Genomic DNA, 57,495 nt, shown 5'->3' with positions numbered 1-57,495 from the left:
GAAGCGTAGTTTGACAAATGATTAATTGAAGTTAAGATTAGTTTATATATTTAAGTTAATAATTAGGTTACAAAATATTTGAATTTAAAATAAAACTTTATATATTATGTATAATTATGTAATTCTATATAATATTGTGTTATAATCTGTAAGTATGAAAATTTTAATGTTTTATCACAGTAAAGGATGAAGTATGGGGAGTTTATATTATTTTATAATAGTTATTGTTTCATATGCAATTTTTTCAACAATATTTATGATCTACAATATAATAGAACCTAAAAAGTATTTAGGATATATATCATTAAGTCATATTATAGGAATATTTACTACAGTTGCGACTTTATATAGAGAAGTTTACGGTAATTCAATAGCAAAAGGTTTGTCTGTATTTTTCTTTCTATGCTGTCACTTCATAATATATATAGGACTATTAGAATTTATGGGAAAGAGGATAAGAAAATCATATATTAGCGCAATGTTTATAGTTCTTATTATGGACTTAGTTGCCATTTATGATTTTAATATAGCTTCTGCTTTTATACATAAGGTGCTTTTGATGTCTATTTACATATATATAGGAAAGAAATTTATTGAACATACAAGTACAGTAAGCAGGAGAGCTTTTGGTATAGTTGCTATATCTCTTTCATCATTCCAAATTATTTATTTTATAGTGAGTCAATTTTTAGACCTTCAAAGATTTAAGGTGGATCTTGTGGCTTATTTGGTACAAAGTTTTATTTTATCTTTACTTCTTATAGCAATCACTATAGAAGAGTCAAGAAAACATATGGATACAAAGTTAATGGAACTGAAAAACCAAGTTGAAAATAAGAAGCTTATGCTAGAAGAAGCTTATGAAGTGGATAAGCTTAAAAATGAGTTTATAGTAAATATATCGCACGAGTTAAGGACACCTATAAATGTACTTTACAGTAGCATACAATTGATTGAACATACTGATATTAAGAATAATGAAGATAGTGTAAGAAACTATCTGGCAAGCATGAAGGGAAATGTAAGAAGACTTATAAAACTTGCAAATAACTTCATATATATAAGTGCTATTGATACGGGGTATATGAAGATAAAAATGGGGAATTATGATATAGTGGAGTTTGTTGAGTCTTTAACTTTATCAACAGTTGATACGGCCAATGATAAAAACATAGAATTAGTATTTGATACTGAATTTGAAGAAAAGATGATAGCCTTTGATAGTGAAAAGATAGAAAGAATTATGCTCAATCTTCTTTCAAATGCCTTTAAGTATACAAAAGCTGGGGGGCATATAGAGGTAGTTCTATCCAAAGAAGAGCAATATGTAGTTATAAGCGTAAAAGATGATGGTGAAGGAATACCTGAAGAAATGCAAGCTAAAATATTCGATAGATTTGTAAGAGGAACTAGTTCACTTGTAAGAGAAAACGAGGGAAGTGGCATAGGTTTGTCTTTGGTGAAAGAACTTGTGAACATGCATGGTGGAAAGATCCTACTAGAAAGCAAAGTTAAAGAGGGAAGTACTTTTAAAGTATACTTGCCTGATAAAGAAAAAGATGATTTGGATATTAATTTAGATGACCGTCTAGTAAATAGCGAAAATAAAGAGATAGAATTCTCTGACTTGCTTTAGTTAACTTGAAAATTTTATAATTTCTTATACAGTAAAAAGACCACGAGTGAAATCGTGGTCTTTATTGAAATCAAAATTCTATTTTATAACTATATTAACTAAACGTCCCTTTATAACTATAACCTTAACGATTGTTTTATCAGCTGTAACATTCTTTATTGCTTCATCTTCTAAAGAAGCTGCCTTAATTTGCTCATCGTTAAAATCACTTGGTATAACAATTTTTGATTTTATCTTACCATTTACTTGTATAGCTATCTCTATTTCATCTTTTACAAGAGCCTTAGGATCAAATGTTGGCCAAGAAGCATTAAATACAGAGAAATTATTGCCAAGTGATTCCCAATTTTCTTCTACAAAATGAGGTGCAAATGGTGCTAAAAGCTTCAAATAATCATCTAATACTTCCTTTAGGAAAGTAGTATTTATAGTGCTTTCTTGAGTATACTTAGATAAAGCATTGATAAATTCCATCATTCTTGCTATAGCCGTATTGAATTGCATTTTTTCAGTATCATCAGAAACGGCTCTTATTGAATTATGTCTCCAGAAGTTAAGTTCTTTTTCAGCCTTATCAATTGTATTTTTAGTATTTTTGCCAGAATCAATAAGCTCTTTTGACATCTCTATTATTCTTTCGATTCTTTCAACAAATCTGTGAACTGATTTTATGCCATCATCACTCCATGCTCCGCCTTCTGTATAAGCAAAGCCAAACATTAGGTACATTCTAAATACATCTGCACCATATTTTGAGATATAATCGTCAGGAGATATTGTGTTTCCTTTTGATTTACTCATCTTAAGTCCATCTGGTCCAAGGATTAAGCCTTGATGAGTTAAGGATTTAAATGGCTCGTCAAAGTTAACGTAACCCATATCTCTTAATGCTTTAGTTATAAATCTTGCGTATAGTAAGTGCATGCAAGCATGTTCAGGTCCACCTACATATTTATCAACAGGAAGTATCTTGTTGATTGTTTCAGTATCAAAAGGCTTCTCTGTATTTTTGTTATCTGGGTATCTTAAATAATACCAAGAAGAACAAATGAAGGTATCAAGAGTATCTGCTTCACGTTTTGCAGGTCCTCCACAGCAAGGGCAAGTAGTGTTCATAAATTCCTCACTCTTTGCTAGAGGTGATTTTCCATCTGGAGTGAACTTAACATCATATGGAAGTTCTACTGGAAGATCTTTTTCTGGTACTGGAACTGTCCCGCATTTTTCACAATAAACTATTGGGATAGGAGTTCCCCAGTATCTCTGTCTTGATACTAGCCAGTCTCTAAGTCTAAAGTTTACCTTTTGTTCGCCAAGTTTATTTTCTGCTAGTTTTTCAACAACTTTGATCTTTGCTTCTTCAGTAGTTAAACCGTCAAACTCTCCACTGTTAACAAGTATTCCGTACTCAGTATAAGGAAGTTCGTCGTTTCCACCATTTTTAGCTTTTATAACTCTTTCTATAGGAAGTTCATACTTAGATGCAAAAGAATAATCTCTATCATCATGAGCTGGTACTGCCATTACTGCACCTGTACCATAAGTTGCAAGTACATAGTCACCTACCCAAATTGGAACTTCTCTGTTGTTTATAGGATTTATAGCATAAGAACCAGTGAATACGCCAGTTTTCTCTCTTGTTATTGATTGTCTTTCTATATCTGATTGTTTTTTAGCATCTTCTTTATAGCTTTCTACGGCACCTTTGAATTCAGCTTTAGTGATATCATCAACTAATGGATTTTCAGGTGCTAATACAACATAGGTTACTCCGTTTAAAGTATCTACTCTAGTTGTAAATACATCGAATTTTATATCTGATTCCTTTACTTTGAATGTAACCTCTGCACCAGTTGATTTTCCTATCCAATGTTTTTGCATGGATACTGTTTTTTCTGGCCAATCAAGCGTGTCAAGTTTTTCAAGCAATTCATCTGCGTAATCAGTTATTTTGAAGAACCATTGAGTTAAGTCTTTTTTTGTAACTTCAGTTGAGCATCTTTCACAAGCTCCATCAACTACTTGTTCATTTGCTAGAACTGTATTACAAGAAGGACACCAGTTTACTGGAGCTTTCTTTCTATAAGCTAACCCTTTTTCATATAGCTTTAAGAACAACCACTGAGACCATTTGTAGTAGTCTGGAGAACAGGTTACAACTTCGTTATCCCAGTTAAACATTGCACCCATAGCCTTAAGCTGCTGTTCCATTGTTTCAATGTTATTATAAGTTGAATCCTTAGGGTGGATTCCAGTTTTTATAGCATAGTTTTCTGCTGGAAGACCGAAGGCGTCAAAGCCCATTGGCTGGAACACATTGTAGCCTTGCATCTTTTTAAATCTTGCCCAAGAATCAACTGGTCCGTAGTTAAACCAGTGACCAGCATGAAGTTGACTTCCTGATGGATAGGAGAACATCTCAAGCACATAAAGCTTTTTATCTAAATTCTCTTTATCAAATTTATATAGCTTAGTTTCTTCCCAGTTTTTTTGCCATTTTTTATCTACGGCAGTACTGTATTTTCCCATTACTTTTCCTCCCTTGAGGTTTACTAAAATATTATTAACTAAAATGTTCTAGTAAACTTTTATATAAAATATTATTATTGTATTTATTCTTTAAATTATATTGCGGGTTAAGTCTGTTACGCATATTTATCCACAGATATAATCGAATTATAATTTTCTAAAGAATAAAAAAAAGCCCTTCGTCTCCAAAAGAGACGAAAGGCATAATCCGCGGTACCACTCTTATTAGATCAGTGAATAATAAAATACTCATTGATCTCACTTAATTTTATAACGGAAAATCCGTACCTGATTTTCTTCAGGTATGCTCCATGGCGAGTTCATATTGTTGAATCACTGCGTCGCACCATCCCGCAGCTCTCTAAAGATTCTAAAATACTACTATTCCAATTCACAGCTTTAATTACTATATTTGTTTAAATGATATTATATATTATATGAAAAGATAGAGTCAATAGCAAATAATAAAATTTATAATATAATCATTTAATTCTAATAGCTCGCTCATATAGCTTCTACTGTATAACCAATTAATTTCAAAAAATTTCTTAAACATAACCCTAAAATAAAACATAATTAAAAATCTTTGTATCACATGAAAATCACATATTTACTTGATATTGATTCAACAATTATTTTATATAATTCTAAATGTAAGCAAAATATTAATTACCAGAACTTAGATATAATTTATATATGTTGATATATCTTCCCCCCTTCTTTTAGGTATTATCAGCATATATAATGTTTCTAAGAAAGATGTATAAGTTTATTATTTTAGTATTAATTGTAGTTTTAAAATTTGATAATAACTGATAACATTTGACAAAATTTATAGTATAATTATAAATAAAGGTATAGTAAATTTAAAGCGAAAATTATTGTAGGAACTTTACTTCTATTATACTGATTGTAGAATTTTACTAGGTATGGTTACAAAATTAAAGAACAAAAGATGTGTTTTTATAATTTAAGATTGTTTTCTAGGCCTTTATATTCGCTATGGCAAAAGAGGACAAGCATGTAAGCATAGTGATAAAGCACGTCTCTATACAAAAAAACATTAAAGGGAGTGGGCAAGGGTGAAATTGTTAAACAGGATGAAATTATGGCAAAAAATGAGTGTACTTACGGTTAGTTTTTTAGTCTTTATCGGGCTTATGGGAGGAGCTTCTATGCTTAGATTATCAGATTTGAACTCAAAGATAATTGAGCTTAATGATGAAAGACTTAAACCAATAGTAGAATTAGAAGATATAAAAACAGGTATTGATGCCATAAAATATGATGCTAATACGCTTATGGAGGAAACTGATTCTAGTACAATAGCTAATACAAAAGCAGCTATAGCAACAGAGGTAGCATCAGTAACAAAAGCGTTAGATAAATATAAGTCAGACTCTGAGTTTAAGACACTGCTTGCAGACTTTAACTCATTCTTACAAGCTAAGGATGCATTTATAAATAGTGCTGAACAAAGAGCTAATGAGAAAGCACAAGGTATACAAGGCCAACCAGGACAGCAAGGACAACAAGGAGCACCAGCAGCTGTATCAAACTTTGACTCAATGAAAAATGCTTTAATGAAGGATTTCAATAAGATAATAGATAAGCATGTAGCAGAAGCAAAAACTACATATGACAGCAGTAAGGTTACATATACAACTACAAGATTGGCTTTATTTGGGCTAATAGGTGTTTGTGCTTTAGTTTCAATTGTATTATCAATTATTATAATAAGAGCTGTGACAATACCTGTAAGAAGGGTTACTTCAAAGCTTAAAGAAATTAACGAAAGCAATGGTGATTTAACTCAAAGAATAAATTATAACAGTAATGACGAGGTTGGAGAATTAAGCAATAACTTCGATAAGTTTATGGATAAATTACAAACAATAATTAGAGAAGTTGCGGTATCAGCAGACACTATATCTTCTTCAAGTGATCAACTTAATGTATCAACTGCCACTTCTACTGAAAGTCTTGAAGAAATATCAAGAACGGTTATGGAGATATCAGCTTCAACTTCTGATGGAGCTGCTGCGGCAGAAGAAACAACTGCTAGTCTTATAGAAGCTGCAAGTTTCTCAGAATCTACAGCAGTAGCAAGTAAGAACACAACAAGCAACGGCAGAAAGGCAAAAGAAGCTGCAGAAAATGGTGAATTAAAGGTAAATGAAATAGTAGAATCAATAACTGAAATAGCTGAATCATCTAAAGAAGTTTCATCAATAATTAATGATCTTGATGTTTCCTCAAAGAAGATTGGTGACATTATTAAGATAATAACTTCAATATCAGAACAGACAAATCTTTTGGCTTTAAATGCAGCCATTGAAGCAGCAAGAGCAGGAGAAGCTGGAAAAGGCTTTAATGTAGTATCTGATGAGATAAGAAAGCTTGCTGATGAAAGTAACAATGCTGCTAAGGAAATTGCTGAGTTGGTTAAAGAAAATCAGATTAAATCAGCTACTGCAGTTCAATCAGTAAGTGAAGTTGAAGGTAAGGTGGCCCTTGGAGTTTCTAAGGCTTCTGAAGTAAGAGAAACTATACAAAACATAATAGATAGTATTCAAAATATAGCAACTCAGATTGAGCAAATTGATGATGCTAATGAACAACAGGCAAGAAGCACTAAAGAAATAGAAAAAGCAATCGGAAATATTGCTTCAACTTCAAATGAAATAGCAGGAAGAACTGAAAATATGAGTGCTAGTGTACAAGAACAACTTAGTGCTATGTCTGAAATAGAAAGAACTACAGATGAGTTATTTGAGATGTCTAAAAAGCTTAAAGAAATAACATCTGGATTTAGAGTTTAATGATATGTTTAGGTGCCGTTAAAGAACTGTGTTGAAATTAATTGGTTATTCATCCGATGCTTTAATGAGTCTTCGCAAAGAATTAATATGATTTTAAATAGTAGAAAAAGATTGATGTAATTGCATCAATCTTTTTTTAGGTCATACAGAAAAGATAAGGTTTGTAAGGAAACTGTATAAATGATGTCTGTTGTAAGTGGAGGTTAAGTGTATTAAAGCTATGCTTAAGGGGAAGATAAGCTCAATTGTAGCAAAAAACAATGTCACAGTAATTGTTGTAACTTTTATGAAGTGAAATAATTAATTTGATATGATATAATAAATTGACATTTTACTGTTAAGAGGAGAAGTATAATATGGGTAAACGTTATAAAAAGAAAGAGAAAAAACCAATTAATAAAAAAAAGAGAGTGTTAATAATTAGTACAGTTGTTATCATTATAATCGGACTGGTTATTGGTATACCATATTACATGTTAAATAGTCAACTTTCAAAGATACATAAGACTAACCTTCCTACCAATATAGGCATTGATTCTAATTCTTATTCGGAGAAAAATAAAGAATTACAGGATAACTATATAAATATTTTACTAATAGGTGTTGATGCAAGGGATCCTGATGTGAGTTCACGTTCTGATTCAATGATGATTGCTACTATAGATAAAAAACATGACAAGATAAAGCTTTCATCACTAATGAGAGATATGATTGTAGATACTACAGGGCATGGACCTATGGATGGATTAAATCAAGATAGATTAAATCACACATATGCTTATGGCGGTGCAGCACTTACGTTAAAAACTATTAATGAAAACTTTAAAATGAACATAAAAAATTATGTTGAAGTTGACTTTTTTGGACTTGAGAAGATAATAGATCAAGTTGGTGGAGTAGAGATAAATGTTACTTCAGAAGAACTACCATATTTAAATAGCTATGTAAAAGAAGTTGCTAATATAGAGAAAGTAACTCCTACTTTGGTTACAAAATCTGGTTTACAGGTTTTGAACGGAAAGCAGGCAGTTGGTTATGCAAGAATAAGATATGTAGGAAGAAGCGATTTTGAAAGAACAGAAAGACAAAGAGCAGTTTTAACAAAGTTACTTGAAAAGCTGTCTAAGATGAATGTACTGCAACTAAATAATGCAATTGGTGAGATGATGCCAAATGTTACTACCAGCATGGACAAATCAGAGATAATGGGTTTATCTAAAGATGTACTTTTAAATAAGATAAACAAAGTAGAACAATTAAGAATTCCTATAGATGGACATAATAGCACGGTTTATGTTAGAAATACATATTTTTTAGGCTGGGATAAGAAGGAAAATCTTGAAGCGCTTCATAAGTTTATATATGAAGAAGATTATAATGAGGAATCTATAAAATAGTTTCTGTTTTATTTACAGTATTCAGGATATGGTTTATAATCAAAATTATGTGTAAAATTTTACAAGTTAAGGTTTGGTTAAAAAGTTTAAAAGAGCATACACATTGGTTCATGCTTTTTTTACTGTATATGAAAGTATAAAATTTTTAAGCTAGCTAAACCTAGATATCTCAATGTTTTTGCAAGTTTTTTATGGCAATACAGTAAAAAAATAAAACTTATTCGCCTGCCAAGTTTTCCTCATATGCATTCGGAAAGGCAGATGCGTTAAAAAAGTTCACTGAAGAAGAGCGCTTCAGCGGCTTTTTTACTGTATAAGATAGTTAATCATTGTAAGAAGTACTTATTATGTACTATATTATATATGTACATATTTGAACGTATAATTTTGGAGGAAAATGATATGAACAACAGGGACAGTCTTTCTATTAAGGGGAATAAGCTAAAAGAAATTTTATATAAGTACTACTACGTTTTGTTACTGATAATCTTAGCTATAACTGTTTTTAACTTAGTATTTAGACTAGGAGTAGAGCCTATAAAAGATTGGGATGAGGCTAGACACGGAGTTAATGCTTATGAAATGCTTAAAAATAATAATTATATATTAAATACTTTTAATTATGAAAATGACTACTATAACTTAAAACCACCACTAAGTTACTGGGGAATAATTTTGGGATTTAAGATATTTGGATATAATCTAATAGGATTTAGAGCTATGTCAGTTTTCAGTGCCTTTTTAACTATAATTATTGTAGCAGTTTTCTCATACAAGAGATTCGGAAGAATTGCATCACTAGTATCAGCTGGGGTTATGGCCACTTCAATACATTTTTTACAGTTTCATGGGGCAAGAAGTGGAGATGCGGATTCAATCTATGTTCTGCTATTTACAATTTCAATTATAGCGGCAATAAATTCATATTATAAGAAGAATTACATATATGTAACTGGACTAGCCTTTTCATTAGCATTCTTAGCTAAGAGTTGGCATACTATGGCTATAGTTGCTATTGTTGGATTATATTTAATAATTACAAAACTAATTTTAAAATTTAATTGGAGACAATGGCTTATATTCATTGGATGCAGCTTTGGACCTATTCTTGTATGGGCACTTATAAGAATAAGATATGATGGTTTTAAATTTATTCATGATATGATAAGCTATGATTTACTTTCTAGAACTAACTCACCAATAGAGGGACATACAGGCCCTTGGTATGATTATATTTTAGATTTGGTTGTGTATTATAGATGGTATATTGCTGTTTTTATATTACTTCTGTTTATATTAATAATATCAAGAAATATACGATATGCTATTAAAGACAACCTTAATGAGTATATAGGATTGATAATATGGGTAGTGCTACCACTGATTTTATTTTCAATTGCCAAAACAAAATTAGCGTGGTATATATTCCCTATATATCCACCATTAGCATTGTTGATAGGATGTATGGCTGAGTATAGTATTCAAAGCTTTAGAAAAAGTGTATACCCTATTATATTGTGCTTAATTATTGCATCGACAGCAGGATTATATGAATATAAGTTATTAAATTATATTAGGACTGAACCGATAGATGTGTTTGAAAATTATCTAAGAGATAGCAACATATCTTTGGATAAGTATACTTCTTATGTTTATAGACCGACTCAAGTTGAAGGTACGGATTGGAACCAAAGAAATGTATTTGCTTTAGAACTTTTCAAAGATGGAAAAGCAAAAAGTGGTGGTATAAAGGAATTCTTAAATACAGATAAATACAGCATTCTATTTTTAGATAATAATGATGCATCATTAAAGTTAATTAAAGAAAATAACCTTAAAATAGTAGATTCTAATAGTAGTATAATTTCAGCAGCTAAGCAATAAATAGAATTTAAACTTATCATAACCCATGTAAAGCTTAGGTGTTTTATCTTTAGAGCATCAGATAATTAATAATATTGTAACTATGTTCAAAATAGTAACTTTTAAATTTAAGTTACTATTTTTTTATTCTTTTAAAATTTATAATTCAATGAGATCTGTTAATAAGTATGCGGAATAGACTTAAAACATAATACAAGTTAAAGAATAAAGAAATATTAAAATAGTAATAACTTATAAAAACAAACCAAAAAAATGACACCAAAAACAAAAAACGATTACTTATGTAAACGTTCGAAGCGTTGTAAAATAATACTTGTAAACGTTGCAGTAAGGGGGAAAAAGGATGCAGGAACGAGGAACAGCCGTAGCAATAAATAAATCAAAAAACAACGTACCATTCAAAGAAAAGTTTGACAAGATGAAACTAAAGTTTAAGAATCAAAAGCAGCTGCAAGTCATGGCGTGGCTTGGAGTTATATGGATGATTATATTTTCCTACATACCAATGTATGGGGTAGTAATTGCTTTTAAAAAGTACAATATTACTAAACCTATATCAGAAGCACCATGGGTAGGACTTCAATACTTTAAAGAGTTTTTAGCTGATGAGAATTTCATGAATGTAATGAAAAATACACTAGGTATCAGCATATTTAAACTTATAGTATGTTTTCCATTACCGATAATATTTGCATTGATGCTAAATGAGCTTACATCTATAAAGTTCAAAAAATTTGTACAAACTATATCATACCTTCCACACTTTTTGTCATGGGTAATCTTAGGTGGAATAATGATGAACTGGCTTTCAGATGTAGGGATACTCAATACAATATTAACGAGTTTACACATAATAAAAGAGCCGATTACCTACCTTGGGGAACCAAAGTATTTTTGGCAGATATCAGTAATATCAGAGTTGTGGAAAGAATTGGGTTGGTCAGCTATAATATATCTTGCGGCAATAGCAGGGGTAGATCCCGAGCTGTATGAAGCAGCAACCACTGATGGTGCTGGAAGAATTAGAAAGATGATAAGTATAACTTTACCTTGCATAAAGCCTACTATAGCACTACTATTTATACTTGCAGTATCTGGACTTTTAAACACTAATTTTGATCAAATAATGGTTTTAAAGAACCAATTAAATGCTAGTGCTAGTGACGTTTTAGATGTATATGTTTATAGAATGGGTTTACAACAAGCAAGATTCTCTTATGCAACAGCAGTAGGATTGTTTAAATCAGTAATAGCATTTATGCTTTTATGGTCTGCTAATTTTGTAAGCAAAAAGATGAATGATACATCATTATTCTAGGAGGAGCAAGGTATGAAAATAAATTTTTTAAAACGCCGTACTAAAGGCGAAGCGATATTTGATACTATAAATATCCTTATTATGATAGTAATTTGCTTTATAACTATATATCCAATTTGGTATACATTAGTAAATTCTTTTAATGAAGGGCAAGATGCTATGCTTGGAGGAATCTACTGGTGGCCAAGAAAGTTTACGCTAGATAATTATAAAGCAGTATTTAGTAATGCAGGAATCATAAAAGCGTTAGGTGTAACTGTAGCTAAGACTGTAATAGGAACTGTAGTACATGTTTTCTTTACAGCAATGGTAGCTTATGCGCTTTCAAAAAAGAGTTTAGTTGGAAGAAGTATATATACAACTTTAGGACTAATAACACTATTTTTTAGTGGTGGTTTGATACCTTTATACTTACTTATTAGAAATTTAGGAATGTTAGATAACTTTTTAGTTTATATAATACCAGCAGCATTTAGTTTTTATGACTTGCTTATCTTTAAATCCTTCTTTAGCCAGATTCCACCTTCGTTGGAGGAAGCTGCTAGGATAGATGGAGCTACAGATTTTAAAATATTCATTAGAGTAGTAATACCTATATCACTTCCAGTAATCGCAACTATAGCTTTATTCCATGGAGTTTATCAATGGAATGACTATTTTACAGGAATGATATATATAAACAACAATGATTTGCAGCCTATACAAACTTATTTATATAAGATTGTAGCTCAAACTGGTGCAAGTGCAATGAGCTCGAACATGCCAGGAGCTCTAGGTGTATCCACAGTAACACAGCAGACTATAAAGCTTGCGACAATGGTTGTTACTACATTCCCAATAGTATGTGTTTATCCATTCCTTCAAAAGTACTTTGTAAAAGGAATGCTTTTAGGTTCAGTAAAGGGTTAACAATTTCTGATTAACATTAAGTTAACTTATTTAAATCCTAATAAATTTAATCAGAAGTTAGTATAAATATAATAATCTTAGGGGGGACTAAGTATGGTCAAGAAGAAAATTTTTAAGGTTTTAACCATAGGTCTAGCAACTGTAATAAGTATGGCATTTTTTGCAGGCTGTGGTAATAAGAAAGACGATAAAACTGAGCAAGCTAGCACTACAACTGCAGACCAACCAGGTTGGAAGGAAGATACTTCACCTATAACTCTTGATTGGTACGTAAACTATTCATGGTTTACTAAGAAATGGCAAGATGATGCTATTTCTAAGTACGTAACTAAGAAAACTGGTGTTACTCTTAATCTAATATCACCAGCTGGTAATGAAGCTGAAAAAGTAAATACTATGATAGCTTCAGGTAAACTTCCAGATATTTTAACTTTAGATTGTAATGACGCTGCAATTAAGACTATGATTCAAGGTGGATTAGTATCTCCACTAGATGAATTAGCGCAAAAGTATGATTTATACTTTACTAAAGTTGCAGATCAACAAAAACTTGACTGGTACAAACAAGAAGATGGTCACGTTTATGAATATCCAAATGCATCATCATCTTTAAAAGATTTCGATAAATATAAGGATCTTAAACCATCAAATCAAACTTTCTTAGTAAGAAAAGACATGTATGAAGCTTTAGGAAAGCCAGATATGTCAACTCCAGAAGGATTTCTTAATGCTTTAAAAGCTGCTAAAGAAAAGTTTGGTACTGTAAATGGTCAACCACTAATCCCAATAGGTTTCCATGAATTTGGAGATACAGGAAACTATTCTTTTGAAGCTTATCTTCAAAACTTCTTATCTATCCCAATGGATAAGGATGGAAAATTCTATGATAGACAAACTGACCCAGAATATATAAACTGGCTAAAGACTTTCAGAAAAGCTAACGAAATGGGACTTTTAGCAAAAGACATATTTGTTGATAAGAGATCACAAATGGAAGAAAAGATCGCTCAAGGCAGATACTTCGCTATGCTATATCAGAGATCAGATATGGCTACACAACAATTAGCATTATACAAGAAAGATCCTAACTCAATATATATAGCTGTAGATGGACCTAAAAACTCTAAGAAAGAACAATCAAAGCTTTCAGGAGACAGTTTAGGTGGTTGGACAGTAACTCTTGTATCTAAGGCTTGTAAAGATCCGAAGAGAGCTATAAGATTCATAAGCTATCTAATCAGTGAAGAAGGTAATAAAGATTTATTCCTTGGTGAAAAAGGTGTAACTTACGATACAATAGACGGAAAAGAACAATTTAAACCAGAAGTTCTTGATTTATTAAACTCAGATAGAGCTGCATTCGATAAGAAATACGGTGCATCATTTACTTACTGGATGTTAATGGATACTAATCTACAACTTAAGTGGGCTCCTCCATCATCAGCTCCAATCAAGGCTATGGAAGATTGGACAAAAGGAAAGACTGTAAGCTACGCAGTATTTGATAATACTAAACCAACTGGAGATAATGCAGAAGGAATAGCAAATACAAAGATAGAACAACTTTTTGGTGCTACACTTCCTAAGTTATTAATGGCTAAGTCAGACGCTGAATTCGATAGCATATTTGCTGAATTCAAGAAGAAGAGAGATGAAGCTGGATTCAATAAGGTTATGGATTACAAACAAAAACAATATGAATCTAACAAGAAGAAATTAGGCGTTAAATAGTAAACTATAATAAGGTGTTGTCTTGAATGAAAGTTCAAGGCAGCACCATAATTTAATTTCAAATAAATTCAAATATTGAAAAAAATATGGTATAATAAGATGAAAAAAACATTTACCATCTCCTATAAAAACAGTGAAGATTAAGTGCGTAATAGGTGAGTACTAGGTTTTTGTGCAAAAATGAAAACCTTTAAATGGGGGCAGAGAATGATAAAAAAACTTATTGAAAAGTTTAACAATACTACCCTTATAAAAAAATTTCTTATTTCTTACATAAGTGTAATAGCCATACCTATACTAGCGGTTGTATCAATATCTTATGGAACGATTCAGAAAAGAAATCGTGAAGATATATTAAAGCAAAGTGACTATAAGCTAGATGCTGAATATCAGAATATATATAGAAATATGAGCATAATGGGCAACATCATACAAATTGTAATAAATAATAAAGAGATGTTAGCTTTTATAGGGGGAACTGAAGAGTATAGCGCTGAGGAACTTGTGAAATTTAACAATACAACCTATAAGGATATCGTAAGTCTTCAGTACAACAATGCCATGATTGAAGGAATAAATATTTTTACTGATAATGAAAAGGTAAATGAGATATGGCCTTTGATTTATAGAGAAAACAGAATAAAGGACAATTTGTGGTTTCAAAAGACACTTGAAAATAATACAAAGGTTTATTGGGATATTAATCATTTTGATAGAGATATTAATAAAGCTGTAGTTACTAATGAGGGGGATCCTAAGCAAGTAGTTTCTCTTAATCGAGAGCTAAGATACCCTGAAGATAAACATATTGGTATAGTAAGAATAAATATGGATTCGAAAAATTTCTTCCCAAAGATGTACGAGAATTCAAATGATGATAGCAATGAAATGCTTTTGGTAAATAAAAATGGGAAAATGTATGGCAACAAAGACAATGCTTTTGAGCAAAACTCCAAATTCAATAAGACAAAGTTCTTTGATGCATTTCAAGAGAAAACTCAAGGTAATAATGGTAGATTTTCATATAAAGATGGTTTTACTGAATACACTGTGGCATACAAGGCAGCTCCTATAGAAGATTGTTACCTAGTTAGTATAATAGACATTGGTAAAGTGAATGGGAGCATAAAATATACTAGAAATTTATTCGTAATAGGGACTATTTTTCTTATAGTTATGCTTTCTTTAATAATATACTACATAACAAATATAATACTAAGGAGACTATATATAATTATAAGATCTCTAAAGAAAGTTCGTGGGGGAGACTTAAATGTAGAAATACCTGTTTACAGTAATGATGAGATTGGTCTTTTAGCCCACCATTTTAGACAGTTAGTAAATAAAATAAATGTGCTTATAAAGGATAGTATAGACAAGAAAACTGTAACTAAAGAAGCTGAATTGAAAGCCTTAAAAAATCAGTTAGATGCTCATTTTTTATATAATACACTAGAAAACATAAGAATGATGGCAGAGATAGAAGAGAACTATACTGTATCAGATTCCTTGGCAAGCCTTGGAGATATGATGAGGTATAACATGAAGTGGGATAGGGATTATGTACCTTTGTTTGAGGAGATAAACCATATCAAAAATTATATAGCATTGATGGGTATAAGGTTTGAGCACGACATAAATTTAAGAATAAATATTGATGAAAAATTAATGGACAAGGAGGTGCTTAAGTTATCTCTTCAACCATTAGTTGAGAATGCAGTGAAACATGGATTGAGTAAGAAACTTGTAAAAGAGGATGGCACAATAGTTGTGGATGGTAAGGAGGATGAACAATTCACCTATATAACTATTACAGATAACGGTTGTGGTATAGATGAGGCTAGTCTTATAGAATTAAAAGAGTTTTTAAATAGCAGTGAACAAAATACAAAGCATGGACTTGGAATGAAAAATGTATATGAAAGAATAAAGATTTATTATGGAGAGTATTATGGCATCGATATAGTCAGTAAAAAAGATTATTTTACAAAGATAATACTAAAATTACCAAGGTAAGGTGGAGAGGCTATTTGAAAAAGGTTTTGATAGTTGATGATGAAAAGTTTATACGAAATGGACTTGAATCCATAATTAAAAGAAGATATGAAGATAAATATGAAACTATTTTATGTTCAAATGGGATTGACGCATTGGATAAAGTAAAGAATGACGAAATATTTTTTGTAATTACTGATATAAGAATGCCTGATTGTGATGGAATAGAATTTTTGAAAAGATTAAATAAAGAAGAAATAAGAATTCCAACATTGATTCTTAGCGGTTACGATGATTTTAATTATGCAGTAGAAGCATTGAGATACGGTGCGAAGGATTACTTATTAAAGCCTATAAAAAAGAATGAACTATACGAGTCTATTGAAAAGATAGAAAAAGAGTATGATCTAGCTATTGAAAATAGTAATAAGGAAAGCATTGAGTTAATAAATGAAATTAGCAATAGGTTTAATATAATACTATTAAATGAAAGGCTTAACGATGATACGGTAAAAGAGGAATTAACAAAGCTTTGTCAGGGAATTGACGAAAGTTCTTATTATTTAGCTGTTTTGTTTAAGAAGGACTTAATGATGATTACTGAAACAGAAAGAAATGAAAAATATGATGAGCTTCTAAAAGCAATTATACGGCAAGAAGAAAAGGTTTCTGCCTTTGTTGATAATCAAGGAAACCTTAATATAATATATAGTGACATTAATGCGATAGCTGATATAAGAAATTGGATTAATGAAAATAAAAAATATGGATACTGCTGCGGAGTAAGTAATAACTTAACTGATTTTAATCAATTTAAATTAGGGTATAAGAATGCTATACTTGCTTTAAAGAGCAATTTAATATACAAGGAAAATAGATATCTTACAACTTATGACTATATATTGGATAAAAATAAAAGTATTGTTCAAAATGAAATCGTGGAAAAACTTATTAATTTAATTGGAACTAAAAGGCGAGATAAGATAATTGAATTTCTTCAACTAATATATGCTGAAGAAGTTGTTAGAAAACATGGTATCGTATATCTAGAGAGATGTAATGAAAAGTTGCTGAAAAATATTAAAAGTTATTTAGATCAACAATTGTCTAATAACCTAGAGTTAAAGTATAAGCTTGAGTTTATAAACAATATTTTAAATTTTAGTAACTATAGAGAATTTTATTATGAACTTAAAGAATTAGTGCTTTATGTTGATGAGCTGCTTTTTGAAATGAGAAGAGCTTTATGTGATAAGAGTTTTATAGGAAAAGCTATCGAGTATATAAATGATAATTATTCTAAAAATCTATCACTTACTGTGGTATCAAATGTAGTATCTGTTAATTATAGTTACTTCTCACAGGTATTTAAAGAGCATACAGGAGAGAACTTTATAAATTATTTAAGAAACATAAGAGTTAAAAAAGCTCAGGAGCTTTTAAAAGAGCAAGAACTTAAGGTTTATGAGGTTGCCGAAGCTGTAGGATATTCTGATTCAAAGCAGTTTACAAAGGCTTTTAAGAGTGTAACGGGAATAACTCCACAAGAATTCAAAGAAAAGCAGTTTATTAATTAGTATTTTTAGATGTGCGTTGAAATTTAGGTGTTGCTACCTCCGATATTTCACTGATTTTCGCAAAGAATTAATATGATCTTCTCCAATGAAATAGCTAAAACTTTATAACTCACTTAGTTCAGACAATAAAGTTTTACTCTTTAGTGATTTTTAAAGGCTATTTCATTTCCGTAAATCATTTAATTCTAATTGCTCAATCAGATAATATCTCCTGTAGCAACACCTAAATTTCTGTATTAATATATTAAAATGCCAATAGTTAGCGTTTTAAGATGAACACTAAAATTGGAAGGTTCTATTTCTGATAATTCAACGAACTTTATAAAGACTTTTCCTGAGTCAAGCAACTAAATTAAAGAGCAATATTAAATATAGTATAAGTTTAATTATTTTACTTAAGACCACCATAGATAGATATGCCAAAATTATAATGAAAATAGCAATTCTATTATTACCTAATAATAGAATGTTTATCAATTGATAATAGATATCATGAATATTCAATCGAAAAATATAATATATATAATGGTGAAAGCCTTAAAGGTACCGGGGTGTAGAGCAATATCCTCGGTATTTTTGCTGATTATAATGGGTCAAAGTATTATTTAATGAAAATTTTTCTAAAAAAAGTCTTTACAATTAATAATAACTATTATATAATATGAATTGTGAACGAAACAACCAGTTATCAAATGAAATTAATATATATGATTTAAGAGGAGGATTTAGAAATGAAGAAATTTATATGTACAATATGTGGATACGTTTATGAGGGAGAAGCTGCTCCAGAGAAATGCCCAGTATGTGGAGCACCTGCATCAAAATTCAATGAACAAAGCGGAGAATTAGTATGGGCTGATGAGCACAGAATCGGAGTTGCTCAAGGCGTTGATGAAAGAGTATTAGAAGGTTTAAGAGCTAACTTCACTGGAGAATGTACAGAAGTAGGTATGTATCTTGCTATGAGCAGACAAGCTGATAGAGAAGGTTTCCCAGAAGTTGCTGAAGCATATAAGAGAATAGCTTTCGAAGAAGCTGAACATGCTGCAAAGTTTGCTGAATTATTAGGAGAAGTTGTATGGGCTGATACTAAGAAGAATCTTCAAGCTAGAGTAGAAGCTGAATATGGCGCAACTGCTGGTAAGAAAGAATTAGCTACATTAGCTAAACAATTAAACTACGATGCAATACATGATACAGTTCATGAAATGTGTAAAGATGAAGCTAGACATGGAAAAGCTTTCAAGGGTTTACTAGAAAGATATTTCAATAACTAATTATAACATATCAAAGGACAGGCGTTTGCCTGTCCTTTTTAGTTGTCTAGTGTTAGTAAAAATTTAGATGCCACTACATCCGATACTTGATGAGCTTCGCAGATAATTAATATGATTTCTTCCTATAAAGTTGCTAAAACTGTATAACTCGCTTCGCTCAGACAATACAGTTTCTTAACGCAACTTTATCTCCAGAAATCATTTAATTATAACTGCTTGCTCATATGTATCTCCTGTAGTGGCATCTAAATTTAATATATAACATCTAATGCAACTAAAAGTTATATTAATGGCACGTGAATTAGATTTTAAAACATTACATAACTCACTTAATTCTAGTTGATTGCTCATATAATATCTACTGTATCACTACTTAAGTTTTATATGTAATATTAAACACAACTTGAAATTTAGATACCACTACATCTGTTATTTGATGAGCTTCGCAGATAAATTAATATGATTTCTTAAAGTCCTTTCTGATCCCCTTTAGCAAGGCCTCTTTCTTCAAGGATTTCGTAGATTGTCTTTGAGGTAGTGTCTGCCATTGTATATCCTAGAGCTTCTACAACTTCTTTAAGTTCATCTTCGTGAGCTGTTTCTATCTCTATGTAAGGAAACGGGCAGAAGTTTTTATCGTTGATATCTATTTCAACTAAAGTGTTTTTGTATTTATAGCTTTCTCTAGATTTTTTTATAGTTTCAACTAAAGTAAGTCCTAGAGAATTAAATAATTTTTCAGCGGTATCACCGTCGTCTACTATTATCTCGTTTTCTTCCATTACCTTATATTTTTCTTGAGATAACATCTTTTTGGTAGTCATGAAATAAACTATTTTATTATTAAGTTTGTCGTCAATAGTTCTAACTCTAGCGTAGCCTTTAGCTGATAAAAGTCTTCTATCTGGAAAATCAAAGATTTTATTTACTTGATCTTCATCTTTAACTTTATATCCTCCAAGAGCAGTCATTTTATTTTTGATTTCTTCAACATCAATATCTAAAATTCTTGTTTCTAATTCTTGCATAATATCCTCCAAGTTTCCTTAAGTTATATAAAAAATATATATGGTTTAATATAAAACATATATTATCTCTAAATAATAGTTTATCAAAGTGTTTGTAAAGTTCAACATTTAAATTCACCAGTTTTATTAATATACAGTATTGTACGAAATATATAAGAACTTTAACTTATTTTAGTCAAAGTAACTAAAATGAAAATCCTTACGGAAAGGATTACATTTTATGCTATAATGATATCATTAAGGTATTCTATAATGAAATACAATGGTTGAGGGGGAAGTCATATGGATCAATTTAAGGAACAATTAGTCAGAGCACAAAATGTAGCAAAATATAAGGCAGCAAAGCTACTTATGTACATAACTGGTGTGCTTGCGGTACTTAGTATACTTACCGGAAACTTTATGTTAGGGTTGCTACTTGGTGCAATTGCAGGTATACTTTTTTATGTGAAAAGATTCTTCTATCTTGAGTTTGAATATGTAATTACCAACGGGGAAGTTGATGTTGATGTTATATATGAAACAAAAACTAGAAAGAAGAAAATGTCCTTTAACATGAAGGAAGTTTCACTTTTAGCACCTTATGAAAGTGATGCATATAAGGCGCTAAATAACAAACCTTCGAAAGTAATAACTGCAATACCAGATGGCAACAAAGATAGAGCTTATGTAGCTGTAGTTACAGAAGGAAATGATAGAGCTCAGCTTATCTTTGTACCTAATCAAGACTTTGTGAATATTTGCTTTTTATTCAATCCGAAGGTGGTAAAGAAAAATTAGTACCAGAGGTGAGTAGATGGAATACGTAAACGACATAAGTATCGCAGAAGCTGTAATTCATATATTGGATACAAACGGAGATGAACCTATATTAAACGAGTATAGGTTAGAATTAAACGAAGATACATACAAATTTTTATACAGGCATATTGAAAGAGCGTTTAAGGATGAAGAACTTAAATATGCAGTATTCAATCCAGAAAGAAATATAGTAAAAGAAGTTTCTCAAGATTATCTAAATGGAATTAACTCAGATATTGTGTCTGTTTCAAAGGAACTTGCAAGGCAGATGTTTGCTGTAATGAAAGGCAATGTGAACATCCCATCCTGTGATCTTATAGTTGTAGCAATTTCAACAGATCAGGGACCAATGCTTGCAATTATGAAGATGGATTATGTAAGAAATTTTACTCATAAGATAGACTTTATCGAAGATAAGATTGGAATTGATATAATAGAACAGGCTTCAGGGCTTCCTGCAAGCAGCTCTAGGCTTCAAAAGTGTGCATTTATAAAACCGTTAAGAGAAGAGCATACAATTAATCTAATGGTTATAGATAAGCAAAAGAAGTCAAAAGAAGAGGAAGAATACGGAGCAAATTACTTTATAAATAATTATTTAGGATGCTCAATTGTAACTAATGAGAGAGATATGACTAAAACCTTTGTTAAGGCTGCAGAAGCATGGACGAGAAATAATGTGAATGAAGATGCAGATAAAGCTGAGAAGATAAGAAGTACTATTAAAAGTAAATTAAAAGAAGACACAATAAATGTGCAAGAACTATCACATGAGCTATTCAAAGAAGAGCCTCAAGCTAAGGAAAGCTTCAACCAATTTGTATCTGCTCAAGGTTTAGATGAAGAAATAGCAGTAGATAAACAATGGGTAGAGAAAAAGCTTAAAAGAGTAAGGCTTAAAATCGATAAGGATATTGACTTATATCTGACTGAAGAAGCTTATAATGATCCTCAAAGATTTGAGATACAACGTAATGGTGACGGAAGCATAAACCTTGTAGTGAAGCATGTTATAAACTATATAGAAAAGTAAACTTATGCCTGGAATTTAATATAAGTTAATTAGGAAAGACTGTGGGAGACTGCAGTCTTTTTTGTTATTCATATGAAAGAGATTTCATAGGATACAAGACATAATGAAGAAGAATATATAACAATACCAAACACGTATTAATATGAATTATATAAATGTTAATTATAAGTATTTAAGTGTAAATACATACTTAAGTGTGTAAATATGTGTTTACTTCAAATTAATGGGGATATATAATTTATGTATTGTCAATAGAAATACTTTAAGATACATAAAATGATGTCTATTTATAAGGGGGAAAATTATGAAAGGAAAGCTTAAGGCAATATCCAATATTCTAGTGATAACGTTTTTAGCGTTGTCGTTACCAACTAGAATAACAACAAAAGCCGCTGAATCAAGTGTACCAATTGAAAGTAGTACACAGCAGAATGGTTCACAACAAAAGTTGGAAGATCAGCAAGTGGTTGCTTTAGAAGCAGATAATGCTCAAAAAGAAAGTAAGATTGTAGGGGAAGTTAATGGAAAAAGGGATGAGAATACAAAGTACTTCATGAAGGAAGACCATAGCTATGAAGCTGCTGTATATCCTATTCCGATACATTATTTTGAAGATGGTCAGTGGAAGGAAATTGATAATACCTTAGAGGAGAGCAGTGATGATACATTCAAAGCTAATACTGTAAGCTCTGAAGTGAGCACTGAAAATGTTGAAAAAAGTAATGTACAAGCTGTTTCGGATAAAAGTAAAAATACTGATAAAAACACCTTGAAAACTAAACAAAACTCTTTCCAGGTCACTTTTGCAAAGGATGCAAATAATAAGAAGCTTATAAAGGTTCAAAAAGACAAGTATGAGCTGTCTTGGGGGCTTGATACTTTAAAAAAGTCTAGTTCAGAGTTAGTAAAAGTAGATGAGGCAAAGCTTAAAGATGATATAAAAAAAGAATCAGAAGAAAAAGTGGAAAAAGATAAGAAATATGAAAAATTAAGCGAAGCTGAAAAAAGTAAAGTCAAAGAAGTTATAAATGAAAATGAAAATAAAAAAGTTAACACTAAGGCAAGTTCCTCAGTAGAGTATAAGCAGGTTTTAGATAATATTGATTTAAGATATGATCTTTTAGGAAATAGCTTGAAAGAAAATATCATCATAGAAAAACCTGTGGAAAATCTTAAAATGGATTTTAAATTGAGTTTTAAAAACTTAATTCCAGAAGTGCAAAAGGACAAGAGCATTGTCTTTTATGATGATAAGGATAAGACAAAAGCAATTTTCTCAATTCAAGTACCGTATATGTATGATGCTAGTGGTGCTGAAAGTAAGGACATAGATGTAAAGCTAAATCAGTCAAAAAATCAGTACATATTAACTATACAACCTAATGGTGAATGGTTAAATAGTAAGGATAGAAAATATCCAGTTACCATAGATCCTCCTATTTCATCATCTATTGCTAAAGAAGATATAAAAGAAACCTTTGTATGTTCCAACGATACTTCAGATAAAAGTAATAATCAATATTTAAGGATGGGTAACACTCCAGGAGTTGGATATACAAGATCATATATAAAGTTTGTAAATTTACCTAAGCTAACTACTGGCGATATGATCACTAATGCAAATATGTATCTACTTAAAGAAACATCTGCAAGCGGAGCCTTTTCTCAGATCAATGTACATAAGGTTACTTCAGCCTGGGAAGCTCCTAATATCAGATGGAATAGTCAACCTTCATATGATTCAAAGATAGTAGATTATGGAGTACTGAATAAAGATCAATGGTATATGTGGGATATAACCTCTATAGCAAAAGAATGGTATACCACTGGAACTAATAATGGTCTTATGCTTAAATATAACGATGAAAACGCAGGTTATACAGCTTTTTGGTCTTCAGATGTAAGTGAAGCTTATGTAACTTATAGGCCAAGTGTAGTTTTTAATTATATAAATAACTCAGGGCTTGAAGATTACTGGACATATCATTCTCAGGATGCTGGAAGAGCTGGTACGGGCTATGTAAATGATTATAATGGAAACTTAGTTCATATCCACAGTGATGTAGCGACTACAGGAAATAAGATGCCTATCTCTATAAATCATATATTTAATAGTAATAATAAAGATGAGAATATTGGATATGGACTTGGTTGGAGACTTAACTATGGTCAAAAAGTAAGTTATTATCAAAAAATAGATAACGTAGATTATTACAGATATGAAGATGAAGATGGTACAGTTCATTACTTTAAATATGATTCAGCATCTGCAACCTTCAAAGATGAATCAGGTATAAATTTAACCTTGACTAAAAATGGTGATGGAACCTTTACTATTAAAGATAAGAAGGACAATCTTTTAAATTTTAATACTAGTGGTTTATTAGTGAATGTTAAGGATTCAAACGGAAATATGCTTAGCATAGCATATGATGGCACTAAAATTAAATCAATAACAGATGGGGCAGGCAGGGTAGTGACGCTACAATATAATAGTAGTGGAAATCTATCACAGATAGTTGATCAAGCATCTAGAACAACAACTTATGCTTATACTGGAAGCTCGCTTACAAGCATAACTTATCCAGATGCTAAAACATCAAGCTTTGCATATGATTCATTGCAAAGAATGACTGATACTACTAATATTGATGGTTATAAAATAAAATATGGATACTATGATATGGCTCCTTATAGAGTTAAGAGTATTTTAGAAACTCATAATGATGGAACCTTAGGAGAGCAACAAACTATTGAGTATAGTAGAAATATAACTTATTTTACAGATAGTAAGGGAAGAAAAACGAAATATCAATTTAATAATTATGGGAATACAACTGGTGCTACTGCTAGTGATGGAAGTGCAAAGTATTATGATTATATAGAAGATATTAATAATAGTAATAAGAACAAGACGTCTGCGGAATCTAAGCTACAAAAAACTACTACTAATCTGTTATTGAATCATAATTTTGAGGATGGTAACAGTTGGAATCCAGGAGCATGGGGAGGGAATGTTTCCTCTAAAGGCTATATAAATGAAGATAAATACTTAGGGAACCAATCGCTCAAGATAAATAGCACGAGTGAAGCTGGTGGTACAGATTATGAACAAGCACTGACAGTTGAAAAGGGAAAAAAGTATACACTTTCAGCCTATGTAAAAACAGTTGGTATTCCTGTAAAGAATGATGCAGGTGCAAGCTTCTTTGTAGGGTACACTGATGCAAATGGTATCTGTCAATTTATAAGAAAATATATAAATGGTACTAATGATTGGCAAAGATATAGCTTTGATTTTACAATACCTGTTGATGCTAAAGATGGAATTTGGGTTTCTCTATCGATGCTCAATAGTACAGGAACAGTATATTTTGACTGTGTACAGCTGGAAGAAGGTTCAGTTGCGAATAGATACAATTTAGTAGAAAATTCTAATTTGATTTACGGCGGTGATATACCAAGCTATTGGAGCTCTAATGGGCAGCTGGATATTAACGATAAAGCGGTCACGACGGAAGCAGCACCATACCCAGCTGGAATTGGGAATAGAAGTTTTAAGATTGTAGGTAATTCTGATAAACAAAAGGCTTTATATCAGTCTATAAACCAATCAGGAAAAAAGGGGGACTCTCTTGTTTTAGGAGGATGGCTAAAGGGGGCATCAGTGCCTACAGGCTCAGGTAGGAGTTTTGCTTTGAGTGTAGGCTTTCAGCATACAACAGATAGTAATTATGATTGGTATGGAATAGATATGCCAGGAGAGGTATTAGATTGGCAGTATATTGCCAAAAAGATAGTACCTGAAAATGATTATAATAAAATAGCTTTTTATGTTATCTATTATAAGAATTCAAACAATGCTTATTTTGATGGGCTTCAATTATATAAAGAACAATTTAGTACAAGCTTTAGATATGATAGTAAGGGTAATGTAGTTTCAACAGAGGCTTTTGCTAATCAGAATTCAAAATTTGATTATGATGGAAGTAATAACTTAATAACTTCTACAGATCCAAAAAGCTCACAGTTTAAATACGAGTATGATACTAAGCACAATATAACTAAAGCTACTACAGCAGAAAATGTAGTTTATAATTTTACGTATGATAGTAATGGCAATCCCAGAACTGCAAGAGTAGGAGACAGCACTATATTTACTCAATCAGAAGCTGGGTATACTGCAAGTGGTAACTATATAAATAGTTTAAAAGATGCCACAGGTAATACCGTGACTTATAATTATAATGAGACAAAAGGAACTTTAGATAGCTTAACTGATGCAAAACAAACTACTACTTCGTATAGTTATGACAACAATATAGATAGACTTCAAAGTGTATCAAAGAATGTTGATGGAACACTAGTCAAAAATAGTTATGATTATGATAATGATAAAATAAAATCTATAACTCATAATGGTTTTAGTTATAACTTTGGATATGATTCTTTAGGGAATAACACAACAGTGGCCGTGGGAAGTCAAAATCTTATAACTAACACATATGAGGCAAGAACTAGCAAACTTGTAGGATCAACTTATGGTAATGGAAATAAAGTCTCTCAAAACTATGATAGCTTAGATAGAGTAATTGCTAAGGTTGTAGATGGTGATGCAAAATACAAATATGAGTATGATGCAAATGGTAATGTTGGGTATAGTGAAGATATAGTTAACAATGTGAACTATAAATATACCTATGACTTATCAGATAGATTGACTGAGATAAAAGATAGTAGAAATAATTTAATAAAATATGAATATGATTTAAACAATAATATTAGCAAGGTTTTATCACAGTACTATGGTTCATCATATTTGACTTCGTATGAATATGACAAAGATAATAGAAATACGAAAACTACTACCTTTACAGGAAGTAGTGTTGCTAATACCTATGATATAATTGGAAGGTTGACTAATAAGAAAATTAATTCAGGTTTATATAATATTTGGTATGATTATAAAATTGCAAACAACCAAATGGCTACTTCTAAGCTTCAAGATATAAATAATAATGGTAATAGAATATACTATACTTATGATGCCAATGGAAATATTAGTACAATAAATGATGGTGGGAATATAATTAAGTATTATTATAATGAACTTAATGAAGTAGTAAGAGAGGATAATAAAGGGTTAAATAAGACTATAAATTACACTTATGATACTGGTGGAAATATATTGACAAAAACTGAATATCCATATACTGATGGCACTACTATAATTCCATATACTGATAAAAATTTAGGAAAAGATTTATTCATAGATGGAAGTTTTGAATCAGGAAAAGTTACACTTGGTCCAAGGGCAGGATCTGGATTAAGTCAAATTGTAGGTATGGGATTTGACAATGGCAGCAGCAATCCTCAAACTGGAACTAGATGTTTTTTTATGGATGGTCAAGCTGGAGATAATTATATCTATTTTAATCAAGATGTACCTGTAACTCCAGGAAAAACCTATAATATAAGCTTTTATCATAAGGAATCAACGACTGCTAGTCAGTTTACTAATTCTAGCTATATAAGATTGAATGATGGAAATCATATTAGCTTTGATACACAATTAATACCAGATAAAGTATGGAGAAAATCAGAAAAATCATGGACATGTCCTCAAGGAATAACATCAATACAAGTAAGAGTTGGATTTGTAAATAATGCATATAGTTGGATGGCAGTAGATGATATTGAGGTAAACGAACTTCCAACTAATAACTTGGTCGGTGATGGAAGTTTTGAATTTGGTGCTAGTAAAATACAGTATCAAGGTAATGGAGGTAGCGGGCTTGTAGGACCTATATTTGATGGTACTAGCACCCCTAATACTGGCGATAAGTGTTTATTAATCTCTGGTATGTCAGGAGATAATTACGGATACATTAATAATAGTATTTCAGTAATACCAGGTAGAATCTATAATATAAGCTATTATCATAAGGAAGCTTCTAGTGTAACTCAAGCTAAAGATTCAAGTTATATAAAACTCAATGATGGAAGTCAAGTTTCCTTAGGTGGTACTTTAGTAAGTGATAAAACATGGAGAAAGGTAGAAAAACAGTGGATATGCCCAGAAGGTATAAATTCAATTCAATTAAGAATAGGATTTACATGTACTGACTATTCATGGATGGCTGTAGATGATGTTCAGGTAGTTGAACTAAATAATCTATATAATGATGGAGGTTTTGAGTCTGGTAATGTAGATTTAGGTCCAAGAAATGCTTCAGGTTATAATCAAATTGTAGGGCCGATATTTGATGCTAATAGTAAACCCCACACAGGTAATAAATGCTTCTTTATTGATGGACAAGCTGCTGATAATTATCTTTATTTTAATCAGGATGTTCCAGTAATTCCAGGAAAAACTTATAATATAAGTTTTTATCATAAGGAAGCAACAAGTGGAAGCCAATTCACTAATTCAAGTTATATAAGATTGAATGACGGAAATCATGTTAGCTTTGATACGCAACTGATATCAGATAAAGTATGGAGAAGATCAGAAAAAGTGTGGACATGTCCTCAGGGAGTAACCTCTATACAAGTAAGAGTTGGATTTGTGAGTAGTGCTTATAGTTGGATGGCTGTAGATGATATTCAGGTAGTTGATACCGAAATTGTAAATTCTACAAAGACAATTAATTATGGTTATGATGATAATAATTGGAAAGATAAACTAACATCATATAATGGAAAAGCAATAACTTATGATCAAATAGGTAATCCATTGACTTATGATGGAAATACATTCAGGTGGCAGGCAGGAAGACAGTTAGCAGGAATTACATTAAATAGTGGAAGGGATATAAGTTTTAAATACAATGATCAAGGAATAAGAACAGAAAAATACTCATATGGTGTAGCTACAACATATTATCTAATAGGAGATAAAGTTGTTGATGAGGAAAATGAAGAAGGAACAAGCATAAGGTATAATTATGATGCCAGTGGCAACCTTGTGAGCATGGTATCATATGGAGAAGAATATTTCTATATAAGAAATGCTCAAAGTGATATAATAGGGTTAATAGATAAGTCTGGAACACAGGTAGTTAGTTATACCTATGACACTTGGGGTAAGCTGATATCTATAACAGGAAGCCTAAAAGATACCGTAGGAGTTAAAAATCCTTACAGATATAGAGGGTATAGGTATGATACCGAGACTGGACTGTACTACCTACAATCAAGATATTATAATCCTGAGTGGGGAAGGTTTATTAATGCTGATGGCATAGCTGGACAAACTGGTGAACTATTATCACATAATATGTTTGCATATTGCAAGAGTAATCCTGTAAATATGAAGGATGATAGTGGATTTGTTCCTCATTTTTGTACTGTGAATGAAGGTGGAGAGATAGGGGTGCTTGGAGATAATATTTATGTGCAAAATACAACTGTAGCAAAGAAAGTCTTCGATAATTATAGCAATGTAGAGAACACAAAAAATGCACTTGGTAGCGAGGGAAATGTCACTAAAGTAAATAAAACTGCTAGTGTTCATGCTGACCAATATAGGACATGGGGACGAGGTTTAAAAGATTCTTACTCAAGCTTAAAAGGTATAGGCTTCAGTGCGCTTAAAGATGTTAAAGGTAGTGTGATTGGTTTGGCTACGAGTGGGCTGTCAAATCTTATTGATACAAACGGACAATTTAATAAACGATGGGTTATTGGAACTCTACTAGATACAATTTCAGGTGTTGCAATAGGTGCGGCAGCAGCAGTAGCTGTTCCATTTGTTATTGGAGTTGCAGGAATTACTGCACCTGTATGGGCTGTAGGACTAGGAGTAGTAGGAGTAGGAATGGCAGGGACAGCTTTATATAATTTTGAAATGGATAGATTTAGAGTAAAAGAGAGATTATCAACTTGATAAGGGGAGAAAATAAATGAATAAAAATGAAAAAGGTTCAATAAGTGAAAGTCATGATTTGAAGAGGAGTGTAATACTGTTAACTATAATTCATTTAGCAGTAATATCATTATTAAACTTTCTTATAATAATTAATGATAAATCATATTATTATTTAGCGGTGGCTCTTCTTTTTTCTTCTTTTATAATTGCAATAATAAATGTATCGATTGGACTAAAGAAAAAGTTTATTAAAACTGCTAAATACGTTTGGATAACAATACTCAGTAATATTTTATCCTTTTCGTTTTATCTAAACTTAATTGAAATTTTAAATGCAAGTCTAACTTATGTAAAAATTATTCTTATATTAAACTATGTGGTATTGGAAATAATTCTGGTTTACATGAGAATCATAAGAAAGGATAAGACTTATATTAGAAGTGTATCGTCAGGAAAACACTCAAAATACGTTAAGAAAGATGTGTTTTTGGTGGTAGCTATTTCAGCAGTAGTAATTTTAATGGCTAAACTTCTAGATAATGGTCATATCTATGTTGGTAGGATAGGAATTATGGTTACGGAAATATTGGGAACACCATTAATGACTATTGCAATAGTTCTACATGTTCATACATTTGCAAATTATCTTTATAATATTAAAACAAACTCTGAAAATTAGTATTAATGAATTTTAATTTAATTATTTTAGGAGGTTGTTTGGATGATATTAATTAATATGTTTTTAGAAACATATAAATTAACGATTTTAGCAGATGTATTAGCGTCAGCTATTACGTTTTTTATGATATATCTAGTAGCATTTAATGAAAAATTTAAAAAAATGAAGACAATTAAAAAAATACTTATATGTGTAATATTGGTTGTTTGCATATTTATTATGCATGGTATATCTAATTTAAGGAGAATATAAATTACACAGGTCTTAACAGTTTTAACTAATTTAGAACGATGTCGTTGCAAAATATAGACTTAATATTGAAAGCTTCGTATAATAGAGCATTCAAGTAAAAGTAAAAGTCGACAAGTTATAATACTTGTAGACTTTTATTTTCATACAAGACAATGATAAGATTAAGTGAAGATTGATAATGTTATTTAACCACTTTGAAAATTTATATAAAATACATTAAACCTACATCGCGCATTCAGGGGATAGGAAGTATTTATATAAATCTTAAAGGAGAAATATAAAATGGATAAGCAACAAATCATATTTGAAAGATTAAAAGGAATAAAAGATTATTGGGTAAATACATTAGAAGAAAGTTTAGCAGATAATGCTGACTTGATTTGGTCAGATTACCCAGACGAGTATAAGATACTAAGCACCAAATTGGAGGAAAAAGAGGCCAAAGATGCTCTAAGAAAAGTTTCAGATGAAGTAATAAGAGGAGTCATACACTCTATACTAGTTATGATTGACGGTGGAGATGAGGTGGCAGATAAATTTAAAGTTGATTTAATCGATGAGGATAATGGACAATCGTTAAAATATGATTGTGCACTACATGAAGATTTCTTTGGATATCTGTTAGAAAACGAATAGTATCTAAATGCATAATACTAGGTAAACTAACTCTATAAAATTGAATATATTGGGAGCTTCAATGTATCATATAAATATCAATCATAAAAACAATAAATAAACACTGCATAATTAAAATTCTGCAGTGAGAGTTAGATTAAAAAATTAAAAGAAGTATCAAATATATATTCTAATTATAGTAATATCAGGAGCTAACGTTTAGGGCGTTAGCTCTTTTGTTATGGCTAAAAATAAATGAAAGGGGAATAGGCATGGCAACAGATTTTGTGGAGAAATTCAAAATATACCTTAAAGAGGACGGGAAGAGTGCCAAAACTATTGAAAGCTATGTAGGAGACATTGGTGGTTTTGTAGTTTACCTTCAAGGCGTGGAAGTGAAATTTCAAGGAGAACTGAAAAGATTCTATATTACAAGTTTTCGTAGTCACCTCATTGAAAGTCAATATGAGGTAGCAACAATTAATAAGAAAATTAATAGTCTTCAATCATTCAATAACTTTTTAATGAAAAATAATTATTGTAATGAATTTGTAGTAGACCTTAGAAAAGACAGGATGAGGGTTGCTTTTGGTTCAGAAAAGCAAGTTGAAGTATTCTCTGAAAAACAAGTGGAGAGGATGTTGTTTTACATCCAAAATCAAGAGAATGTAAGCAGAAGGGATAATATGATAATTCTACTAATATCAATGAGTTTCAGGCTTGAGAAAATTGGATAGATGACAAGACTTTGAAGTTTGGGGATAGATATGATACCAAGAAAATATACATTATCTACAAATATATCTATTATAAATTAATAATATCTGATTATAGAATAAAACTATCAAATTTGGTAAAATATTATTAACAAAGGAAGTGATAGAATGGGTTTTAATTATGATGATAAAATGATTCTAGATCCTAAGAACGATGTGGTATTTCAAAAAATATTTGGAAGTCCAGAAAATGAAGATATACTAATAAGTTTTTTAAATGCTTTACTAGAGAGAACTGAAAAAGAGAAGATAAAGCATGTTGAATATGTTGATACTAAGTTATCTGACATTGAAGCTGTAGACGATAAGATAGGAATTTTAGATGTAAGAGTAGTGACAGAAAAAGGTATTCATATTAATGTGGAGATACAACTTATAAATAGATATAATATGATAAACAGAACACTTTTTTACTGGTCTAGATTATATTCAAATCAGATAAAAAAGGGAGAAAACTATAAGAACCTAAATAAGACTATAACAATAAATATATTGAATTTTGATTATATTGATAGTAAAAAGTACCATACAACATATCATTTATGGGAAGATGAAGAAAAGACAAAACTTACAGATATATTAGAGATACATTTTATAGAGTTACCAAAGTTTTTAGACGAAAATCCAGAACTTAATAATAGCTTAAATATGTGGCTTGCATTTTTAACTAAACCAGAAAAGGGGGTAAGTGAAATGGGAGAACCAGCAATAAGAAAAGCGATAACTGTACTAGATATGCTAAGCAGAGACCCTGAAACAGTAAGACTTGCTGAACTTAGAATGAAGCAAATACTAGATGAAAAAAGTATGGTAGAAGGAGCAAGAGAAGAAGGGAAAATTGAAGGCATAGCTGAAGGAAAAGTTGAAGGAAAAGAGGAAGCTGCACTAAACTTTTTAAGGTTAGGAATTAGTGAAGAAACTGTTGCACAAGGAACAGGCTTAAGTATTGATAAAATAAGAGAAATTAAATCAATGTTATAAAAATCATATAGAAAATTAGTAGCCTATAAAATTTAGTGGTAGCAGTCTTTTTATTGCTACCACTAAAATTTTAATTTTGAAATTAAAAATGAGAGGCTAAAAAACATATAATCTTGTTTTATGCGGGTATAGGTATGATACCGAGACTTGACTGTATTATCTGCAATCAAGATACTATACTGAGTGGGGAAGGGTATTAATGTGGATTCAATAGGTATGATCACAGCATTAGCTGTTGCATTTGCTTTTGGAGTTGAAAGAATTACTGCATCAAAATGGGATGTAGGGCTATGGGAGTAGAAATGGAAGAGGCAGCTTTATATAATTTTAAAGTGCATAAATTTAGATTAAAAGAGAGGTTATCAACTTTATAAGGAGAAAAGATGAATAGATAAAAAAGAAAAAGGGTCAATATTAGAAAACCATTGATGACAATTGCAATAGTTTTGCATGTTCATACATTTGCCAATTATCTTTATAATATTAAAACAAGCTCTGAATTTTAGTGTTTTTAAAGTCAATTTACCGCATAATTCATACTTTGCAGTAAGAGACAAAACAATAAGCCAATAGGTATTATACCTGTTGGCTTTTAATTTTCCTCAAATAAAATTTTATAAATAAGGAATGCAAAGCAAGGAATCTTCAACAGGAGAAGCTATTAGCTTACAATTTATATCGAAGACCGTATTGATTAACGATTCAGTAACTATTTCATTTTTATCTCCTTGTGAATAGATATTTCCATTTAATAAAGCTATAATATTATCTCCATATTTAAGTGCATGATTTATATCGTGCAATACTAACACAATTGTTCTTTCTGAAGTTCTATTTAAGAATTTTAATAGTTCTAAAATTTCTAATTGGTACTTTATATCTAAATGATTAGTCGGTTCATCTAGTAAAATAATTTCAGTATCTTGAACTAAAGATAATGCTATCCACGCTCTTTGCTTTTGGCCACCTGATAAATTATCAAGCTTTTCATCTTTTATCTCTAAGAGGCCCATTTTTTCTAAAGAACTTTCCACTATTTTTTTATCTGATTCAGTCCAAGTACTCATAAGACTATGATAAGGATATCTTCCTTGTTTAGCTAAATCATATATGCTCAAATCACCTGGAGCAGAAGCACTTTGAGGCAAAAAGGATAAGCTTTTTGCTAATTCTTTTGCGTGCATAGAATGAATGTCTTTTGAATTTAAATAAACATGGCCTTTTTGGGGAGAAAGTAATCTAGACATAGATTTTAGCAAAGTAGATTTTCCAGACCCATTGGCCCCAATTAGAACTGTTATTTTCCCCTTAGGGATTTCAACATTTATGTCTTTAAGAATAATTTTTTCGTCATATGATAATGTTAAATCTTTTATTGAAAGCATCAGATTTTCCCCCTAACGTTATGTCTGCTACTAATTAATAAATATATAAAATATGGAGCACCTACTGATGCTGTAAATACACCAATAGGCAAGTCTAGTGGATAGAAAGCCCACTTTGAAAGCATATCTGCTAAAAGTGTAATGATTCCTCCAGTTAAAACTGATACAGGAATTAAGTTCTCAAATTTAGAACCAATAAGTTTTCTAGAAATATGTGGGGCAATGAGCCCAACAAAGGAAATACCTCCCCCTATAGCAACAGCACCAGAAGTTAATGCGGCAGCTATAGCTAGCAGCACGAATCTAGATTTAGAAGTATTACTTCCTAAAGATGCTACGATTAAATCATCAAGAGTATGAAGATTAAGTTCTTTAATAAAAATCATTGATAGTATGAAAAATATTGAAAACCAACAAGCCAGTAATATGGTTTGCGTCCAGTTAACTCCATAAATTGTTCCAGTAATCCAGGTAGAGGCTTCCTTTATAAAAACAACAGGACCATTTATTATTAATATACTTCGAATACCTTTAAAAATTGAAGAGATTCCTATCCCAACTAATACTAATTTCATAGGGGTCGAGGCTCCCTTTTTAGTTAAGAGATACAATAACCCTAATGATAAAAAACAAAAGACAAAGGCAAAAACAGGAGAATAAAATATTGATGTCTTAAGTGAATTATTCTTTGGATCGGTAAATAGGGTTAAAAATATAAGTGTCCCTACGGAACCAGCATCAACTATTCCGATTATATCAGGAGAAGCTAAGGGGTTTTTTATTATTCCTTGCAATATTGCGCCTGATAAAGAAAGGGAAGCGCCAACTAGAAAGGCAACGATAACTCTAGGTAAGCGTATTTGATTTATGAGTATAGAGTTGAAACCTTCATCAAATCCCAGTATTGATTTTAATGTAATAAAAGGAGATATAATAACTTTACCTAAAGAAAGAGAAATAAAAACAAATATGACTGTTAGTAGTAATAATGCTATAGAAAGTTTAATAGCTTTTTTTGATGTATTAATCATTATGATTTCCCTTTCTAGATAAATAGATAAAAAATGGACCTCCGATAAGAGCTGTTACAGCACCAACAGGAAGTTCTTTCGGATATATAATAAATCTAGAAAGCAAATCTGAAAGAACTAAAATAATCGAACCCAGTAAAGCTGAAAACGGCAATAGCCATCGAAAATCGCTTCCTATGAATTTCTTTACTATATGAGGGGTAATCAACCCTATAAAGGATATGGGACCAGCAAGAGTAACAGATAATCCACATAAAATAGCAGTAATAAAAAGTACTAAAATCTTGAATCCAAAGGTATTCATACCCAGAGAAGAAGCCATTTCTTCACCAAGAGAAAATAAATTAAAACTTTTTCCTAAGAACAAAATGAGTATTAATAAAATTAAAATAAATGGAGCTAGAGTGACTATAAAATTTAACGATTTTCCTTCAACAGATCCAGTCATCCAAAATAAGACTTCTTCTAAAGCTGTTTGATGCTTATATAGGATACCTTGAGTCAATGAAAAAAATAAAGCTCCAATAGCAGAACCACTCAATGTTAGATCTAAGGGAATAACTTGTCCTCTTAATCCTCCTGCCATTAGAAAAACCACAATACATGTGAAAAGTGCACCTAAAAATGCAATAATCGATAGCATACTCCAACTTAAGCTTGGAAAAGAAGTCAGAAAAAGTACTAAAAATAAAGCAGCTCCAGAATTTACACCAAGCACACTAGGTGATGATAGAGGATTTTTAGTTAATGATTGAAGTGTGAGTCCACTAACACTTAAGGCAGATCCTACTAAAATAGCATTAATGGTTCTTGGTATTCTTGAGGTTAATAAAATTATATGTTCTTGTGAATTATTAAAATTAGTTAAAGCTTCAATAAGAGTGGAGAAAGAAGTTTTTAAAAATCCTAATATAATACTGAAATAAGATATTATAAGTAATGTAATAAAGGCAAAAATAAGAAGAAGAATTTTATTTCTTCTAGTTGTAAAAATATTATCCAAAATAGAGCCCCTTTCAAAAAAATAAAAAACGCTATTGAAAATCAATATCAACTATGATATCATAAGACTCGGCTTTTGTAAATGATAATCAATTTTAATGAAAACAAGGGGGATTACCAATGAAAAAGAAAATTTTTTCATTTTTACTATGTTCAGTTGTAACAATTGGAGTTTTTGCAGGATGTAGTAAAAAACAAGAAGTAACCAATACAAAAGGTACAAGAAGTATTACTCATACAATGGGAAGCACAGATGTGCCTATTAACCCTAAAAGGGTTGTTATATTAACAAATGAAGGAACAGAGGATTTATTAGAGCTTGGTATTAAACCTGTAGGTGCAGTAAGTTCTTGGACAGGTACAGGAACTTGGTACAGTCATATTGCCAATGAAATGAAAGACGTCAAAGATGTTGGACAAGAAAGCAATGTTAATTTAGAAGCTGTTGCAGCTTTAAAGCCTGATCTAATTATCGGTAACAAGATGAGACATGAAAAGATTTATTCACAATTAAGTGCTATCGCGCCAACAGTATATTCTGACACTTTAAGAGGTGCATGGAAAGACAATTTTAAGTTCTATGCAAAAGTGTTTGGTAAAGAAGCAGAAGGCGAGAATATAGTAAAAAAGTTTGATGACAGAGTGCAAAAGATTAAAGAAGATAATAAAGATAAGCTTAATAATAAAATATCACTAGTTAGATTTATGTCAGGAAAAACTAGACTTTATCTAGGCGATACATTTGCAGGAACAATATTAAAGGAAATTGGGTTTGCAAGACCAGATTCTCAACAAGGAACAGACTTTGTTAAAGAGATAGGAAAAGAAAGAATAAAAGAAGCTGATGGCGATATAATGTTCTACTATACTTACGAAACTGGTGACGGAAAAGGTGAAGCTAGGGAACAAGAATGGGTTCAGGATCCGCTATTTAAATCATTAAGTGTAGTTAAGAATGGAAAAGCATATAAGGTAAATGATGCAATATGGAATACTTCAGGAGGAGTTAAAGCAGCTAATTTAATGCTTGATGATCTTGAAAAATTTGCAAAAGAGGGAAAGTTATAAACATTAATACAAACTAATAAAGAGAGAATTTTAAGTATCCTAAGCAAAGGTGGTTAAAATTCTCTTTTTGCTATCTATTCTAGAATTCAATCTTAAGGTAATCTTAAGATAGTATTAATAACCACTTAAACAAAAGTGGTTAGAATTAATAATGTAGATAAACGTTGAAATAATGATTGCTACTAAAAGTAATAATGGTTTTGGGAGGATAAAGATGATTGAGATAAAAGAGTTATCAAAGGTTTATAGGATGGGAAAGGAAAAAGTAATAGCTTTAAATAAAGTGTCTTTTAATATTCAAGATGGGGAGTTTGTGGCTATAGTTGGACCATCCGGATCAGGTAAATCAACTTTGATGCATCTTGTAGGGGGGCTAGATACTCCAACAAAGGGAAGTATAGAGGTTGATGGTAAGGATATTGCGAAGCTTAAGGATAAAGATATGGCTAAATACAGAAATGAAAAGATCGGATTTGTATTTCAGGCCTTTAACTTAGAGAACACTCAAACTGCATTAGAAAATGTTATGATGCCACTTATATTTTCTGGAGTAGGGAAAAAGGAAAGAAAAGAGAGGGCTCTTAAAGCTTTAGAACTTGTTGGCTTAAAGGACAAGGTTAAGCATAAACCTACTGAGATGTCTGGTGGACAGAGACAGAGAGTTTCTATTGCTAGGGCCATAGTAAATAATCCTCAGATTATCTTTGCTGATGAGCCTACTGGTAACTTAGATTCTAAAACTGGTGAAAATATAATGAACTTGTTCCAAGAATTAAATGATAAGGGCTACACAATAATAATGGTTACTCACAATCAGGTTGAAGCTAAAAAGGCAAAGAGAATGATAAAGATCATGGATGGTGTTATAACTGATGATTTGGTTACTGAAAGGGGAATAGAAAATGCGATTTAGGGACAATATAGGCATGGCCCTTCAGGACCTAAAAAGAAGGAAAGGAAGAACCTTTTTAACTTCACTAGGTATAGCTATCGGCACAATGTTAGTACTTATAATGGTAGGACTTGGTTTTACTTTAAAGAATTTTATAGTTGATGCTATGAATGGAGAGTTAAGTTCTAAGGTTATTACTGTATCTTCTATAAAGAAAGATGCTGAAGAGTTAGATAATGTTGCAGATTATGAAGAATGGAATGAAAAGAATTTTAAAAAGATTGACAGCAGTATGTTAGACAAGTTCGGTGCTATAAGTGGTGCTAAGGAATTAAAGGCGTCTATGTCTACTATGGTGGAAAAGCTTAAGATAAATGACAGTACGAAGGAAGGTTCCTTTAGCATACAAGGTTTTGATTTAAACCACTCAATATTCTTTCAAGATGAGATAGAGAATAAGAAAAAAGCAGAAAAAGATGAGAATTTAAAGACCATAGTAAGTGGAAGTATGTTAAATAAAGATTCTAAAGCTGAAGCAATTATAAGTGAAGATATGCTTTCTACTTTAGGTTATAGTAAAGCAGAAGATGCTGTAGGTAAAAATATATCAATAATAGTTGATAAAGCTAAAGGAATTTCTATAAAACCCGTAGAGAAGAATCTAAAGGTTGTTGGAGTTGTAAATAAAAAGTTATTACCTGGAAACAGCATAATAACTTCATCTAAAGATGCAGCTGAAATAATTGGTTTAACAGAATTAGTAGAAAACTACGAAAAAGAAAAAGGTTTTAGTTCTGTTCAAATTTCAGCAGATGACATTAATAATGTTGAAAAAGTAAAAAATGCAGTACTTGCAGAAGGATACCAAGCAGTTTCTAATCAAGATATGATAAAAGAGATAACAAAAGCTTTTGATAACATCAGTTTAGCTTTATCAGTACTTGGAATAATAGTGTTATTTGTTGCTGCTTTAGGTATAGTAAATACAATGGTAATGGCAATATATGAAAGAACTAGAAGTATTGGTGTAATGAAGTCAGTAGGAGCAAACAATTTGAGCATAAGAAATATATTCTTAGTTCAATCAGGCACCATAGGCTTCTTAGGTGGAGTTACTGGTATTGTTCTAAGCCTAGGAATATTTAAGGTAATAGAATTCGGATTAGAAGCTTATTTAAAATCTAAAGATATAAGCATGAGTTTGAATTTTAACATACCGCTATGGCTGATAGGTACTACGTTAGGCTTCTCTATAGTTATTGCAGTGTTAGCAGGATTATACCCAGCTATGAGAGCATCAAGATTAGATCCTATCGATGCGCTTAAGGGTTAGGAGGGGAAGATAAATGAAACTATCAGATGGATTTTCAATGGCAGTAAATGATATAAGAAAAAGAAAGATTAGAACTGTTTTAACAGTAGTAGCTTTATCGGTCGGAAGTTTTTTAATGGTTACTATGATGGGGGTAGGAGATTCTATAAATAAAGGAGCTTCTAATTTATTTTCAAGTTTTGGAGATACGAAGCAGATTAGTGTACAACCAGAGAAGTATGATAAGGTATCTTCTCCGGTTAATGTTACAGTGAATACAGGAACTAGTAGCACATCAACTACTTCTGAAAAGAAAGAAGATAAATTTAAGAAAATTGACAAAGATACTTTAACAAAGATGTCAAAGTTGGATGGAGTGGATAAGCTATATGCTTACCTTAACTCACAGATAACTGGTGTAGATATTGAAGGAAATAGTAGTATAAAGAAGAAGAGTACTAATATAGTTGGAATGTCTTTTGATTTTGATTATAAAACAGATAATGAAATAACTTATGGCAGCGAACTTTCAGGGAAAAATGATGAGGTTGTTGTAGGTGAAAAGTACTTAAGCAAGGTAGGAATAACAGATTATAAATCTGTTATAGGTAAAAAGATAACACTAAAAGTTGAGTTCCCTAAGATTAATGGAGTTGAGATTAAGAAGCCTTATTCTATTGATGGAAAGATTGTTGGAGTAGTTAAAGGTAAAAGTGATTTCGGAAATGAGATCTTAGCTTCGGAAGACTTAGTAAATAAAATTCAAGGCTATTATGAAGATAAAGATAATTACTTAAGTGAAAAAGGATATTCAGGGGTAGCATTGATGGCTAAGAATGAAGATAGTGTAAAGCCTATCACTGATAAGATAAGAAAAGATTTAGGGTATTCTGCTTCTAACATGGTTGAGATGCTTGATATGGTAAATTCTATGACTAAGGTTGTAAAGAGCATACTTGCAGTAGCAGGTATTATAGTGCTTCTAGTTGCTAGCTTAGGACTTATAAATACCATGACAATGACTATTCAAGAAAAGAAAAAATCCATTGGAGTAATGAAAGCAGTAGGAGCTTCAAAGAATCAAATACGTTATATATTTATATTTCAATGTTTAGTTTTAGGTCTACTAGGTGGCTTAGTGGGATGTTTATCATCCTCAGCGGCAATATATGGAATAAACTTATATATGAAGTCAATATCTAGTACTTTAACCTTAACTTTAAATATTAATAATGTCTTAATAGCACTTGGAGTATCGGTAGTTGTAGCATTCTTTGCAGGGATAATACCAGCAGGTAGGGCTGCAAAGTTAAATGTAGTAGAGATATTAAGCTATGAGTAGTAAGAAGTTTGAATGTAAATGAGATGACTTGTGGATAATAGCACAAATTTATTTATAATGATTATAATAAATCATAGATAGTTTGCTTCACCTTTAGGTGGAGCAAATTTTTTCTTGTGCCTAAGACCTCAGTAAATTATAATATTTCTATAACTAGAAAAAAATGTATAGTAATAATTGGATTTGATTACTACAAATCTAATTTAGATTACTATAAATCTAATTTGGGGGTATTTATGGCAAAGAACATATTAATTGCTGATGATGAAGTTGAGATAGTTGAACTAGTGGAACTTTATCTTGAGAAGGAAGACTACAACATAATAAAATGTTTCAACGGAATAGATGCATGGAATATCATGTGTGAAAAAAACATTGATTTAGCCATATTCGATATAATGATGCCAGGTATTGATGGGTATCAGCTAATAAAAAAGGCAAGAGAAAAGCTTAATATACCAATAATATTAATATCTGCAAAAAATGATTTCAGTGATAAGATATTAGGATTAGGACTGGGGGCAGATGACTATGTAACTAAGCCTTTTAATCCACTTGAACTAATTGCTAGAGTTCAAGCACAGCTTAGAAGGTATTACCTTTTAAAAGGTGATAACGATAATGGGCAGAAGACAGAAAGAATAGTGTATGGGGATATTGAGCTTGATGAAGAAAGCTGTGAGGCTTTCAAAGGTGGTAAGCTTTTAGAACTTACTTCAACTGAATACAAAATACTTAGTCTTTTTATAAAAAATGTTGATAAGGTATTTACTAAGAAGCAAATATTTGAAACTGTATGGGAAGAAGTATATTACGGTGATGACAATACCATAATGGTTCATATAAGTAATCTTAGAGATAAGATTGAAGATAATCCTAAAAAACCAGAATATCTAAAGACTGTGAGAGGATTAGGGTACAAGTTTACTGGAAAGTCAAAGGTGGACTAGATGAAAACATTTAAGAGGAAAAGAAAACCTAAGAGCATATATCTAAAAATAATGTTGGGGTATTTTATATTTGGTGTCGTAACCATAGTTCTTCTTTTTACTCTTATAATAGCCCTTGCGTTTTTTACTCTATTTTCAGCAAGAAGACATAATGAAAATGATTTTCCAAAGTCTACAGCAAAGGCTATTGTATGCAGTGATTACAAAAAGATTGATTCAACATACATAGAAAAAAGTGGTGGATGGGTAGAGATACTGAAGGATAATAAAGTTGTTTTTGTAAAAGGTGATAAGAAGGATAGTATAAATGAATACACAGAAGAGCAACTTATTAACTATACTTCTACAGATCTAAAATCAAGCTTTGATTTTAACAGAGTAACTTATTCAGCAGCCGCCTTTAAAGGGCAGGATGGCAATAACTATATTTGCCTTGTTAAGTTCCCACCGAAAAGTGGTGATATGACCTTTGGAGGACAGATGAGTGGTTCTCCCCTTGAGAAGGAAATAGAGATGTTTACTACCTCAATCTTTAGCGGTGCAGCGCTTATACTTTTGATTATAATGTTTATACTTAGTAAAATAGTTGCGAAGCAGATAAGCAATCCAATTAAACATATAGTAAAAGGTATACAAACTATAAGTACTGGTGAGTATGATTATAGAATTAAGTGTAAGGCTGATAGTGAGCTTGCTATGATAAGAGATGCGCTTAATGATATGTCTAAGAGAATACAAGAGGCAGAAGCTCAGAAAAAACTCGCCGAGGAAAGTAAGAGAATGATTATAGCTGATATCTCTCATGATTTAAAAACACCAATAACATCTATTCAAGGCTATGCAAGAGCTTTAAATGATGGGCTTGTTGTAGATGAAGAAAAGAAGAAAAAGTACTTAAATTATATATACGAGAAATCTAACAGGATGAATTATTTAATAGATGAGTTATTTACTTTTTCAAAGATGGATGCTCCATCCTATAAGCTTAATCTCATAGAAGGTGATTTAGCTAATTTCTTTAGGGAAAGCATAATAGGATTTATTCCAGACTTTGAAAAGTGCAATTTTAATTATAATGTGGACGTAAGAGAAGAATATATAAAGTATAGCTTTGATAGAGATGAACTGTATCGTGCTATATCAAATATAATAATAAATGCACTTAAGTATAATCCACCAGGTACATCTTTAAACTTCTTTTTGATAAAAGAAGAAAATAAGATAATTATGTCTATAGAAGATGATGGAATTGGAATATCAGAAGAAGTTAGAAAGACTATCTTTAATGAATTTACAAGAGGAGATAGTGCTAGAAGGTCTGATGGAGGTAGTGGTTTAGGAATGGCTATTACTAAAAAGGTTATAGAACTTCATGGAGGAAATATAGGAATAGAAAGTGAGCTTGGGAAAGGAACTAAGTTTATAATCAACCTACCAACTATAGATAATATAAGTTAAACTTGCAAAAGTCTTTAAGTAAATAAAAAAACAGTGATCAACATGATCACTGTTTTTCATATTAAGCTTGGTTAACTGAACCGAAAAGTTCCATCTTTTCTTTAACTGTAGCTTTTATAGCTTCGAATCCTGGTCCTAAAAGTTTACGTGGGTCAAATCCCTTTCCTTCTAGGTCTTTACCTGATTCTATATACTTACGAGTAGCTTCAGCAAATGCTAATTGACATTCAGTGTTAACATTTATTTTTGCAACTCCTAAAGATATAGCTTTTTTGATCATTTCTGCAGGTATACCTGTACCACCGTGTAGAACTAGTGGAACATCACCTGTAACATCATTGATTTGGCTTAATGCATCGAAAGCTAAGCCTTTCCAGTTTGCAGGGTATTTTCCGTGGATGTTTCCGATACCAGCAGCAAGCATTGTTACTCCTAAATCAGAGATTTGCTTACATTCGTTTGGATCAGCGATTTCTCCTGCTCCAACAACTCCGTCTTCTTCTCCACCGATTGAACCAACTTCAGCTTCTAATGAAAGTCCTCTTTCACCAGTTACTTTAACTAATTCAGTTGTCTTTGCTATATTTTCATCTATTGGATAGTGAGATCCATCAAACATGATTGATGAGAATCCAGCTTCCATAGCTTTGTAAGATCCTTCGTAGCTACCGTGGTCTAAGTGTAATGCTACTGGAACAGTTATCTTTAATTCTTCTAATAATCCATTAACCATTCCTACAACAGTCTTATATCCGCCCATGTACTTTCCAGCACCTTCAGATACACCAAGGATTACTGGTGAGTTATTTTCTTGAGCAGTTAAAAGTATAGCTTTAGTCCATTCTAAATTGTTGATGTTGAATTGACCAACAGCGTATTTCCCATCTCTAGCTTTATTTAACATTTCTTTAGCACTTACTAATGACATGTTTATACCACCTTTCTTCTCTATAAAAAATCATATGGCAAGGGACTTTACGAGTCCCAGTGGGACTATTTATCCCTTGATTACATTATATACTATTATTTTTATATTTTCTACCAGAAAATAATAAAAATAATTTTAAAATATATTTTGTATAGTAGGCGTTTGAAGAGCTTTTATTGCTTTGGTAGAGTACTTTATAAGATGGATGCTTGAAAGAGCTTCAGATTTATCTTTATATTTGCTGTATTGAGATAGTTTAAGTGATTCATTTATCAAGAGGTCACTTTCTTGGTGATTAATATAAACTGAAAGAGGCTCAAAGCTTTTCTCTATATATTCTTTAAGTTCAACTGAAAGCTTATAAGAATCTTCCCAATCGTCTTCTTGAAGGCTTTTTTCAAGAACTGTACACTTTTCATTCACTGCATCACATACCTTGATGAGATTACTATGAGAATAAATAATGAAACTTAAGACGCATAGAAAAATAAAAAGTGACGTAAGTGTATTTTTCATAAATCATCATCTCCAAAATCAATGATATCATCCTTTTTTTGAAGAAAAAATTGTGCATTTGAATCCATCATAGCTATATAAACATTTTTTATATCATCTACATTATTCTTCTTTAACATTTTATCAAGCCAAGAGGAGTCCTTATTGGCCCTTTGAAGTGCTTTTTTATCTAGCTTTCCATTAATAACTAGAACCAATGGCAGTTTGTCCTCTTCTTCATCTACTTTTACATCTTCTTTTGTAGCAGGAGATAAAGCTTTTTTGGGGATAACTGAAACTTGACCGTTATTCTCTAAGATTGCATATTGTATATCTTTAATATTAAAGTATCCACTAAGTCTGAGCTCTTCCATAAGATCGTCTATATTTATTCTCTGACTTATAAGTGATTTGAAATTTACTTTACCTTCTTTTATAAGCACACAAGGAGTACCGTCTATAACTTTTCTAGCTATTTTGCTTTTAAGTTGTATTTCCGATAAAAGAGTTTTTAACATTAGTAATGTTATTATTGGTATAACCCCTAAAAGAAGCGGTAGCCTAGTATCCTGCATAGGTAATGCAGCAAGATCTGATATCATCATGGTTATTACAAATTCATAAGGTTGAAGTTCGCCTATTTGTCTTTTTCCCATAAGTCTCATAACTAAAACTACCACAGAGTAAAGTATTATTGTCCTTATAAGTACTATTAGCAATTAAATCACCTCTCCAAGGTTATAGTTTGTTATACTAGCTTAAATTATTCAAATATTAGGATTTTTTTAAATTTAAAGATGTATAATATTATTAGAAAAATATTATTTTGAAAATGAAATTCAAATTTCTATAGTAATACAAAAATATAAATTAAGCTTCTCATAAAATTGAAAGTTCTAGGAGTGGATACATGATGGTATTGAGACTTGAGATTAATAATCAAATTATCGAAGTGGAAAAGGGCACCACATTTAAAGAGCTTGTTAGCACTTATTGCCAAGGGAATAATGTGCCTATAGTGTTAGGCAAGTTGAACAATAAGTACTATGAGCTTAGTTGTTTAGTAGAAGAGTCAGGTAAGGTGGATTTTATAGCGGCTGATGATAGAATTGGCAATAGAGCTTATGCAAGAACCTTACAATTTCTATTTATTAAAGCAGCTTTAGACTTGTTTCCAGGGGCTAAAATAACAATCGAACATTCTTTGAGTAAGGGGATATTTGGAGAAGTTCATATGGAAAAAGCTTTGGATGCAGAAGATATAATCTTGATTAAAGAGAAAATGGATGAACTCATAGAAAAAGATATCACAATTAAGAGTATTAAGGTAAAAAAAGAGGAAGCAATAAAGATTTTTGCTTCATATGGTATGGAGGATAAATTAAAACTTCTTAAAAATCTTAAAAACAGTGAACTTAGATTATACGAGTTAGACGGAAGATATGATTATTTTTATGGTAAATTAGGTTATTCAACAGGAGTTCTAAAATATTATGAGCTTACCTATCATGAACCTGGTTTTTTGCTTAGATTCCCTGAAGAAGGAAAAGGTTTAGAGATTCCTGTTTTTGAACCACAAGAAAAGCTTGAGAAGATATTTCAGGAAACAGAGCAGTGGCTCAATATATTAGATATTGCGGATGTTGGTTCATTAAATGAAAAGGTGCTTAGAAAGGAATTTGATGAAATAATAAGAGTTTCAGAGGCACTACATGAAAAGAAAATAGCATATATTGCAGATATGATTCATGATAGAAATGAAGTAAAGATAGTACTTATTGCCGGTCCATCATCTTCAGGAAAGACCACCTTCTCAAAGAGGTTAGCAATACAATTGAGAGTTAATGGATTAACGCCATTTCCTATTTCCCTTGATGATTATTTTATTGATAGAGATAAAACACCACTTGATGAAGAAGGAAAGCCGGACTTTGAATCAATTTACGCACTAGATCTAGAGCTATTTAATAAGCAATTAAATCTTTTGCTTAAGGGAGAAAATGTTACTATACCATCTTATAATTTTAAAACTGGAACAAGGGATGAAGAAGGTCACGATATGCAGCTTCCTCAAAATGGAGTGTTGATTATTGAAGGCATACATGGATTAAATGATATATTGACTTCAACTATACCTGACCACAATAAATTTAAAATTTATATAAGTGCCTTGACACAACTTAACGTAGACAATCATAATAGAATTGCAACAGCAGATGTAAGAAAAATAAGAAGAATTGTAAGAGATTTTCTATCTAGAGGTTACGGTGGAGATGAAACACTCAAAATGTGGCCTTCTATAAAGCGAGGAGAAGAGAAAAATATATTTGTATATCAAGAACAGGCTGATGTTATGTTCAATTCAACTTTAGTGTATGAATTGTCAGTTCTAAAAAACTGCGCTATAGAGGAATTGTCCAAAATACATCAAGATAGTGAAGTGTACAATGAAGCTGAAAGGCTTATAGATTTTTTAAAACTCTTTGAAGCTATAGATAGTGATATGGTTCCTGAAAATTCTATCCTAAGAGAATTCATAGGCGGCAGTTGCTTTTATAAATATTGATTTTAAGAATCGAAGTAGTTTATCTATAGAAATAAATATGGAGTGTGACAAATGAAAAAATACGGAGCTTTTGATATAATTGGGCCTATTATGGTTGGGCCATCAAGCTCTCATACTGCAGGGGCAGCTAGGCTTGCGAAAGTTGCAGCTGCCATTGCTGGTGAGAGAGTAAAAGAGGTTACATTTCTTCTTCATGGTTCTTTTAGTAAGACTTATAAGGGACATGGGACTGATAGGGCTTTGGTTGCAGGAATACTTGGAATGGAACCTAGTGATTTGAGACTTAGAGAATCTATTGAAATCGCTAAGGAAAACGGAATAAAGATTGAATTCAAAGAAAAGTATCTGGGAGAAGTACATCCAAACACAGTTAAGTTTGTAATAAAGGATGAAAATGATAGAATTTCTGAGATAACAGGTTCTTCTATTGGTGGAGGAAGTATTGTAATAACTGAAGTGAATGGCCAGGAAGTTAACTTTACAGGTCAGTATCCGACAGTAATAATATCTCATCGAGATGTTCCTGGTGCAGTATCTAAGGTATCAGCAATTCTTTATGATAATAATGTAAACATAGCCTTTATGAGTGTATTCAGAACTAAAAAAGGTAAGGCAGCTACAATGATATTTGAAGTTGACAGCATTCTTACAGAGGAAGTTGTAAAAGAGATAAAGCAGGTAGAAGCTGTTGATAATGTTATAAAGATAAACCCAGTTAAAGCTTAGATAGTTATCAGAGCATGATGAACTAGTTGAATTAACAATTAGTCAGTAGTCAAGATTATCTAAATTAAGTGGTTAGTCATCCGATGCTTTAATGAGTTTAAGTTCAGGATGGTTCTTAACGATAACAAAATACAAATTATGTATCCTAATAGGGAGGTATAGAACAAAAGATGGTTAGAAACGGAGAAGAGCTTGTTAGTATATGTAAAAAAAATAATTGGACTATCAGTGAATTTGCAATTCAATCAGAGATGGAGAAAAGTGAGGCTACTAGAGAAGCCATCCTTGAGGAAATGATGAAAAGCCTTAATGTTATGATTGAAGCAACTACTGAAGGTTGTGAAAAAGAAGTACATTCAGTAAGTGGTTTAATTGGTGGAGATGGATACAAGCTTCAAAATTATTTAAAGCAAGGGAAGAGCTTAACTGGAGACGTGATGGTATCTGCTATGGCAAAGGCAATTTCTTGTGCCGAAGTAAATGCATCTATGGGAAGAATTGTTGCTTGTCCTACAGCTGGATCCTGTGGAATACTTCCTGCAGTACTTCTTACTGTGGGAGAAAAATTACAACTACCTAATGAGAAGTTAGTTGAAGGATTATTTGCAGCTGCAGCTATTGGTAGTATAATAGCTCAAAATGCAACAGTTGCTGGTGCAGAAGGCGGATGCCAGGCAGAATGTGGTGCAGCTGCAGCGATGAGTTCGGCTGCAGTTGTAGAACTAATGGGAGGAACCCCTGAAATGAGCTTAGATGCTGCTGCCATAGTTATAAAAAACATACTAGGACTCGTATGTGACCCAATAGCTGGACTTGTTGAAGTTCCTTGTGCAAAAAGAAACTTTGCAGGAGCAGTAAGTGCTTTAACTACTGCTGATTTAGTTATGGCAGGAGTAAATTCAAAGATACCTTTTGATGATACTGTTGATGCTATGTATAGAGTAGGTAAGAGTTTGCCAAGTGAGCTTAGAGAGACTGCTCAAGGGGGATTAGCTGTTACTAAGACTGGCTTGAAACTTAAGAAAAAAGTCTTTGGTGATGAATAGGGAAATTAAGGAGAGTAAGTAAAAATCAATATTTACCCTAGGGTTGGCATTGATGAAAATAGTGACAATCTATAGCTTTTATGTTAAGATAATTTATATTAAAAATAAATAATAATCTGTGCTAGGGGGGCTGGTTATGCCGGCTGAGATAGAGAACGATATTCTCTGACTCTTAACACCTGAACTGGTTAAAACCAGCGTAGGGAAGCAACAATAATTTTGTTAATTAGTGCAGCTTTCTAGCTGCATTTTTTTGCAGTTAGGATAAGAATTTTAAATGATACTTTTAGTATTTAAACCTTCAAGATAGATTATAAATCTCTTAGAAAGTTTTCAGTATGCTGAAACATTATTTTAAATGAGCTTATTCATATGAAAGCTGAATACAGAATTTATATGGCTCCTTCACAGATTAAAAGAAGGAGGCTTTTTTATGAAACAAAGTAGTACTAAGGTAAAAAATAATCAGAGTATGGTCTATAAGTTAACCTTAAGTGGTTTGTTTATAGCTTTTGGTACAGTTACAGGGTCAGTTTTCTATATACCATTTTTAGGTGGAAAGATGTTTCCGGTTCAACATTTTTTAAATGTAGTTGCAGCAGTAGTACTTGGACCTTTCTATGGAGTAGCTAATGCTTTTTGCATCTCACTACTAAGAAATATTTTAGGGACAGGTTCTATACTTGCATTTCCAGGAAGTATGGTTGGAGCTTTTTTAGCAGGAATAGTTTATAAGAAGTTTAAAAATATATACCTTACAGCATTAGGTGAGTTCATAGGAACAGGGATACTAGGAGCTTTGATAGCATACCCAATGGCTACAATAGTATTAGGTAAAAAGGTAGCTGCTTTTGCATATGTGTTCCCATTCTCATTAAGCTGTGCTGGAGGAGCAATCCTTGCAGTAATATTATTATCAGTACCAGTTATAAGAAAAACTATAAAAAGGGAGACGTTATAAATGATAAGAAAAGCACTTACAATAGCAGGTTCAGATACTTGTGGAGGAGCTGGAATTCAAGCAGATATAAAATCATTTTCAGCTAATGGTGTGTACGGAATGAGCGTTATAACTGCAATAACTGTTCAAAACACTCAAGGCGTTTTTGGGATTCAAGATGTTAATCCAGATATAATAGAAAAACAAATAGAAGCTATATTCGATGATATTGAAGTAGATGCTATAAAGATAGGAATGGTATCTAAAATAGAATCAATTAATGCTATAGCATCAGCTCTAAAAAAGATAGATAAATTACCACCAATAATTTTAGATCCAGTGATGGTTTCAAAAAGTGGTTTTAAGCTTCTTTCTGAGGATGCAAAAGAAACTCTTATAAAAGAGTTATTTCCACTAGCAGAAGTTATTACACCTAATATACCTGAGGCAGAAGAAATTTTAGGATATCAAATAACAAACTTTGAAGAAATGTATAAGGCTGCTAAAGACTTAAAAGAGTTAGGACCTAAATATGTTCTTGTGAAAGGTGGACATCTTGAAGGTGATGCCATAGATTCTTTGTTCGATGGAGAAAAGCTCGTAAGCTTCAAACAGGAAAGAATAAATACAAAAAATACACATGGTACTGGATGTACATTATCTTCAGCTATAGCAGCTAATGTAGCAAAGGGCATGAGTATGGTTGAGGCAGTAGAAGAAGCTAAAAAATATATAACAATAGCAATCGAACATAGTATAGAACTTGGTAAAGGGGTAGGACCAACTAACCATTTTTATGAGCTTTACAAAAAATCTGGATTTGATGTTGAATAAAATAGGTATAGTTGAAATTAATTGGCCATTCATCCGATGCTTTAATTCTAATAGCTCGCTCATATAGCATCTACTGCATAACCAATTAATTCTAATAATACTATTAAATATTGAAAACTTAAGAAAAGTATAAGATAAATAATACAAGTCAATAATTAAAGATAAGATGAATCAGTTTATTTACAATTAAGCTGGTTCATTTTATTTTACTATGTATACATACAATTATTTTCTTATAGAAATTGGATTGTATAAAAAGTATAATTAAAGATATAAATGTGACAAGAGAAGAGGTGCCAAATGGATAATTCACTGAAGGTGTTAAATAAAGTATTTGGTTTCTCTAGTTTTAGAGAAGGACAAAGAGAAATAATACAAACCATATTAAGTGGAAGAGATGTATTTGCTGTTATGCCTACCGGTGGTGGAAAGTCTGTTTGTTATCAGATACCAGCAGTTTTAATGGGTGGGATAACCCTAGTAATATCACCTCTTATTTCTTTAATGAAGGATCAAGTAGATAGTATAAATAATGTAGGGATAAATGCTGCATTCATAAATAGCACTATAAATAAAAGTGAAATAGTTGAAATAATAGAAGATGCCCTTATAGGAAGATATAAGCTTATATATATTGCACCAGAAAGATTAGAGTTAGATTATTGTGTTAAGCTCATAAGAAGTTTAAATATATCTCAAGTGGCCGTTGATGAGGCGCATTGTGTATCTCAGTGGGGGCATGATTTTAGGCAAAGTTATAGATTCATACTACCATTTGTAAATTCATTATCGAAAAGGCCTGTAATAACTGCATTTACAGCTACTGCTACCAATGAAGTACGTGTAGATAGTATGAAGCTTTTAGGTCTAAAGGATCCATATGTACACATAAGTAGCTTTAATAGAGATAACTTATCTATGAATATACATAAGGAAGTAGATAAACTGGAATTTGTTAAAGACATAATAAGAGAACATGAGGAGCAATCAGGAATAATATATTGCTCAAGAAGAAAAGATGTTGATGGGCTTTATGACTATTTAAGAGAAAGAGGCTACAGCACTGCCAAATATCACGGAGGTCTAAAGGACGAAGAAAAAGAATTTTTTCAAGATGAATTTCTTTTTGATAGAAAAGATATTATGATAGCAACCAATGCCTTTGGAATGGGCATAGATAAGTCAAATGTAAGATATATTGTTCATTTCTCTTTACCTAAGAATATAGAGAATTACTACCAAGAGATTGGAAGAGGGGGAAGAGATGGCGAGAAGTGCCAGTGTCACTTGCTTTATTCAAGAGATGATATACCTTCTCTAGAGTATATGATAAATACCTCCACAGTATTAAATCGAAGAGAAATTGAGCTTAGAAAGCTTCAAGCAATGGTTGACTTTTGTGAATCACATAATTGCTACAGACATTTTATATTAAAATACTTTGGAGAAAGTGATATAAAAGAATACTGTAACAATTGTTCTAATTGCTTAAATAACGATGAACTTAGAGATATAACTGTGGAAGCTCAAAAAATTCTTTCTTGTGTTTACAGAACTAAAGAACGCTATGGGATATCTGTAATGGTAGATATACTGAGAGGTTATTCGGGACCTAAGATACTGGATAACAAATTAAATGAACTTTCAACTTACGGTATCATGAAAGAATATAGTACAAAGTTTATCAAAGATATAATCCAAACTTTAATAGATGAAGGTTTTGTGGATAAAAAAGAAGGTACCTATTCTATGCTGAAGCTTAATAAAAAGTCTATAAATGTTCTTAAAGGCAAAGAAAAGGTGATGGCAAAGCTTAAAGATACTAATGATGATACTGTTTTAGATGAAGAACTGTTTAAAAAGCTAAGAATACTTAGACGTGATTTGTCTCAAAGCGAAAATGTAAAACCGTATATAATATTCTCCGATTCTACTTTAATACAGATTGCAAACTTAAGACCTCAAACAAAAGAGGAGCTCAAGGAGATACGTGGTGTAGGTGAGAAGAAAATTGAAAGGTACGGGGAAAGAGTACTTAGGGTAGTTCATAATCATATTTTGGTGAAAAGCAAGGTTAATTAGTTAACCTTAATAATATTACTAAATACAAAAATCAAAGACTAAAAATAAAAAATGGGTCTTTGATTTTTTTCATTTTTCTATCATAATAAATATATAACAGTTAAAACCTTAAATAAATTTTAGGTATTTCAAAGTACTTTGGGTTCTGTCTAAATTTAAATAATATTAAAAAAATTTGAATTTTTATCAGCAAGCTAAAAAGTATACTGAAATATGAAGAAATATATCCTAATGTGGTAATGTTTACAATGGAGGAGATTTTTATGAATAAGTATGTAGTTATTGATGTTGGAGGTTCTGCAATAAAGTACTCCCTTATGGATAGCGAAGGGGTTTCCTATGAAAAAGGAAGTATACCTACTCCCAAAAGTGGAATAAATGAGTTCGTTGAAGTATTAGGAAATCTAGTGGAAGATTTTAAGAAGACTTATGAAATTAGTGGACTAGCGTGCAGTATGCCAGGAGCAGTAGAACAAAAAAGCGGAATTATTTATGGTGCTAGTGCTGTAGATTATATACATGGTCCTAATATAAAAGAATTACTTTCACAAAGAACAGGCTTAAAAGTATCTATTGAAAATGATGCTAATTGTGCTGGACTGGCTGAAGGATGGCTTGGAGCAGCGAGGGATTGCGAAAATTTTATGTGTATAGTAATAGGAACAGGTATTGGCGGTTGTATTATAGTAAACAAAAAGATTCTTAGAGGGAAAAATCTCCACGGAGGAGAATTTGGATTTATGCTTGTGGATGACAGTGATGATATAGAAGGGCATACATGGAGTAATAACGCATCCACCTTTGCTTTGGTAAAAAAGGTTGCAGAGGAAAAAGGCTTAGATGTAAAAGAATTAAATGGTAAGAAAGTTTTTGAAATGGCTGAAAATGGAGACCAGGAAGTGAAGAATATCATAGATAAATGGTATAACTATTTAGTAAGAGGAATATTTAACCTAAAATATATAATAGACCCTGAGAAAATATTAATTGGTGGTGCTATAAGTAGTAGATTAGATTTCTATGATATAGTAAATGAAAAACTTAGTAAAATGAAAAGCTATTATGCAAAATTAGATATTTCTGTAGAGAAATGTGCTTTTGAAAATGATTCTAATTTAATAGGTGCTTTATATAATTTCTTGTACTGTGATAACTAAATAGAGTTTTTCTATTTTTAGTAAAGAAGGATAACATAATTGTAGTTTATGTTATCCTTTTTATTTTGAGCAGCGGTTTAATTATCTAAATTCTTTCTTCAATTCATTTAATATATCTTCATTAAACCATTAATAGCTTTTTAAAAAATAATTCTTATTTAACAAATATTCAAATCAGATTAGTCATAGATGGTTTGTCCCTCTGAATATATTTTTATAAAAGGAGGGAGATGTAGATGGATTTTAAGCAGTTTATTGAAAGTGATAGAGAAAAACATAATAAGCATAAGTTTAAGGGGACATTTCTAGATTATTTGGAAATAGTAAAAGAAAACCCAGATGTAGCAAAGTTGGCGCACAAGAGAGTCTATGACATCATAGTTGATAAGGGTGTAAAGATATTAAAACCTGAAGAGAACGCAAGGGTAAGAAAAATATATGGTAATGAAATGATAAAAAGGTATAACTTTTTTGAAAATGACTTCTTCGGAATAGATAAGATATTAATGAAGCTTGTTAATTATTTCTATTCAGCTTCAATGAAGGGAGAAGAAGCAAGGCAAGTACTTTATTTAGTAGGACCAGTTGGAGCTGGAAAATCCTCATTAGTTGAGGCTTTAAAGAAGGCTTTAGAGATGGCTGACCCAATATATGCTATCGAAGGATGCCCTATGCATGAAGAACCACTTCACCTTATTCCAAAGCATCTTAGACCTCAATTTGAAGAATCGCTTGGAGTTCAAATAGAAGGAGACCTTTGTCCTGTATGCAGGTATAGACTAATGAATGAATTTAATGGAAGATATGAGGACTTTCCAGTAGAGACCAAAGGGTTCTCAATCAGATCAAGAAAGGGTATAGGTGTAGTTCCTCCTGTAGATCCGAATAATCAAGATACATCAATTTTAACTGGAGCAGTTGATATATCTAAGATGGATATGTATCCTGAGGATGATCCAAGAATATTCTCACTTAATGGAGCATTTAATGTAGGTAATAGAGGGCTTGTTGAATTTATAGAAGTATTCAAGAATGATGTTGAATATCTTCATACTATAATTACAGCAACTCAAGAAAAATCAGTTCCATCACCTGGTAAAGGATCTATGATTTATTTCGATGGACTTATAATAGCCCACTCAAATGAGGCTGAATGGAATAAATTTAAGTCAGATCATACAAATGAAGCAATACTAGACAGAATAGTAAAGATTGAAGTTCCATATTGCATGGAATTGAATGAAGAAAAGAAGATATATGAGAAGATAATAAAGAAGAGTAACTTTAATGCTCATATAGCTCCTCATACTTTAGAGATTGCTGCAATGTTTGCAATTCTTTCTAGATTATCTCCATCAGCAAAGGTAGATCCAATAACTAAGCTTAAGATATACAACGGTGAAGATATAGTAGAAAAAGGTTCTACAAAGAGATTAGACCTATTAGAACTTAAAGAGGAAGCAGGGCCTAATGAAGGAATGAAGGGAATATCAACTAGATTTATAATTAAGGCTATTGATAATGCTCTTTCAAGTTCTGAATATCCATGTATAAATCCGTTAAGTATCATGGAAAGTATAATAAAGTCAGTTAAGGATTTAGATACATCACAAGAAGATAAGAAGAAGTATCTTGGTTTTATACAGGATACATTAAGAAAGGAATACAACAAGATACTTGAAAAAGAAATAACTAAGGCATTTATACATTCTTTCAGAGAACAAGCTGAGAGTTTATTTAACAACTATATTGATAATGCAGAAGCATATGTTAATAAAACTAAGCTTAAAGATAATTCTACTGGAGAAGAATTAAATCCAGATGAAAGCTTTATGAGAAGTATAGAAGAGCAGATTGGTATTTCAGAAAGTTCAGCTAAGGGCTTTAGATCTGATGTAACTTCATATATGTTCTATGTTGTGAGAAATGGTGGTCATATAGATTATACTGCTTACGAACCTCTGAAGGAAGCTATTGAGAAAAAGCTTACAGCTTCAGTAAAAGATCTTTCCAGAATCATAACTAAATCTAGAGTTAGAGATAAGGAACAAGATGAGAAGTATAATGCTATGGTAGAAGAAATGAAAGAGAATGGATATTGCCCTCATTGCTGCGATGTTATATTAAAATACGCTGCAAACAACTTGTGGAAGGATTGATAATATGGCAATATTCAGAGACCATGCTGAAAATCCAGTTGAACACGATAGAGCGATAGAAGATAGAAGAAGACATAGGCAGTTAGTTGAAAAGTCTATAAAAGAAAATTTAGGAGATATACTTTCAGAGGAAAGTATAATAGGAGAATCAAAAAATAAGAAGTTCAAAATCCCTATAAGAGGGATAAAAGAATATCAATTTGTATACGGAAATAACAATGGTGGAGTAGCCAATGGAACTGGTGAAGAAAAAAGAGGAGATAAGGTAGGAAAAGCTTCAGAGCAAGGGGGCAATGGCCCCGGCTCTGCTGGCAATCAAGAAGGTGAAGATGTATATGAAACTGAGATAACTTTGGAAGAGTTATTAGATTATATAGTAGAAGATCTTGACCTGCCTAACCTAGATAGAAAGAAGTATTCAGAGATAATCGTAGAAAGTGCTGGAAGAAAAAGAGGTTATCAAAGATACGGAATTAATCCAAGACTTGCCAAAAAGAAGACAGTTATGGCAAAGATAGCTAGAAAGCAAGGAAAGAAAAGGGCACTAGCTGAAGTTGGAAAAGGTGAAGAAATTGAAAGATTTCCATTTAGAGAAGAGGATATGCGATATTATAAGGTAAAGAAAAAACCTAAAAAAGAAAGTAATGCGGTTATGATCTTTATAATGGACGTATCTGGATCAATGGATAATTCAAAGAAGTTTCTTGCTAGATCTTTTTTCTTCGTACTATCTAGATTTATACGAAGAAAGTATAACAATATAGCTTTTGAATTTATATCACATACCACATTATCTAAAGTTGTTAATGAATATGAGTTTTTCCACAAAGCTGAGTCAGGTGGAACTTATATATCTTCAGGACTTAACAAAGCCTTAGAGCTTATAAAGGAGAAATATAACCCAGATATGTGGAATATATATCCTTTCTATGCATCTGACGGAGATAACTGGAGTGAAGATAATGAGAGAGCTATAAAAGCGGTAAATGATCTATGTGAAATAAGTAATTTA

At 31.5% G+C, this 57,495-nt stretch carries 41 protein-coding genes, 1 riboswitch and 1 other annotated feature (1 of these 43 cut by a window edge); of the genes, 33 read left to right on the top strand and 8 right to left on the bottom strand.

Going from position 1 to position 57,495, the window contains the following annotated elements; genetic code table 11:
- The first annotated feature begins 193 nt into the window (after positions 1–193).
- On the top strand, positions 194–1,636 hold the full coding sequence (locus tag J3477_RS24700; protein ID WP_206872897.1) for a sensor histidine kinase: 1,443 nt from the start codon (positions 194–196) through the stop codon (positions 1,634–1,636).
- Positions 1,637–1,714: 78 nt separating this feature from the next.
- Here J3477_RS24700 and leuS read toward each other — a convergent pair whose 3' ends face one another.
- Positions 1,715–4,165 carry a leucine--tRNA ligase gene (leuS, locus tag J3477_RS24695; protein ID WP_206872896.1) on the bottom strand — a complete coding sequence of 817 codons (2,451 nt, stop codon included), beginning with the start codon at positions 4,163–4,165 and terminating at the stop codon, positions 1,715–1,717.
- Between the two features lie 187 nt (positions 4,166–4,352).
- Positions 4,353–4,569 (bottom strand) — a binding site (T-box leader).
- 696 nt (positions 4,570–5,265) lie between these two features.
- On the opposite strand from leuS, the gene J3477_RS24690 reads away from it, so the two are divergent.
- The 9 genes from J3477_RS24690 (at position 5,266) to J3477_RS24650 (ending at position 19,075) form a co-directional block, all read left to right on the top strand.
- Positions 5,266–6,987 (top strand): methyl-accepting chemotaxis protein, encoded by a 1,722-nt coding sequence (locus J3477_RS24690; RefSeq protein ID WP_206872902.1) that lies wholly within the window; start codon positions 5,266–5,268, stop codon positions 6,985–6,987.
- A gap of 356 nt (positions 6,988–7,343) precedes the next feature.
- Entirely contained in the window at positions 7,344–8,384 is a 1,041-nt protein-coding gene (locus J3477_RS24685; RefSeq protein WP_206872895.1) for an LCP family protein, read from the top strand.
- 402 nt (positions 8,385–8,786) lie between these two features.
- Positions 8,787–10,268, top strand: a complete 1,482-nt coding sequence (locus J3477_RS24680) for an ArnT family glycosyltransferase (RefSeq protein ID WP_206872894.1) — start codon at positions 8,787–8,789, stop codon at positions 10,266–10,268.
- Positions 10,269–10,611: 343 nt separating this feature from the next.
- On the top strand, positions 10,612–11,586 hold the full coding sequence (locus J3477_RS24675; protein ID WP_228731362.1) for an ABC transporter permease: 975 nt from the start codon (positions 10,612–10,614) through the stop codon (positions 11,584–11,586).
- Between the two features lie 12 nt (positions 11,587–11,598).
- The gene (locus J3477_RS24670; protein WP_206872893.1) at positions 11,599–12,495 is read left to right on the top strand and encodes a carbohydrate ABC transporter permease; all 897 of its coding nucleotides are present in this window, start codon (positions 11,599–11,601) and stop codon (positions 12,493–12,495) included.
- Positions 12,496–12,588: 93 nt separating this feature from the next.
- Complete coding sequence (locus J3477_RS24665; protein ID WP_206872892.1) at positions 12,589–14,226, top strand: type 2 periplasmic-binding domain-containing protein; 1,638 nt, start codon at positions 12,589–12,591, stop codon at positions 14,224–14,226.
- 207 nt (positions 14,227–14,433) lie between these two features.
- Positions 14,434–16,242, top strand: a complete 1,809-nt coding sequence (locus J3477_RS24660) for a sensor histidine kinase (RefSeq protein ID WP_206872891.1) — start codon at positions 14,434–14,436, stop codon at positions 16,240–16,242.
- Positions 16,243–16,256: 14 nt separating this feature from the next.
- Entirely contained in the window at positions 16,257–17,798 is a 1,542-nt protein-coding gene (locus J3477_RS24655) for a response regulator transcription factor (RefSeq protein WP_206872890.1), read from the top strand.
- Between the two features lie 731 nt (positions 17,799–18,529).
- Complete coding sequence (locus J3477_RS24650; RefSeq protein ID WP_206872889.1) at positions 18,530–19,075, top strand: NADH peroxidase; 546 nt, start codon at positions 18,530–18,532, stop codon at positions 19,073–19,075.
- Positions 19,076–19,542: 467 nt separating this feature from the next.
- On the opposite strand, the gene J3477_RS24645 is transcribed toward J3477_RS24650, so the two are convergent.
- Positions 19,543–20,103 (bottom strand): class IV adenylate cyclase, encoded by a 561-nt coding sequence (locus J3477_RS24645; RefSeq protein ID WP_206872888.1) that lies wholly within the window; start codon positions 20,101–20,103, stop codon positions 19,543–19,545.
- Positions 20,104–20,385: 282 nt separating this feature from the next.
- Between J3477_RS24645 and J3477_RS24640 the strand changes: the two genes are divergently transcribed.
- The 8 genes from J3477_RS24640 to J3477_RS24605 all read left to right on the top strand — a co-directional run bounded on the left by J3477_RS24640 (position 20,386) and on the right by J3477_RS24605 (position 33,110).
- Complete coding sequence (locus J3477_RS24640; protein ID WP_206872887.1) at positions 20,386–20,883, top strand: DUF6106 family protein; 498 nt, start codon at positions 20,386–20,388, stop codon at positions 20,881–20,883.
- Positions 20,884–20,899: 16 nt separating this feature from the next.
- Positions 20,900–21,937, top strand: coding sequence for a nucleoid-associated protein (locus J3477_RS24635; protein WP_206872886.1), 1,038 nt, complete (start codon positions 20,900–20,902; stop codon positions 21,935–21,937).
- A 304-nt stretch (positions 21,938–22,241) separates the two neighbouring features.
- A complete protein-coding gene (locus tag J3477_RS24630) occupies positions 22,242–29,825 on the top strand; it encodes a carbohydrate binding domain-containing protein (RefSeq protein WP_206872885.1) in 7,584 nt (2,527 codons plus the stop codon).
- 16 nt (positions 29,826–29,841) lie between these two features.
- A complete protein-coding gene (locus J3477_RS24625) occupies positions 29,842–30,486 on the top strand; it encodes a hypothetical protein (RefSeq protein ID WP_206872884.1) in 645 nt (214 codons plus the stop codon).
- A 42-nt stretch (positions 30,487–30,528) separates the two neighbouring features.
- Complete coding sequence (locus J3477_RS24620) at positions 30,529–30,738, top strand: hypothetical protein (RefSeq protein ID WP_206872883.1); 210 nt, start codon at positions 30,529–30,531, stop codon at positions 30,736–30,738.
- 282 nt (positions 30,739–31,020) lie between these two features.
- Complete coding sequence (locus tag J3477_RS24615; RefSeq protein WP_206872882.1) at positions 31,021–31,374, top strand: histidine kinase; 354 nt, start codon at positions 31,021–31,023, stop codon at positions 31,372–31,374.
- A gap of 251 nt (positions 31,375–31,625) precedes the next feature.
- Positions 31,626–32,090, top strand: coding sequence for a site-specific integrase (locus J3477_RS24610; RefSeq protein WP_206872881.1), 465 nt, complete (start codon positions 31,626–31,628; stop codon positions 32,088–32,090).
- A gap of 147 nt (positions 32,091–32,237) precedes the next feature.
- Complete coding sequence (locus J3477_RS24605; RefSeq protein ID WP_206872880.1) at positions 32,238–33,110, top strand: Rpn family recombination-promoting nuclease/putative transposase; 873 nt, start codon at positions 32,238–32,240, stop codon at positions 33,108–33,110.
- Between the two features lie 614 nt (positions 33,111–33,724).
- Here the strand turns inward: J3477_RS24605 and J3477_RS24600 are convergent.
- The 3 genes from J3477_RS24600 to J3477_RS24590 are packed head-to-tail and all read right to left on the bottom strand — an operon-like array spanning position 33,725 to position 36,529.
- A complete protein-coding gene (locus J3477_RS24600) occupies positions 33,725–34,495 on the bottom strand; it encodes an ABC transporter ATP-binding protein (protein ID WP_206872879.1) in 771 nt (256 codons plus the stop codon).
- A complete protein-coding gene (locus tag J3477_RS24595) occupies positions 34,495–35,526 on the bottom strand; it encodes a FecCD family ABC transporter permease (protein ID WP_206872878.1) in 1,032 nt (343 codons plus the stop codon). The genes J3477_RS24600 and J3477_RS24595 overlap by 1 nt, the downstream gene beginning before the upstream one ends.
- The gene (locus tag J3477_RS24590; protein WP_206872877.1) at positions 35,519–36,529 is read right to left on the bottom strand and encodes a FecCD family ABC transporter permease; all 1,011 of its coding nucleotides are present in this window, start codon (positions 36,527–36,529) and stop codon (positions 35,519–35,521) included. Before J3477_RS24590 ends, J3477_RS24595 begins: the two co-directional genes overlap by 8 nt.
- Positions 36,530–36,648: 119 nt before the next feature.
- Between J3477_RS24590 and J3477_RS24585 the strand changes: the two genes are divergently transcribed.
- The 6 genes from J3477_RS24585 to J3477_RS24560 all read left to right on the top strand — a co-directional run bounded on the left by J3477_RS24585 (position 36,649) and on the right by J3477_RS24560 (position 43,550).
- Complete coding sequence (locus tag J3477_RS24585; RefSeq protein ID WP_206872876.1) at positions 36,649–37,596, top strand: ABC transporter substrate-binding protein; 948 nt, start codon at positions 36,649–36,651, stop codon at positions 37,594–37,596.
- A gap of 214 nt (positions 37,597–37,810) precedes the next feature.
- A complete protein-coding gene (locus tag J3477_RS24580; protein ID WP_206872875.1) occupies positions 37,811–38,509 on the top strand; it encodes an ABC transporter ATP-binding protein in 699 nt (232 codons plus the stop codon).
- On the top strand, positions 38,499–39,821 hold the full coding sequence (locus J3477_RS24575) for an ABC transporter permease (protein WP_206872874.1): 1,323 nt from the start codon (positions 38,499–38,501) through the stop codon (positions 39,819–39,821). Before J3477_RS24580 ends, J3477_RS24575 begins: the two co-directional genes overlap by 11 nt.
- A 13-nt stretch (positions 39,822–39,834) precedes the next feature.
- On the top strand, positions 39,835–41,142 hold the full coding sequence (locus tag J3477_RS24570; RefSeq protein WP_206872873.1) for an ABC transporter permease: 1,308 nt from the start codon (positions 39,835–39,837) through the stop codon (positions 41,140–41,142).
- Positions 41,143–41,378: 236 nt separating this feature from the next.
- Entirely contained in the window at positions 41,379–42,092 is a 714-nt protein-coding gene (locus J3477_RS24565) for a response regulator transcription factor (RefSeq protein ID WP_206872872.1), read from the top strand.
- On the top strand, positions 42,093–43,550 hold the full coding sequence (locus J3477_RS24560) for a HAMP domain-containing sensor histidine kinase (RefSeq protein WP_206872871.1): 1,458 nt from the start codon (positions 42,093–42,095) through the stop codon (positions 43,548–43,550). It abuts the gene before it with no gap.
- 61 nt (positions 43,551–43,611) lie between these two features.
- On the opposite strand, the gene fba is transcribed toward J3477_RS24560, so the two are convergent.
- The 3 genes from fba to J3477_RS24545 form a co-directional block, all read right to left on the bottom strand.
- The gene (fba, locus tag J3477_RS24555) at positions 43,612–44,478 is read right to left on the bottom strand and encodes a class II fructose-1,6-bisphosphate aldolase (protein WP_206872870.1); all 867 of its coding nucleotides are present in this window, start codon (positions 44,476–44,478) and stop codon (positions 43,612–43,614) included.
- 135 nt (positions 44,479–44,613) lie between these two features.
- On the bottom strand, positions 44,614–44,994 hold the full coding sequence (locus tag J3477_RS24550) for a DUF4363 family protein (protein ID WP_206872869.1): 381 nt from the start codon (positions 44,992–44,994) through the stop codon (positions 44,614–44,616).
- A complete protein-coding gene (locus tag J3477_RS24545; protein ID WP_206872868.1) occupies positions 44,991–45,692 on the bottom strand; it encodes a DUF421 domain-containing protein in 702 nt (233 codons plus the stop codon). The genes J3477_RS24550 and J3477_RS24545 overlap by 4 nt, the downstream gene beginning before the upstream one ends.
- A 191-nt stretch (positions 45,693–45,883) precedes the next feature.
- Between J3477_RS24545 and J3477_RS24540 the strand changes: the two genes are divergently transcribed.
- The 9 genes from J3477_RS24540 to yhbH form a co-directional block, all read left to right on the top strand.
- Positions 45,884–47,539 carry a nucleoside kinase gene (locus J3477_RS24540; RefSeq protein WP_206872867.1) on the top strand — a complete coding sequence of 552 codons (1,656 nt, stop codon included), beginning with the start codon at positions 45,884–45,886 and terminating at the stop codon, positions 47,537–47,539.
- Between the two features lie 51 nt (positions 47,540–47,590).
- Positions 47,591–48,265 carry an L-serine ammonia-lyase, iron-sulfur-dependent subunit beta gene (sdaAB, locus tag J3477_RS24535; protein WP_206872866.1) on the top strand — a complete coding sequence of 225 codons (675 nt, stop codon included), beginning with the start codon at positions 47,591–47,593 and terminating at the stop codon, positions 48,263–48,265.
- A gap of 170 nt (positions 48,266–48,435) precedes the next feature.
- Positions 48,436–49,311: an L-serine ammonia-lyase, iron-sulfur-dependent, subunit alpha gene (gene sdaAA / locus J3477_RS24530; RefSeq protein ID WP_206872865.1), complete on the top strand. Its 876-nt coding sequence runs from the start codon at positions 48,436–48,438 to the stop codon at positions 49,309–49,311.
- Positions 49,312–49,424: 113 nt separating this feature from the next.
- Positions 49,425–49,534, top strand: a riboswitch (TPP riboswitch).
- 210 nt (positions 49,535–49,744) lie between these two features.
- Positions 49,745–50,272, top strand: a complete 528-nt coding sequence (gene thiW / locus J3477_RS24525; RefSeq protein WP_206872864.1) for an energy coupling factor transporter S component ThiW — start codon at positions 49,745–49,747, stop codon at positions 50,270–50,272.
- Positions 50,273–50,275: 3 nt separating this feature from the next.
- Positions 50,276–51,085 carry a bifunctional hydroxymethylpyrimidine kinase/phosphomethylpyrimidine kinase gene (gene thiD / locus J3477_RS24520; protein ID WP_206872900.1) on the top strand — a complete coding sequence of 270 codons (810 nt, stop codon included), beginning with the start codon at positions 50,276–50,278 and terminating at the stop codon, positions 51,083–51,085.
- 300 nt (positions 51,086–51,385) lie between these two features.
- Complete coding sequence (gene recQ / locus J3477_RS24515; protein WP_206872863.1) at positions 51,386–53,167, top strand: DNA helicase RecQ; 1,782 nt, start codon at positions 51,386–51,388, stop codon at positions 53,165–53,167.
- Between the two features lie 263 nt (positions 53,168–53,430).
- Positions 53,431–54,324 carry an ROK family protein gene (locus tag J3477_RS24510; protein ID WP_206872862.1) on the top strand — a complete coding sequence of 298 codons (894 nt, stop codon included), beginning with the start codon at positions 53,431–53,433 and terminating at the stop codon, positions 54,322–54,324.
- A gap of 236 nt (positions 54,325–54,560) precedes the next feature.
- Positions 54,561–56,483, top strand: coding sequence for a PrkA family serine protein kinase (locus tag J3477_RS24505; RefSeq protein WP_206872861.1), 1,923 nt, complete (start codon positions 54,561–54,563; stop codon positions 56,481–56,483).
- A 4-nt stretch (positions 56,484–56,487) separates the two neighbouring features.
- Positions 56,488–57,495 carry the 5' portion of a sporulation protein YhbH gene (yhbH, locus tag J3477_RS24500; protein WP_206872860.1) on the top strand. Its footprint extends 168 nt past the window's final position, so the window shows 1,008 of its 1,176 coding nt (coding positions 1–1,008); its start codon is at positions 56,488–56,490; its stop codon lies off the right edge, out of view.

The organism is Clostridium zeae (genome assembly GCF_017312485.1).
In the GTDB taxonomy this organism is placed as follows: domain Bacteria; phylum Bacillota; class Clostridia; order Clostridiales; family Clostridiaceae; genus Clostridium_AR; species Clostridium_AR zeae.
Note: the sequence above shows the minus strand (reverse complement) of the source record. Positions and strands in the feature narration are given on the sequence as shown.

What these genes read in the sequence shown, in the direction of transcription:
- J3477_RS24700 (WP_206872897.1), top strand. Translation starts at nt 194, where the DNA reads ATGGGGAGTTTATATTATTTTATAATAGTTATTGTTTCATATGCAATT.
- leuS (WP_206872896.1), bottom strand. Translation starts at nt 4,165, where the DNA reads ATGGGAAAATACAGTACTGCCGTAGATAAAAAATGGCAAAAAAACTGG.
- J3477_RS24690 (WP_206872902.1), top strand. Translation starts at nt 5,266, where the DNA reads ATGAAATTATGGCAAAAAATGAGTGTACTTACGGTTAGTTTTTTAGTC.
- J3477_RS24685 (WP_206872895.1), top strand. Translation starts at nt 7,344, where the DNA reads ATGGGTAAACGTTATAAAAAGAAAGAGAAAAAACCAATTAATAAAAAA.
- J3477_RS24680 (WP_206872894.1), top strand. Translation starts at nt 8,787, where the DNA reads ATGAACAACAGGGACAGTCTTTCTATTAAGGGGAATAAGCTAAAAGAA.
- J3477_RS24675 (WP_228731362.1), top strand. Translation starts at nt 10,612, where the DNA reads ATGCAGGAACGAGGAACAGCCGTAGCAATAAATAAATCAAAAAACAAC.
- J3477_RS24670 (WP_206872893.1), top strand. Translation starts at nt 11,599, where the DNA reads ATGAAAATAAATTTTTTAAAACGCCGTACTAAAGGCGAAGCGATATTT.
- J3477_RS24665 (WP_206872892.1), top strand. Translation starts at nt 12,589, where the DNA reads ATGGTCAAGAAGAAAATTTTTAAGGTTTTAACCATAGGTCTAGCAACT.
- J3477_RS24660 (WP_206872891.1), top strand. Translation starts at nt 14,434, where the DNA reads ATGATAAAAAAACTTATTGAAAAGTTTAACAATACTACCCTTATAAAA.
- J3477_RS24650 (WP_206872889.1), top strand. Translation starts at nt 18,530, where the DNA reads ATGAAGAAATTTATATGTACAATATGTGGATACGTTTATGAGGGAGAA.
- J3477_RS24645 (WP_206872888.1), bottom strand. Translation starts at nt 20,103, where the DNA reads ATGCAAGAATTAGAAACAAGAATTTTAGATATTGATGTTGAAGAAATC.
- J3477_RS24640 (WP_206872887.1), top strand. Translation starts at nt 20,386, where the DNA reads ATGGATCAATTTAAGGAACAATTAGTCAGAGCACAAAATGTAGCAAAA.
- J3477_RS24635 (WP_206872886.1), top strand. Translation starts at nt 20,900, where the DNA reads ATGGAATACGTAAACGACATAAGTATCGCAGAAGCTGTAATTCATATA.
- J3477_RS24630 (WP_206872885.1), top strand. Translation starts at nt 22,242, where the DNA reads ATGAAAGGAAAGCTTAAGGCAATATCCAATATTCTAGTGATAACGTTT.
- J3477_RS24625 (WP_206872884.1), top strand. Translation starts at nt 29,842, where the DNA reads ATGAATAAAAATGAAAAAGGTTCAATAAGTGAAAGTCATGATTTGAAG.
- J3477_RS24620 (WP_206872883.1), top strand. Translation starts at nt 30,529, where the DNA reads ATGATATTAATTAATATGTTTTTAGAAACATATAAATTAACGATTTTA.
- J3477_RS24615 (WP_206872882.1), top strand. Translation starts at nt 31,021, where the DNA reads ATGGATAAGCAACAAATCATATTTGAAAGATTAAAAGGAATAAAAGAT.
- J3477_RS24610 (WP_206872881.1), top strand. Translation starts at nt 31,626, where the DNA reads ATGGCAACAGATTTTGTGGAGAAATTCAAAATATACCTTAAAGAGGAC.
- J3477_RS24605 (WP_206872880.1), top strand. Translation starts at nt 32,238, where the DNA reads ATGGGTTTTAATTATGATGATAAAATGATTCTAGATCCTAAGAACGAT.
- J3477_RS24600 (WP_206872879.1), bottom strand. Translation starts at nt 34,495, where the DNA reads ATGCTTTCAATAAAAGATTTAACATTATCATATGACGAAAAAATTATT.
- J3477_RS24595 (WP_206872878.1), bottom strand. Translation starts at nt 35,526, where the DNA reads ATGATTAATACATCAAAAAAAGCTATTAAACTTTCTATAGCATTATTA.
- J3477_RS24585 (WP_206872876.1), top strand. Translation starts at nt 36,649, where the DNA reads ATGAAAAAGAAAATTTTTTCATTTTTACTATGTTCAGTTGTAACAATT.
- J3477_RS24580 (WP_206872875.1), top strand. Translation starts at nt 37,811, where the DNA reads ATGATTGAGATAAAAGAGTTATCAAAGGTTTATAGGATGGGAAAGGAA.
- J3477_RS24575 (WP_206872874.1), top strand. Translation starts at nt 38,499, where the DNA reads ATGCGATTTAGGGACAATATAGGCATGGCCCTTCAGGACCTAAAAAGA.
- J3477_RS24570 (WP_206872873.1), top strand. Translation starts at nt 39,835, where the DNA reads ATGAAACTATCAGATGGATTTTCAATGGCAGTAAATGATATAAGAAAA.
- J3477_RS24565 (WP_206872872.1), top strand. Translation starts at nt 41,379, where the DNA reads ATGGCAAAGAACATATTAATTGCTGATGATGAAGTTGAGATAGTTGAA.
- J3477_RS24560 (WP_206872871.1), top strand. Translation starts at nt 42,093, where the DNA reads ATGAAAACATTTAAGAGGAAAAGAAAACCTAAGAGCATATATCTAAAA.
- fba (WP_206872870.1), bottom strand. Translation starts at nt 44,478, where the DNA reads ATGTCATTAGTAAGTGCTAAAGAAATGTTAAATAAAGCTAGAGATGGG.
- J3477_RS24550 (WP_206872869.1), bottom strand. Translation starts at nt 44,994, where the DNA reads ATGAAAAATACACTTACGTCACTTTTTATTTTTCTATGCGTCTTAAGT.
- J3477_RS24540 (WP_206872867.1), top strand. Translation starts at nt 45,884, where the DNA reads ATGATGGTATTGAGACTTGAGATTAATAATCAAATTATCGAAGTGGAA.
- sdaAB (WP_206872866.1), top strand. Translation starts at nt 47,591, where the DNA reads ATGAAAAAATACGGAGCTTTTGATATAATTGGGCCTATTATGGTTGGG.
- sdaAA (WP_206872865.1), top strand. Translation starts at nt 48,436, where the DNA reads ATGGTTAGAAACGGAGAAGAGCTTGTTAGTATATGTAAAAAAAATAAT.
- thiW (WP_206872864.1), top strand. Translation starts at nt 49,745, where the DNA reads ATGAAACAAAGTAGTACTAAGGTAAAAAATAATCAGAGTATGGTCTAT.
- recQ (WP_206872863.1), top strand. Translation starts at nt 51,386, where the DNA reads ATGGATAATTCACTGAAGGTGTTAAATAAAGTATTTGGTTTCTCTAGT.
- J3477_RS24510 (WP_206872862.1), top strand. Translation starts at nt 53,431, where the DNA reads ATGAATAAGTATGTAGTTATTGATGTTGGAGGTTCTGCAATAAAGTAC.
- J3477_RS24505 (WP_206872861.1), top strand. Translation starts at nt 54,561, where the DNA reads ATGGATTTTAAGCAGTTTATTGAAAGTGATAGAGAAAAACATAATAAG.